We start from the raw sequence: 41090 nt of genomic DNA on the forward strand, positions 1-41090 counted from the left end.
GTCAGTTCTATCCACAACCTCAAAACGGTGTTTTGAGCAACCTGCGGTTCTCTTCCTAGTTTGCTCTTTGATTTTCATTGAGTATTACATTCACTTCCTAGAAAAAGACTGGTCTCCCAGCCTATTTTCCTGTAAATTTTGCGATGAGTTCTTGCCATTTTGCTGGTGCTAAAATAGCCCAAGGATCTTGACCTTTTCCTAGAATACCATAGCCAATCATCAAACCAATAGCAAGAGCTAAGAATCCTAGTAGTAATACTACAATTACTAGGATAAAGCGACGTAAGACATATTTGGATTGTTTATTCATCTTCATCAGCTTCCACACTTACCCGTTCAATCTTAGCTCCTAACTGAGCTAATTTTTCATGAAAACGGTAGTAACCTCTATCTAAATGGACAAGCTTTCCTACAACTGTTTCGCCTTCAGCTACCAAGCCTGTCAAAATCAAGGCTGCACTGGCACGTAAGTCTGTCGATAGAACTTCTGCACCTTGGAGAGGCTGTCCTCCGACGATACGGGCTGTATCACGGATGATTTCAGAGTGCAAGCCCATACGACGCATTTCCTCTAAATGTTGGAAACGATTCTCAAATACAGTCTCTACCATGGTTGACTCACCTTGAGCAACGGTCATTAGAGCAGTGAACTGCGCTTGCATGTCTGTCGGAAATCCTGGATGTGGAAGTGTCTTAACGTGGACAGCCTTTAATTTTTCACGTTGAGAACGAATACGAATTCCTTCGTCCTCATCGATGACTTCAACACCCATTTCCTGTAATTTAGCAATCAAGGGACGATTGTGTTCCCAGATGGCATCTTGAATCAAGACATCTCCACCTGTAATGGCAGCTGCTACCATGAAGGTCCCTGCTTCGATACGGTCTTGTACAACATTGTGGGTTGCACCGTGTAGTTGCTCAACACCAGTAATCGTCACAGTTTCTGTTCCTGCTCCCTTGACCTTGGCACCCATTTTATTTAGGAGAACAGCCAAGTCGACAATCTCAGGTTCACGCGCAGCATTTTCAATGACTGTAACGCCGTTAGCAAGAGTTGCCGCCATCATCAAGTTTTGAGTGGCACCTACACTTGGGAAGTCCATGTAAATGTGAGCTCCGTGCAAGCGTTCTGCCTTAGCTTCGATATATCCTGCCGTTTGAGTAATTTGAGCCCCCATCGCTTCGAGTCCCTTTAGGTGAAGGTCGATAGGGCGACTACCGATAGTACAACCACCTGGCATCGAAACTTTAGCATGTCCTACACGAGCCAAGATTGGCCCCAATACTACAATAGAAGCACGCATCTTGCTGACATACTTATAGGGAGCTTCTTCTGTGATATCACCGGTTGCATCAACTTCAACAACATGTGCTTCTTGATCAAAGTCTACTTTCGCATTTAATCCACGAACCACCTGATTCATGGTAAAAACATCCGATAAAATAGGAACATTTTTTAAGACTGTTTTTCCTTCACTTGCTAAAATAGTTGCTGCAAGCAGTGGCAAAACTGCATTTTTTGCACCCTCGATGGTAACACTTCCAACCAAACGATTATCGCCACCTTGAACTACAATTTTTTCCATAGAGTATTTTCCTTCACTTACAATTTTAAAATAGCGTCCTAACTGCTTCTTGCCAAAGTTGGTAGAGGTTCAGAAAAAAGGAACTAACCAGATATCCTAAACCGATACTACACAATACTACCAAGAGTCGAACCTTCTTCGCATTATCCTTTGTCACCTTCAAAATTTGATCCCATCTGACCAAATCTTTCAAGAGCTGAAAGACTAGGTAGATAAAAAACATATGACTACTAAGAGTAAAAAACAATTGAATCATTTGCCTATTATACCATCTTCTGTTTTTCTACGCTAGTTTAGGGATTTGCCTACTGTTTAGGGATTATTTTTCAAATAGTCAATCGCATCTTGAAGCGTTTTGACTGGAACGATTTTCATGTCTGTTTTAATCATTTGAGCTGCTTCTAGAGCTGTGTCATAATTACTCTTGGCATTTGGATTTGCTTTTTTAGCTTCTTCAGTTACTGGATTGTTAGGAGCAAAGAATACAGTTGCTCCCTTTTTAGCTGCGGCCACAACCTTTTTATCAATTCCACCAATATCACCAACATTCCCATCTCTGTCGATACTTCCTGTACCAGCAATGATGCGTCCATTTCGAAGAGTGGGATCTGCAATTTGCGTATAGATGGATAAACTAAACATCATCCCAGCACTAGGACCACCAATGCCTGCAGTTGAAAACTTGATTGGCACATCACTAGATACTTCTGTGCGGTCAATCAAGCCGATTCCGATACCATTCTTCCCATTTTCTAGTGTAATGATCTTTCCTTCAGCAGTTTTGACTTTCCCATCCTCCTCATAAGTAACCTTAACCTGATCACCTAGAGTTTGAGAATTAACGTAGTCAACCATCTCCTTGGAACTCTCAAAAGTCTTATCATTCACAGCTGTCACGGTGTCAGCAATATTAAGAACTCCCTTGAAAGTCGAGTTATCTGTTACAGTCAAAACATAGACACCTAAGTATTTGAGCTCTATTTCCTTACCGGCCGTCTTTAGACCTTGATATTTGGCCATGTTTTGCGAAGTTTCCATGTAAAACTGGTTGATTCGCATAAATTCCGCATCTGACGAACCACCAGTCATTTCTTTGGCGCTATGTATGTCCGTGAAAGGAGTTAGCCAGGCATAGACTAAGTCAACCAGTCTAGCGTGCTTAACTCCAACCGTCACAAATTGGTAGGAACCTTCCTCTTGGTCAGGTTGGTTATTAACTTGTAAAACCTTTCGAATATCTTCAGAAGTTCCTGGCACCTCGATATAATAAGGCAGGGGCACTGTAAAAGCGATAAAAGTGATAATGAGCCCAATAATGAGATATAAGGGCCATCTAGTTTTTTTCTTCATTGTTTAACTCCTCTAGGACAGCATTTGGTACATACCCACTGATATCTTGACCAAATTTCAATAGTTCTCTCACAGCTGAAGAGCTGATGTATACATGCTCTGGGCGACTGTGGAGGTAGATTGTCTCCATTTCTCCCGCTAGTTGATGGTTGTAAAAATCAAAACTAGCTTCATACTGAAGATCTGTTGCATTACGCAAGCCACGCACCAAGAACTCTGCACCTAATCTTCTAGCAACATCAACGACTAATTCATCGTGAGAAGCTATGACTTGGACATTCTCCAGATGTGCCACTGCTTTTTCAACAGTTTTCTTTCGGCTCTCTATCGGTAAAAATCCCGTTTTATGGGGATTATAAAAAATTCCTACATACAATTGATCAAAGAGCTTACTTGCACGCCCAATGAGATCCAAATGTCCATTGGTCATCGGATCAAAAGAACCTGTAAATAGCCCAATCTTATCTGACATAAACCGTCACCTTACTAATCCCATATATTTTTTCCTTCCAGATGCCCAAACAGGCGATTTCTTCTGGAAGTTCTACTGATTTATCGGTCTCACATACCACCATGACATCCTCTGAAAAAAGATCTCTCTCTGCCATTTTTTCAATATCTGACACGATTTGCTCTTTTGCATAAGGAGGGTCCAAGAAAATAAGATCAAAGGCACCATCCACCTGCTCCAATGCACGACTGGATTCCATTTTCAATAATTGAAACTTGGAAGTTTCCTTAGTCATTCGGATATTTTCTGCGACTATGTTCTGTGCTCGACGATCCTTCTCAACCAGAACGGCACTAGACATCCCTCTTGAGACTGCTTCGATGGATAGACCACCACTGCCAGCATAGAGATCTAGCACACGCCCACCTTCAAAGTAGGGGCCAATCATATTAAAAATAGCGCCCCTAACCTTATCTGATGTTGGCCTTGTCGTTTTACCGTCCAGCGTCTTTAACGGACGCCCACCGTAGATTCCTGATACGATTTTCATACCGTATATTATACCAAATTCTTATCAAAAAAAGAAAATCGAACCTTACGGCTCGATTGATTAAAGAATATTTTCGTAGGTGTCTCTCACTTCTTGTGGCCAAACACTGGTTTGGACTTCACCGATATGCTTCTTACGAAGCAGGAACATAGCCATACGAGATTGACCAATTCCTCCACCAATTGTCAATGGGAAGAGTCCGTTTAGGAGAGCCTTATGCCATTCTAAAGTTAGACGGTCTTCGTCTCCTGTGATGGCTACTTGGCGACGGAGGGTGTCTTCATCGACACGAATGCCCATTGAAGACAATTCAAAGGCTGCACCCAAGTTATCATTCCAAACAAGGATGTCCCCATTCAAGCCATGATAGCCATTTTCAGACTCAGTTGTCCAGTCATCATAGTCTGGTGCACGTCCATCATGAGGTTTTCCATCTGACAATTCTCCACCGATACCAATCAAGAAGACAGCACCGAATTCCTTACAAATAGCATTTTCACGTTCTTTAGGTGTCAAGTCTGGATAGCGTTCAACCAACTCTTCAGTATGGATAAAGGTAATTTGTTTAGGTAGAATTGACTCAATGTCGTAGCGAGCTTCTACTGCTAACTCTGTCAAACGAATAGCCTTATAAATCTTTTCTACCGTTTCTTTAAGATAGGCAAGATTGCGCTGTCCGTTTGGAATAACTTTTTCCCAATCCCACTGGTCTACATAGACTGAATGAGTCGCATCTAGGGAATCTTCGTCTGGACGAAGAGCCTTCATGTGAACAAAGAGTCCTTCTCCCTCACCAAAACCAAAACGGGCCAAGGTATGGCGTTTCCACTTAGCAAGGGAATGCACCACTTCATAGGTTTCATCTGGGATTTGCAAAACCTTAACAGAAACTGGATGTTCAATCCCTGAAAGGTTATCCTGCATCCCGTCCCCAACCTTACTCAAGATTGGCCCCTGCACTTCCACAACTTCTAATTTATCTTTCAAATACTGGGTAAAGGTATTTTTTACAAAGGAAATTTCTTCCTGTTGATGAATAAAACTTTTCTTCATACATCTCTCCTTTTGAAATAATAAGATGATTATACCCTTTTGCCAGTAAAAATAAAAGTAAAAATTAAAAAAAGAGCTCATTTGAGCTCTAAAAGTATTAATCGTCACTTCCAAAGATACGCAAGAAGCTAAGGAAAAGGTTGATAAAGTCAAGGTAGAGGCTAAGTGCCAAAGAAATTGCCCAACCTGTAGCGACTTGACCATTTGATTCTTCATAAACATAGCGAATCTTTTGGTTATCCCAAGCAATCAAACCTGCAAAAACAAGAACCATGACAATACTGATAATGTAGTCGAAGAGACCACTGTTTAAGAATACATTAACAATCATAGCTAAAATGAGACCTACCAAGGCTGCAATCAAAGCACGCCCGATACCACTCAAGTCCTTTTTAATCACAACTCCGACAATTGCCATGACAAAGAAAAGGGCTGCACTGGAAATAAAAGCCGTTAGAACCGTTCCTGGTAGATAGAGCGATACGATGAAACTCAGTGAAAAACCGTTCACTACTGAATAGATGAGAAACATCGGAAGAGCTGCTGGGCTATTTTTATAAGCCATATTACTAGCTGCAATGACAAGAGCAACTTCAACTACTCCTGTCACGATTAGCCATATGCGGGCATTAAACATCAACTGAACAAGAAGGTCTTGGAAGGTTGTTAACATCAAGGCTGAAACAAGTGCGGATAAGGCAATTCCAACTCCTACAAAAGCATAAACTTTTGCATAAAATTGATTCAAACCTGAACGTTCTTGAATAATTGTTTGATTCATATTTTTTTCTCCTTATGAAATCTTTTTACTGATTATAACAAAAATTAAATCATTTAACTCAAATAAAACATGAGTATACCTGCAGCAATAGCGACATTGAGACTTTCCGCCTGCCCTTTCATGCTGATATGAACCAGCTGGTCTGCCTGGTCTGTCATGAATGGACTAATGCCTTGACCTTCATTCCCCATGACCAAGGCAAAATCTTCTAGCTGAACAAGCTCACGATAATCTTTAGATTTTTGGGACAAAGTAGTTGCCAGAATTGGTAAATTGCCCTTTTTAGCCTCTTCTACAAATGTTTCAACAGGCATCCGATAAATCGGTAAATGAAAATGACTGCCCTGCATAGATCGGAGAGTCTTCAAGCTATAAATATCTGCTGACTTACTTGAAACGATGACTCCAGAAAAACCTGCTGCATCTGCCGTCCGAATCATGGTCCCCACATTTCCAGGATCTTGCACATCTTCTAAGAAAAGGTATTTCCCTGAAGTCAAATCCGGCAACTGCTCCTCTTCCTTTTGAACAATGGCAACAATGCCCTGAGGCGTTTGCGAATCTGCTAAATCAAGCAGAATTTCTTCGGTTACAAAAACAGTTTGAGGATAGTCTACCAGTTTATCTCCATACTCTGCAAGGGCAAAAATTTTCTCAATCTTTGAACCAGCTTGAACAGCTTCTTCAAACAAGTGCCAACCCTCAATCAAGTAAGAGGTTTTCCGATATTTTTTTTGATGTAATTTTTTGGCATTTTTCACCACAGAATTGGCTTTAGAGGTTATAATAGTCATAGAAATATTATAACACAATCAAGGAGGTTTGGTATGCAAAAGGTTAAAATGATCGCCCAAGGTCGCGTCCAAGGAGTGGGCTTTCGCTGGGGTGTCTATAGTCTGGCTCTAGAACTAGGTGGCATTACGGGTCGTGTCTGGAATAACGACGACGGAACAGTTGAAATTCTAGCTCAGGCTGAGTCTTCTGCCATCATGGCCAAGTTTATCCAAGAGATCCGAAAAGGCCCTACCCCATTCTCTAAAGTAACCTACCTAGATGTGCAAATGAGTAACTTTCCATCTTATTCAGACTTCAAAGTCGCAAATTAGGTCTCTAGAACTATTGTATATTTCCCAAAAAAACAGTAGAATAGAAAGGTATAATTTTTAAAGAAGGAATAAAAACAGTGAAATCAATTAAACGAATCGCTCTCTCGGCTATGGGAGTGGCTATGCTATTAGTCTTAACAGGTTGTGTCCAGATTGATAAATCAACAGGACTCCCAACTGGTCCCGTTTGGGATTTCTTGGGTGCTCCAATGGGGGAAGCTATCAAATACTTCGCCAATGATCAAGGCCTCGGTTTCGGTGTTGGGATCATCATCGTAACCATTATCGTTCGCTTGATTATCCTCCCACTTGGTATCTACCAATCATGGAAGGCAACGCTTCACTCTGAAAAGATGAATGCTCTCAAGCATGTCCTTGAACCACATCAGACTCGCCTGAAAGAAGCAACAACTCAAGAAGAAAAACTAGAAGCTCAACAAGCTCTCTTTGCTGCTCAAAAAGAGTACGGCATCAGCATGTTTGGTGGCGTGGGATGTTTCCCTATCCTCATTCAAATGCCTTTCTTCTCTGCTATCTACTTTGCTGCCCAACATACTGAAGGAGTCGCCCAAGCAAGCTACCTAGGAATTCCTCTAGGCTCACCTAGTATGATTTTGGTTGCCTTTGCTGGTATCCTTTACTATCTTCAATCACTCCTTTCTTTACATGGAGTTGAGGACGAAACTCAAAGAGAACAAATCAAGAAGATGCTCTATATGAGTCCTCTCATGATTGTCGTGTTCTCTGTCTTCTCACCAGCCAGCGTTACACTTTACTGGGTTGTCGGTGGTTTCATGATGATCCTTCAACAATTCATCATCAACTACCTGGTTCGTCCAAAACTTCGTAAAAAAGTACGCGAAGAATTTGCTAAGAATCCACCAAAAGCAAGCAAAACTTCAGGCGCTCGTAAAGATGTAACCCCTGAACCAGCAACAGCTATCACAACTTCTAACAAGAAGAAAAACAAAAAACGTAATGCTGGAAAACAACATTCTAGATAAAGCTACGTATAGTATCCAATAATTAAAAAACGAATGAATGATAAATAGTTTTCATGAACTAGGTATCATTCATTCGTTTTTATTATCTACTTTCACATCCTAATTTTATTTAAATCCTATGATAACAAATTAGTAAGTAAATCACTTTGATTTAATACAATCGAGAATCATTAAAACTTCTGCTCCCTCGTCTCTATTTCTAAGCTCAACTTGGCCTTTGTGCAGTTTTGCAACTCTACATACAAAACTAAGTCCAATACCATAATGTTGCCCTTTAACCGATCTAGCTTTATCCATACGATAAAAGAGCTTCCCAAAATTAGTTAAAACTTCCTCTGGAAATTCAGAGCCATTATTCCATATCCCTATTTTCAATTCCTTCCCCTCTTGCTCTACCCTAATTTTAATTTTAGGATTCTGTTTATCTGCGTACTCCAAAGTATTTGTTAATATATTTTGTATCGCTCTAACCAAAAGATTTAAATTAATGTGATAAACCTCATCATCTCGAATAGACTGTTCAAAATTTATTTTCATTTGATTCTGAATGATGAAATATGCCTCATGCTCCAGTATATTTACAAAATCTAAAGCATCACAATCCATCCATTCCGCCTCATCATCATAGTAAGTTTTAGAATAATGAATCAACTGATTAAAATAATCAAGTAAGCGTTGACTAGCACGAACGATATCTGCTAAACATTCTTTAGACTGCTCATCTTTAGTGGAAGTGTGCAAAAATTCTGCATTCCCTTTGATGATAGTTAGAGGTGTCTTCAAATCATGAGAAACTGCTGAAACCTGAAACATCAAGTCTTCTTTCTGTTGCTTCTCATCATCTAATAGCTGTCGAATACGATCTTGCATCACAATAATTCGATTTCCTGTCTCACGAAATTCCTTAACTGTTAATCTTTCTGTACATTCGCTTTCTAGCCACATACTATTTTCATAAATCAAATTCATTTCATAACTTAGTTTTTTCAACAATTTACCAATGTGATAACTTATTAGAATAATCAATAAAACACAAATATATATCCATGATGACACATTGAAAAAAATTGATTGAACATTATTATTTTTAAGAGGTTTCCCATCCTCCATTATTTGTATGGATACAGAAGCTAAGGGAATAAGATAAGCTAATAATAAACCAAGACCAAACTGCCAAATAATTCTCCAACAGGTTTCTCGAATTAATTGTCTAAAACTTTTGATTCTACCCATTGATATCCTCCACCGTACAAGGTTTTAATCGGATTTAATTGATAAGGTTTCAGCTTTTGACGAATTTGATAAATATACTCTGAAACCGAACGTAAAAGAGCTTCTGAACTTTGTGGATATAGATAATTATAAATTTCCTCAATTGAGTATATTTTATTTGGGTGACTTGCTAGAAGGCTAACAATATCAAATTCCCTTCTCGTCAATGGAACCTTATCATTCTTTATAAATAGTTCCTTACTATCAGTATATAGTACAAGGTTCCCGCTTTTTATCTGATGAGCAGTTCCTTTAGTCCGTTCTTCACGACGAAGGTGCATTTTCACACGCGCTAAAAGCTCCTGCATACTAAAAGGTTTCATAATATAATCATCGGCGCCTGCATTAATTCCAGCTACCAAATCTTCAGCCATATCCTTAGCAGTTATAAAACAGATAGGAACAGTTATCTGATCGCGAATCATCTTACAGATTTCTAAACCACTAACAGGCATCATAATATCTAACAAAATCAAGTCAAATTCTGTAAAATCACAAAGATCAATCTCTTCTATGTTATTTCGTATGACTACTTCATATTTTTCATATTCTAGTACCTTTTTAATTAGGCGAAGAATAGCAAAATCATCATCTACCACTAATATTTTGTAAGCCATAACTCACCCCCTTGAATATATTATAACACTAACTGAGAAAAAGACAGGATAGCCCCTATCTTTAGCGTACATTTCTTTCTCTAAGTATCAGTGCAGCAACTACAAAAACAAGTAATAACCAAACCATTTGTATCCCTAAGCCTTGCCACACTGGATAATAAAGTGATAAAGGATGGATATAGTAACAGTTCATACTAGCTAGTAAGGGTAAATTTCTAAATAAAGAACTGAATTGTAATAACATTTGTCCTAGTCCCAATAAAAGTGATAAACTTATTCCCAAAATTAAGGTAAAAGATCGGAAAATAAATACAAAAATACCACTTAAAAGAGCGAAGGTTAGAATAGAAATACAAACTGGAAATAGAATTGTTAGAACATGTTTAATATTGCTCAAAAGATTGATATTGTAAAATCCTTGAGCAAATAGTATACATACTGATATTACAGCTAGCAATAATACAATTTCCACACATAACACAATAGCTAGTTTACATATTATAAATTTCAAACGGTTTGGACAGGTAAGAAAACTGGTACGAAGGCTAGAACCTGTAAATTCTTGACCTATAAATAGGACCGCTAGACTAATGAAACCTGCCTGTCCTAGATAGAGACTTTGCAGTAGCTGTTCCAAAACAAAGTATAGGGTCAACTGATCCGGTTTACTATTTAAAAAAATAACCATCGGCGGAACGCAAAGTAATAGAGCACCTATAATCAACCAATGCCAAGGATTCATAATAAACTTGAGATACTCACTTTTTAATTGCTCTTTCAACTCATTCCCCTCCTCCAACATCTGACTGAAGTGCGCGGTAAATTGCCAAAGCCAAGAATGACAAATTCCAACAAAGTAAAAGCAAAATATTTTGTAAACTATTCTGTTCTAACATTTGTGGAGATGTAGCAATCAGTCCATAGCTCAATGAAACTGGAAGAAATTTTGCAATTGATATATGGTCGGCTAAGAATGTTCCTAAATTGTAGACTTGAGGAAGCAAAAACAATAGGGGAACAAGGGCTTTTTTAAATGTTAAAGCCAGAATATAGGCTAAAAGTCCCAACAATGTCCAAGCTATACTGTCCAAAAACATATAGAACCAAACTGTCCCATTTAGTGAAAAAAGCAATAAACCATCTTGTCCTAAAACATAATGTGTCATGTTAATCGTCAGAAATATTGATAGGAAGGAAATGACAAAAGAAAATACCAGCCAAATTAATGTCTTTGAAACTAGGAGAGTAATTCGACTCGTATTAGAGAGGAGGCTTGTGCGAATAGCAGAATCTTTATACTCTTCAGCTCCGAAGATTGAGCCTAAGATAATCATAAAAAAAATGCCAATTAGAGTAACATCAAATCCTAAAAATTCAATAGGTGGAATAGCTTCTACTAACTCTGGATTTGTCTCTGGTGTAGCATGGATACCAACTGAAACAATTTGAGATGCACCAATATTTGCTAAAAACGTTTGAAATACCAGTATCAAGAATAGTACAACATGAGTAGTTCTCTTATAAAGTAATTTCAATATTTCAGAATGAAGAGAGTAAATAAGTCCCATGTCACTTCCCTCCCTCTGTTAAACTAAAGAAGACTTCTTCTAATGAAGAAAGATTTTTCATCACTTCTTGTAAAGTCCCTTTTATAAGAACTTTGCCTTTATTTATGATGACCACATCATCTGTCACTGCTTCCACTTCCGATAATATATGAGATGATAGTAATACTGTCTTCCCTTCTTGAGCCTGTTTTTTTATAAACTCTCTAAACCAACGAATTCCTCTTGGATCCAACCCATTTGTCGGTTCATCCAATATCAGATACTGAGGATTCCCTAATAAAGCTGTTGCAATTCCCAAGCGTTGTCCTTCTCCTAATGATAATTTCCCAATTTTAGATTTTTTCTTATGGCTAATATCCACCATATCCAAGACTTGCTCAATTCGCTTACTGGATATCCCATTACTAGCAGCAACAATTTTCAAATGTTGATAAACAGTCCGATCATCAGGAGCTCCGACACTGTCAAATGAAGCTCCTACAGTCTTTAGAGGGAATTTTAATTCCTTATAAGTTTGATCTCCAATTTTGGTAAGACCAGATGTTGCTTTGTCTAATCCTAATAAGATACGTAAGGTTGAACTTTTACCAGCTCCATTTGGGCCCAGGAAAGCAGTCACTCTACCTGCTTTTGCTTCAAAAGAAATATCTTTTAAAATTTGAGTTTGGCCATATGACTTACATAGATTTTTAATGGTAATACTTTGTTCCATAGATTTCTCCTATTCAATTTGTTGTATCATTTGAAACAAGTATATATTAATCAATAATTTTCGGATTTTTTTCAGGATTTTAAATCTTTATAAAATATGTATTGTCATCTAAATCATAAAAATTTTATTTTGTTTAATTTTGTCTTATCTATATTTATTTGTGTAAACTTAAAAGCCCGATGTTCCCATCAGGCTTCTTTTTATCCATGTACACGTTTCATGTAATCTTGATAACTTTCTGTATCCATTAGTTCCTTAGCATTCTTAACACGATCTGCTGTTGGAGGTTTAACTCCTTCAAGAGAATATGGAATCCCAAGTTCACGCCACTTGAACTCACCCATGGTGTGGTAAGGCAAGATTTCAAACTTATCAACATTTTTGAGAGTTTTTACAAACTTACCAAGTTCAATCAAATCCTCATCTCTGTCTGTCAATCCAGGTACAAGAACGTGACGAATCCAAACAGGTTTACCGATTTCTGACAAGTACTGAGCACAAGCCAAGATGTTTTTATTGGTTTGGCTGGTTACAATCTTGTGTTGTGCTTCGTTGATTTCCTTGATATCAAGGAGAACCAAGTCTGTCACGGCCATTAACTTGTTGAACTTTTCTAGATAGCGTGGTTTGTTACGGAATGGAAGGGCACAAGTATCCAAGGTACAGTGGATACCTTTTTCCTTTGCCTTAGTAAAGAGGGCAATCAAGAAATCAATCTGCAAGAGGGCTTCCCCTCCGCTGACTGTAATACCTCCCTTGTCTCCCCAGAAACCACGATAACGAAGCGCTTCTTCTAGAACATCATCTACTGTTCGTACACGAGATTTATTGGTTTCCATAGCCCAAGTATCAGGGTTATGGCAATATTGGCAACGCATCTGACAGCCTTGCAAAAAGACAATAAAACGAATTCCAGGGCCATCTACCGCCCCAAAACTCTCTGTCGAATGCACCATTCCTGTCACTTGTCCATAGTCAATTATTTCCTCAGACATATCGTTACCTTCCTTGAAAACGTTTTATAGTCTTTATTATACCATGACTGAAAAGAAAAACCACAGATTTTGCCTATTTTTTAGAAAACAATCTGTTTTTCACTTTCAACTTTCATGATTTTCAAAATATTTATTAATCCTTGTCAAAATCAAACCCATAGAGAGTCGCAAAATAATCCTCTGGTCGCTCTGCTCGGCGGATTAAGCGTGCTCCACCGTCCTCTGTATAGAGAACTTCTGCCGAACGAAGCTTGGCATTGTACTGGTAGCCCATAGAGAAGCCATGCGCACCTGTATCATGAATGACTAACAAATCACCAATTTCTGTTTGAGGTAATTCACGATTAACTGCAAACTTATCGTTGTTTTCACAAAGAGAGCCAACAACATCAACCACTTCAGTCTGACCATCAGGATGCATCATATTGGTGATGTGGTGATAGGCACCATACATAGCTGGTCTCATAAGGTTAACAGCTGACGCATCTACTCCTAGATAGGTACGGTAGGTTTTCTTTTTATGAGTTACTTTTGTGACGAGAATGCCATGAGGTGCCAACATAAAGCGCCCTAGTTCTGTAAAAATCTTAACTTGACCAAGGCCTGCTGGTGTGAGGACTTCTTCATAAACCTGACGAACTCCCTCACCAATCAAATCAATATCATTAGGCTCCTGGTCTGGGCGATAGTTAACCCCGATACCTCCAGAAAGATTGATAAAGTCCAGTGAAATACCTAACTTTTCCTTGATTTCTACTGCCAATTCAAAAAGCTGACGTGCTAATTCTGGATAGTAGAGATGGGTCACTGTATTGGAAGCTAGGAAGGAATGAATCCCAAAAGTTTTAGCTTCCTTTTCTTTCAAGATTGCAAAGGCTTCAAAAAGCTGTTCCTTAGTCATCCCGAACTTAGCTTCACCAGGATTATCCATAATGTCCGTACCCAGTTCAAATACGCCACCAGGATTGTAACGGCAAGAGATGATTTCTGGGATACCTGCTGCACGTTCCAAATGCTCGATATCTTCAAAGGCATCTAAATTAATCGTCGCACCTAATTCACGGGCATAGGCATATTCTCTATCTGGAGTATTATTAGATGAGAACATCATATCGGAACCTGCAAATCCTAGTTTATGACTCATTAAGAGTTCGACATAACTAGAACAATCCACTCCACACCCTTCTTCTTGTAAGATTTTCAAAATAGCTGGGGTTGGGGTCGCTTTAACTGCGAAGTATTCTTTAAAGCCCTTATTCCAAGAAAAGGCTTTGTTTACTGCGCGTGCTTTCTCACGAATCCCTTTTTCATCGTAAAGATGGAATGGGGTTGGAAACTCCTCAACAATCTTTTCTAAGGCATCACGTTTAATAAATGGTGTTTTCATAGGACTCCTTCATATTCATTATCAAAGAAAGGCTGGGACGAAAGTTCCAACCTTTGTATTTCAAGTCAATTCTTATTTTTCTGTATCGAAGATATTTCCAACTTCAACAGCAATTTGTTGGTTCTTCACATCAATATTTGTGACTCTCAAGAGTGACTTGTAGGCGAACTGTTGTTCACGGTCTTCCTGTGCATTATCAGCAAAGACGGCTACTCCAGCCAACTCTGAATCAAACTCAGACAAGAGGCTAATCATCCCGTTAATGGTTCCTCCACCCTTCAAGAAGTCATCGACGATCAAGACACGACTTCCTGCTTTAAGGCTACGTTTTGAAAGGAACATCTTTTCGATACGGTCACTAGAACCTGAGACGTAGTTGACACTAACAGTTGAACCCTCAGTGATTTTCAAGTCGCGACGGACAATGACAAATGGTACGTTGAGGACATTTGCTACCGCATTTGCAAGCGGAACCCCTTTGGTCGCTACCGTCATAACGGCATCAATCTTCTGATCCATAAAGCTCTTAGCAATAATGCGACCGATATTTTTCAAAATAGCTGGAGTGCTCAATAGGTCAGATAAATAAATGTAGCCACCTGGAAGAATGCGGTCACTCTCTGAAAGTTTATCACGAAGCTCTTCGATAATCGTTTTAGACTCAAGGGTAGAGATCGATGGTGTAAAAATAACACCACCACCAGCACCTGTCACCGTTTGAATATGACCGATTTCAATTTCTTCGAAAGCACGTTTAATGATGACGATATCTTCAGAAATAGACGATTTGGCAGATTCATACTTTTCCGCAAAGGTGTTGAGACTGGTTAATTTGTATGGATTGTTAATCAAGTAATTGGAAATGACAACCATCCGATCACTTCTTCTTAATTTCATTATATTTTTACCATTCTTTTTTATTTAGTCTTTTTCTCATTATATCACACTAAAGCAAAAAAACGAACTTTATTGCCTAAATAAAGTTCATTTTTTTAGTTTCTAGTCTAATTTCGGCTTGTAGAAGGAACGATTGTCCATAGCAAAGACTTTATTGGTCATTTCTCCCTCATCAACAAGGGCTAGAGCTGTTGTCATCATCATCATGCTGGCATCCAAATTATCAATCATATGAATAATTTCTGCTTCCATCACTCGAGGACGAACTGGACTACCATACTCAAGGAGACCATGGTGACTGAGAATGACATGGCGAAGAAGTACAACCTCTTCTCTAGTATCATCAATGCCAAGCTCCATTACCGCTTTGGTAATTTCACTATCAATCAAAGCAATATGACCAATAAGGTTTCCTCTTACTGTGTACTCTGTCTGGTCGGGACCTGTCAACTCAATAACCTTGGCCAGGTCATGCAACATAATCCCCGCGTAGAGCAAGCTCTTATTGAGCTGAGGATAAATATCTGCTATCGCTTCTGCCAAACGAACCATAGTAGCAGTATGGTAAGCAAGACCTGTCTCAAAAGCATGATGGTTGGTCTTAGCAGCTGGATAGGAGTAGAATTCCTTGTCATACTTGGTGTAGAGATTTCGAACAATTCGCTGCCAAATTGGATTTTCAATTTTAAAAATCATCTGCGCCATATACTCACGAATCTCTTTGGCATCTACTGGAGATTTAACCTTGAAGTCCGCTGGGTCATTTGGTTCGCCAGGTTGTGGTAAGCGAAGGGTGATTTGATTAACCTGAGGCGTATTATTGTACACTTCACGACGGCCTTGCATATGGACTACTTTCCCTGCTGTAAAGGTTTCAACATTGTGGGGTTGAGCATCCCAGAGCTTCCCTTCGATTTCTCCACTATCATCTTGGAAGGTGAAGGCTAGGTAGTTTTTCCCAGCACGTGTCTGTCTCAGGTCAGCTGACTTGATCAGGTAAAAGCCTTCAAAAAGCTCATCTTTCTTCATGTGACTAATCTTCATATTCTTCCTCATCTTCTTGGAATTGGAGCAAATCAAGCGCAGGCTCACCTTCTGATAACTCAATGTGACGAAGCGTTCGCTCGATAGCTGTAGTACGACGGTTTAATAAATCATCAATATTGCCAGAGGCATGTTGGAGATGTTTTTGTGCCTTGACCAGAATCCCACCAAACTTGCCAAATTCAGTCTTGACACTAGCAAGAATCTTGCTGATATGGTCGGCACTCTTTTGGATATTGAGGGTCTTGAAGCCAACTGATAAGGAGTTAAGAAGAGCCGACAAGGTACTTGGACCTGCAACGATAATTTGCTCCTCCCGTCTCAAATCATCAAAGAAAATTGGATTGCGAACAATTTCTGAATAGAGACCTTCTGTCGGAACAAACAAGACTCCAAAATTGGTTGTTCGAGGTGGCGCCAGGTACTTGGTCTTGATATCCTTGGCAAAACGCTTGACGCTTGCTAGGAGAGACTTACGGCAGCGCTCGATTTCATCCTTATCACCTGCTTCATAGGCTTCTTCCAGACGGTAATAATCCGCCAGGGGAAACTTAGAATCAATCGGTAGATAAACATATTCCTGGTCACCTTGCCCAGGTAACTTGATGGCGTATTCCACACGTTCACTAGAGTTTTCAACCGTAGAAAATTCTCGTTCATACTGGGCAGGTGTCATGATGTCCTCTATGATTTGCCCCAGTTGTAATTCACCTAGAATTCCTCGCGTTTTAGTTCCAGAAAGGACTTTATTAAGCGCACCGACATCTCGCGCAACCGTCTGCATTTCACCCAGACCACGATTGACAGATTCCAGTTGTTTAGATACCGTCTCGAAGGAGGCCTGCAAGCGTGTCTGCAAGGTCTTTTCTAATTTTTCCTCAACCGTTTGGCGCATTTGTTCCAAGCGTTGCTCATTTGATTCCTGCAAGGCTTGGAGGCGTTGGTCGGTCTTATCTCTTGTTTGAAGGAGGTTCTCATTCATTTCCTGCCGAACTTGAGTTAAGCCTTGGTGCAATTCAATACGCACCTCCTGCAAACGGTCACTAACAGCTACTTCTAGATTTTTTTGATCTAGCTGACTAGCTTGTCTGGCTTGTTCAAATCGATAATCTAGCTGGTCTGATAGGTTATCTGCTTGGTCCTCCAAGCTCTTGGTCAGATATTTTTCCTGCTTGTCCTGCCTTTGCCAAATGAGAAAGAGGCCGGCTAGATTAGCAACTAATAAAACAACAAGTAAACTTTCCATCCTACCTCCTGTCCTTACTATGCAGCACAACCACATAGCCATCTGGGCAAGTCACTGACACTTCCCTATCTATATATTCGTTAGAAGCGTAAACTTTCTTAAAGAAAAAATTCTCCTCTGTCAGTTCATACTTGGCACCGAGTATTGTCAAACGACTATCCCTCACAGGCATAAAGGCCAAATATTCATAGTCCGAACGTGGTTCAAGTTGACTGGTTCCTTCTGGACAGTAACGAATCAAATTTTGCCCATCCTCAATCTCTATTTGACGCATATAGGGCGCCAATTTAGGATTGCTGGGTAGAAAGACATTAGCTAACATATGGTCAATGCGACCACCTAGGGCACCAAAAATAGTCACCTGAGCTTGCGGATTTTTTTCAAAAATAGTGAGAAGGGCTAATTCCAAATCGGTATCGTCTTTTTCTGGTTGGGCTTGAACAAAGTGCTGGGCATTTACCTGAATCAACTGACGTTCTTCTACAGTCACAGAATCAAAATCCCCAACTGCAAGAGCAAGAGGAAGTTTTTCCTCTAGTACCCAAAGCGAGCCTCGGTCCACACCGACATAGCAATCAAAATCTGTTCGATAGTGACCACGGTCTCCACCAGCAAAAACTGCAACTCTAGTCCAGTTCTTTTCTGAGAGCTTGCACTCGTTCATTGACATCTCCCTTAAAGACATAGGATCCCGCTACAAAAACTGTTGCACCAGCTTCTTTGGCTTGAGCAATAGTTTTATCATCAATCCCACCATCAACTTCGATTTCAAAGTTCAAGCCCTTCTCCTCACGAAGTGCCACCAACTCACGAATCTTATCCATGGTTTCAGGCAGAAATGCTTGTCCGCCAAATCCAGGGTTAACCGTCATGACCAAGACTTGATCAACTAAGTGAAGCACATGCTTGATAGACTCAACAGGTGTACCAGGATTGATGACTACCGAAGGTTTAACACCGAGAGAACGAATCTTTTGAAGAGCACCATGGATATGAGGTGTTGCCTCGACATGGATGCTGATAATATCTGCTCCTGCACGCGCAAAATCTTCTAAATGATGTTCAGGATTTGATACCATCAAGTGGCAGTCAAAAACCATCTTGCTGTGAGGACGAAGTGCCTCGACCACACCTGCACCAAAACTGATTTGTGGCACAAAATGACCATCCATGATATCGATATGGGCGTATTCTGCCCCAGTTGCCTCTAGGCGTTTAATTTCACGTTCAAAGTTGGCATAATCTGCTGCCAGAATTGACGGAGCAATCTTGTATTGAGACATAGGTTTCTCCTTATTTTGGAATTTTTTTGCTGACTTTTTTATAGGTTTCTCTACGATTTTCAATCTCACTGAGGAATTGCAAATAGTTGTCAAAACGGAAGGTAGCAATGATCCCCTCTTCTACTGCTGGTTTCACTGCGCAAGATGGCTCATGGGTATGAGTACATGTACGGAACTTGCAGTCTCGACTGACACTAGCAATTTCTGGAAAGGCTAGATTAAGGTCTTCTGCTGTTGTTACTTCGTAATCCAGCGATGAAAAACCTGGTGTGTCTGCAATCTTACCACCATTGAGATTGTAAAAACTAACAGCTCGAGTAGTATGACGACCGCGACCCAGACTGTCTGAGATTTCTCCCGTTTCAAGATTGAGATCAGGTGCGATTTTATTGAGGAGGGTTGACTTACCAACACCCGTCTGTCCCATGAAGACCGTCACTTTATCTGTCAACAAGGGCAAGAGTTCCTCTTTACTCGTCACAAAATCGTAACCAATAGCACCATAGGTCTGCTGGTAAAAATCCAGTTCTCCCCCATCTTCCAGTAAGTCCATTTTGGAAATATAGACGATAGGATGAATGCCCTTGTGCTCCAAAAGAACCAAGAACCGATCCAATAAGTTGCTATTAAAGTCAGGTTCTTTAACTGACATGATAACTACGGCTTGGTCAATATTGACAATGGGTGGGCGAACCAGACTATTTTTTCGTTCATGAATCTTGAGAATATAGCCTTCGGAATTTTCCTCCGCAGAAAAATCTACCCAGTCTCCAACATAGGGCGTATGACCTTTTTTACGGAAATTCCCACGCGCGCGTGTCTGATAGACCTGACCCTCACTTTCCACATAGTAGAAGCCCGCCAAGGCTTTAATAATTTGTCCCTGCATCTTAGAGTCCTTGTCCTTTAAGCGCATCTGCTAGACTGGCAAATTCTTCTAAGCCAAGAGCTTCACCGCGTACACTTGGGGATAGTCCGGCCTGGTCCAAAGCCTTAGTCAATTTGTCCTTGACTTCCTCAGTCTTGCCAAAGTAACCTGTCAAGTTGTTCCACAAGGTCTTACGACGATGGGTGAAACTAGCCTTGGAAACCTTAAAGAAGAAGTTCTCATCTTTTACTGCTACAGCCGGTTCTGGACGGCGTACCATTTTCAGGATAGCCGAGTCCACATTTGGCGCTGGCACAAAGACCGTACGAGGCACGATAAAGGCTACCTTAGCTGTCATGTAATACTGAACTGCAATCGACAAGCTACCGTAAGCCTTGGTATTTGGTTGAGCAGAGATACGATCCGCCACTTCTCTTTGCATCATGACCACAAACTCACTAAAAGGAATGCCACTTTCAATCAAGTGCATGAGAATAGGTGTCGTGATATAGTAAGGCAAGTTGGCTACTACCTTGATTGGTAAATCAGGATTTTTGAAATTCTGGATATGCTGCGCCAAATCAACCTTGAGAATGTCCTCGTTAACTACGGTCACATTATCAAAATCACGCAAGGTATCCGCTAGGATTGGTACCAAACGGTGGTCAATCTCAAAAGCCATGACTTCAGCTGCACGCTCAGCCAAAAATTCCGTCAAGGCACCAATCCCGGGCCCGATCTCAATGACATTGACCTGGTCATCAATCTCAGCCGTATCCACAATTTTTTGAAGGATATTGGTATCGGTCAAGAAATTTTGTCCGAAGGACTTTTTAAAAGTAAAGCCGTGACGCTCCAGTACTGCCTTGGTCACGCTATAATCTGCAATTCTCATTTATTCTCTTTTCTATTTATTAGCTAAAAATAATATATAAAACCCACATCATTCCTAGTGCCAACAAAATCCAAAACACTAAAAGAACACGAGACTTGTTCCCTTTTGAATCAGATCCAGTCATATCAAGCACTTTCTTATCTTCTTGGGGGGTCGTTTTCTTCAGTTCATCCTGATAGGCAACCGAATCTAGAATATTGTCTTCTGGCAATAATTCTGAAGCATAATAGTCAGGAAAGCCCATAGCAAGACCAATTAAGTTCTTTTCAGTCAAAGAAAAATCTAAATCTTTGGGTTGATTTCCCCGAATAGCCCGGATATTTTTTAACAGTTTATCAGAAACAACAGACACTTGGTCCATAAAAACAACATCTAAAAGATCAAATCCGAGCACATCACCATCTTTGACATTTGCAAGAATATAACGGACAAAGTCATCATATAGTTGCACGGATTGCGGGGCATTCTCTTCTAAAAAAGATCGGTTTTTGAGGGCATTCTGCTGGAATTTTTCAATAGAAAGCAAGATATCTACATTCTGCTCTTGGTAAAATCTTTCTGCTTGCTCTTCATCTTCTTCCAGTTTTTCTGCTGTTTCCCAGAGAGCAATAGGAGCTTTTAAATCTTCTTCATCCCAAAACAATTGCCAAAAATAGGGTATTGTGTAAATTCCCTCTGTTAGAATACGAGCTTCATCTTCGTTTTTTAAGTAAATATAACTTCTATTTGCCATATCATTTCCTTTCACAATCTTTGAAAAAGGTTGGTGGTTCAAGTAGGATGTAGATAAAACTATATAGTTTCCCAATGTAAAGAAACTCTCTAATCTTTAGCTCTGCCTTCTAGTTCCTCACTGAGCTTTTGCATATCTTTAAAAGCTGTTAGACTAACATAAGCACCCGCTTCATAGTATTCCGTTGGGTTTATGGCATAGTCAAAAACTTCAATCATGCCTCCTGCTTCTTCAATCATGCCATTCCATTTTTCATCAAAGACCATTCGCAGACGTTTCCAATCAGTAAATACTGGAACAGAATTTCTGCCATCTTTTCCTTCTTTGACTGGAATGTTGAAACTAGAATCTTTTTCCAAGACAAAGGAGCTTCCTTCCTGACTATCGTCCTTAAATTCCGAAGCAGCATCTAAAGGAATTAGGAATTTTGCTTTCGGCATAGCTTCCGAGAAGAACTTATAATAGAGCTTATAAATTACTTCTTCATCTTCTGTCGTCGGGCTATCCAATTGTCCCATCAACAACATCCATCTTACTAAATCAGGATTCATTACAGGAACTTGTATGTCTGGCAAATTAGAATAATCTGGTTTTTGAACCAAAGCCGAGGCACTGATGCTGACTTCCTTGGAATTAAAGATTGCTCCCAAGGCACCATTTAAGTAAAAGGCTGTCCCAAGGAAATTTTCAATCCCTTTTTTCTCTTCCGTATTTTCAATCAGTTTTACGACTGAGTTTGGTCGACTATCAATGGTTTCCTTGAATTGGCGATACCAAGATGGTGTCAAAAGCATGATCATGGGATCCGTACAGAGATACCCCTCTTCTCCCCTGTCATAGGTCGTTGAGAAAAGATAGGGTTCGCCTGTTTTTTCCGAATAAACTGCATAAACTGAATCTGCTGCTAACAACTTGTCCTTGACAATTTCTGCTAGACGCTCCAACTTGCGGGTGTTAGCTTGATATCTTTCTTCACTTTCAGTTTCCTGATTTTGACGGCATTTCCATAAAAAGAGACGTAAAATTTCTACGCTATCATCAAGGCTAGCTGCCAAATAGTCTTCATTTGTTAACTGACCCTCTTGGATGGCTACAAAAGCACGATAAAGAGCATCTGAATAGCTAGATAATTTTTGCTCTTCCTCAATACCTGAACTAAAGAGCACACTTCCTTTTTTCAGTTTATCCAAAGAAGGAATCCTATCAACCACTAGATGCGCGAGAACTTCATCAGTAAGACTATCTGCATCTTTGTTTTGACTGCTAAGTTTTTTAACTTCTACAGAGCCAAGACTTTCCATTCCTTGGTCGGGATTGCAAAACTGCAACTGATCCCCAACCTTGAGACTACCTTCTAGACTCCCAACAATCAATAATTGATTCGTTTCCTTCATCGGGAACAAATCTAGAACTCCAATACATGCATTGTTTTTAGATTCTTCTCTTTCTTTCTGTGCTTCACTTATTTCAGTTGCCTCTGCAGTTTCTGTCTTTTTTAAAAAATCAAAGATTCCCATAACTTTTCCTCATTGTCTCCACTTAGCGCAAATCCTATGGAGTCACTTTTCTAATGCTTGCTACCAAGCCTGATTAAACCGTATATGATTACTTCTATTGTATCATATTCCCCCTACATTTTGGGGGAGTTTCTCAATCCTCATAAGATTTCATGGCATCTTCAACTTCAGCTAAACTGATGCCAAATAATTCTAAACGCTTGAGAAGTTGTTTCCCATTGGAATAACCAATACGTAGACTCTCTCCTAGATATTCTCTGCGTTTTCGGCTATCTGCTCCAGCCAAAAATCCCAATCGAATCAAGTCACTACGGCTAATGTCAGAGTCACTTTCTGCTTCAAACTGCTCTGTGACTTGTTCCAGCGCGGTTTTCAAATCTTCATAACTGGCATGTTCGATTCCTAAGGAACGTCCTTTGGTCTTGGACTTAGGAACAGCCTCATTACGTTTGAGAAAAGCGTGTTGAACTGTCGGAATGGCCGTCATAATCATCCGACGAATGCGTTCCCCATTAAAGTCAGGATCTGTAAAGACAATCACCCCATGACGTTGATGTAGACGTTGGATTCGTTCAAGATCTTGCTCATTGATAGCAGAGCCACGAGTCTCATAGGTCTCCACATCAAAATAACGTTTGAGATTGGCCGTATCATCACGCCCTTCGACTACGACGACTTGGGAAATTTTCTTTTTCATAATTTACTTTCCAGTCCAAAAATTCGTTCCGCATTTGCACTTGTCGCAGCAGCTAATTCTTCTGTCGATACGCCACGCAAATCTGCAATAAAGTCCACTACATAGCGCGTGTAAGCTGTCTTGTTTTCACGACCACGCTTGGGAACGGGTGCCAAGTAAGGCGCATCTGTCTCTACTAAAATCTTATCCAAAGGCAATTCTTTGGCTGCTTCCTGGATATCTGTTGCCTTCTTGAAAGTTACCACTCCAGAAAAGGAAATGGTCATACCTAACTCCACAAACTTTTCAGCCCATTCCAGAGAACCTGAGAAGGAGTGCATGATGCCACCACGGGGACCGACTCCCTCACTTTTGATAATTTCATAGGTATCTTCGAGCGCATCACGGGTGTGAACTACAAAAGGTAAGTCCAATTCCTTTGATAGCTGAATCTGACGACGGAAAACTTGCTCCTGCACTTCTTTTGGGGCTGTCATCCAGTGATAGTCCAAACCAATCTCACCCAAGGCTACCACTTTAGGATGTTTTAGCTTATCCAACAGGTAATTCTCAACATCCTTTGTATAGGTCCCTGCCTCTGTTGGATGCCAACCAATCGTCGCATAAAGTTGGTCATATTCTTCCACCAATTCCAAGGCACGCTCAATGGTTGGTTTGTCAAAACCAACAATATTCATCCGAGTCACACCCATTTCAGCTGCTAAGGCTATTTCTTCTGCTTCTCTTCCTGAAAATTCTTCCACATTCAAGTGGGTATGTGTATCAAAAATATCCATACTATATTTCCTTCTCTTTCCTCAATATTCCTTAACTACCAGAAGAAAAGAATTTCTTTCTTCTATACTTCCCTATATTTCCTCTAGTTTCTATTCACTTTGGTTAGTACTTGGTTAGTTCTATGGTTAGCATCTACAGATGAATTTGATTAAGTTTCTCTCTCAATTCATCCTGTATATTTTTTGTTACATGACTATAGATCCTTAAAGTGATAGATTCATCTCTATGTCCAACTCGCTCCATAATAGCCTTTATGGGTATCCCTAGTTCAGCCAACAAACTAATATGAGAATGTCTAAGCATGTGAATATTATAGGATCTGTGCCCACCTAACACTACTTCACAAATATTTTTGATAAATCTATATAACAAAGGTTGTCTCATAATGTTACCTTGCTCAGTCACAAAGATGAACTCCTCATCAAAACAGTTACTACGAAAGTACTCGATAATTTCCAAGCAACGTTCACTTAGTACTATCGTCCTTACAGAACCTATTGTTTTCGTTGTCTGTAAGATTCTCTCATCATATCCATGAGCAACATAATCTATAGTATGATCAATTGTTAAAAGATTCGCTTTGAAGTTTACATCTTGATAGCGAACCCCAATAAACTCTGCGAAACGAAGACCAGTTAAAAAGATAAATTCCATTGCCAAAGCATAACGCTTATCTTTATTGTGACTTTCACAATACGATAGAACCTGTCCTAGTTCCTCTCTACTAATGAAATTAGCCTTAGCTTTTTGCAACTTCTCGTAGTCCGCTTTCTGCTTCGGAATTACCACCCCTTTAACTGGTGAGTCAGAAATATATCCGACCTTTACAGCATAATCAAAGATACCATTCAAGTAAATTTTTCGATTTTTTCTTGTTGAATTTTGAACATTCAAATTCATTAGATATGTTTGAACTAGCTGAGTGGTGTAATCTGATATTCTCAAATTTCCTACTATTCCCATGAAAAGCTCTAAACTTTTCACCTCACTTCTATAACTAGAAGATTTTATCTCACTGGAACGAATAGTTTTCCATTCTTCCAATAGTTGACTGAAATTCATTTCTTCTAGTTGTTTCTTTTCAACTTCCTCTTTTGTAGGGGCGATTAGAAGTTTTTCAATTTTTAGCGCTAAACGACGTTTTGCTTCTGCTTGAGAAACTCTAGATTTTGATTTTAGAGTCACAGAGACTTGTTTCCACTTTTCCTCTCGTTCATGATAGAATTTCTCATAATAACGGTATTTCCCATTATCCAATTCTTTAAAAAACATTTTTTCTCCTTGTACTTTTAAAGCAAAGGAAAGCTATGTAGCATAGCTTAATTATAACATAACTACATAGCTTCCTCATATTTCTTTTGTTTATACTGCAAAAATTCCTTATAGCCTTCAACATCTATATAGACTCTCTTATGAGAAGGCTTTAAAATGTATCCTTGGAATTTTTCATTTCGTCTCATCTCTGTTAGATCATTATTTAAGGTTTTTAGCGGAATATCAAATAATTCCGTAATCCCTCTCTTACTTTTATATATATTTCCCATAAAATTCTCCTATTTTGATATAATAGAGATGATAAAAGACAACTTCTTTTATTACCTACTTAGCTTGTCAGTTGCTCCGATAAAAGTATCTGACAGGCTTTTTAAGTTGTCATAAAACTCCGTAGTATATTCTTTCACACCATAAGGAGTTTCATGTTTTGTGGTCCGTGAAAATGTCGGAGGGCTGTTAATTTTATAAGTTTCTATAAGCTCACCCTTTGTTGTTGTAATTTCCAAAGGCTTTTCAATTCCTCTGCTAGTCCGATAAATTCTAATACCCTTGGGATACATGTATAGGCGCGCACCTTTTATAATTGCTTTGTTTTGTGAACCCTCATCACCTATCTGTAAATTAGATAGATAAGCAATCAAATAATTCCCAACCTTATCAGCTCTCTTTAACCTCTTGGTCTTTGTAAAACCTTTCCTCCACATCTTAGCAAGGTCATTGTTAGGAATTGTTAGTTCGGAATCGTTCTTTAATAACACATGCAAATGCCATCTTCCACTAGCTTGTGGTTCAATGACCGTAATATAATCAACATTTCCAAACTGATTACGAATGCGTCGAATGAACGCTTTGAAATCCATGTAAACTATAGCCGGATCGGTAACATGGTCTCGATAAGTCAACGTTATCCATAACTGGTTGATACCTCCCGTAAAATTATGAGCTACTAGACGGCGTAGTTTTTTCATAGTCTGTTTAGTAGACTTCAAATTATCGAGTCGTGTACTACTCGAAGTATCCATGTCATGAATTTCTCCCGTCTCCAGATTTACGTAACGTTTTCCAGATATTACCTTGATAGTCTGCTCCTGTTGTCCATTCGCAGTTGTCATTTCTATCGTATCACCATACAAGTAGCTCTTAACAAGTTTAGTTGAATCTATTTTATACATATATATTTATACTTATCGTGCTTTTGTTTGACGCTTATCAAGTTAATAGCGTCAAAATTACGATGATTAAATTCAGATTTATTCCATGATTTATTGACAATAGGGACCCTAAGATTATAAAACTGATTGTGTCGGCACGGCGAACAAAGTTCGACCGCACCACCCCAACCAGTCTAATCTATCTTAACCTATAGTCAATAAACTTTCACGGCATAAAGAATTTAACCATCTAAGACCACGGATGTTTCAACTTGAACAACGCCCCTTTAATCGTTCGTTTATCTGATTCATTACATATGATGAATACTAGATAGCGTAACCCATGCTTTACATATAGATCAGCGAGACCATGAAGAGCATATTTGTGCAAATAAAAAATCCAAGTATCCTGTATTCGTAATAGAACTTCTGGGGGTAGCTCTCCAAAAACTTGAAACCGGAAAACTACACACCTAGCTTCAAATTCTCGAATCCCATGGTTATCAATTGCACATATAGGAACTCTTTCATCTGCCACATGCACTCTCTGGATTGACTTACTCCCATCAGCTTGTTCAACTTCCTGCTCCTCATAAATCGGAGATGGCGTATATGCAAACTGATTTACTTGAATGCTCTCTTTCACTAATTCTACCAATACATTTTGCGTAGAAGCTAGAAATCTATTCCAGTTTTTTTGCTTTTCTTCTATCTGGACTTTCCTCCGGTACTCCTGAAGTTTTCTGCTAAAAAGGTGATAAACTTCCTTAATACCTTCAAAAACCTTCGCAGGTATTTCTTCAATAATTGATGGCATATTTGCCTCCTTTAAAGTGCGACAACTTCAATGACTTTTGCAGTTAAACTAAGCTGGTTACGATATTCTCCGTATACAATTGCTTTCTCAATGTCTACAATTTCTACAGATGTCAGCATTGGTTGAAACGAGTCATAATCCTTCATCGTTGCAAGTGGAACTTTTACAGTGAGTTGCTCCCCAATATTATTTTTTTCGTTTGGATAGTCGCTTTCATCAGAAAAGATAAGTACTCCCACTTTTACTCCTTTTTCAATTTCTGAACCAGTCTCACTTTTTTCTGTCCACCTTGTAGAAGAAATATAGCGTAACTCTTTGAGAGAAAGAAACGACTGAGCATTAAACTCAGTAAAATGTGATAAATTTTTAAGTGGCATAATTAAAACCTTCTTTCTAGCTAGACTTAAAAGCAAATCGTCTACTTTTAATCAAATAAACACTGTGACGATTACAGATAACAACATTTAAAATTACCTCCTCAAGTATAAGGAGAAATTTCAGCAAAATTCGGAGGATATTATGATTTTTTTTATTCTCTCTATAATACGGTCATAATGTCTTTTGACAGTCTTGTCACTAAGTCCAACTTCCTTTGCAAGATGAGAGAATGATTTATTCCCAAAAACTACTCCAAACAGAATTTCTCTGTCTTTGTCGCTCAACAAACTCTCAATAGCATCATTTATAATAGCAATTTCTTCTTTTTTAATTAAGAGAGACAATGGGTCATTATAATCTGCTATCGTATCTAATAAAGAACCTTTATCAATAGAACTACTGTCTAAACTACACAGACCGTGCGTTCTATCTTTTCTACATAAATTCTCATAAGACTGATTTAATAAATTTTCTACCTTATCCCAATCACCAGATAATTTAGCTTTTTTAATTGCTTCTTCTCTACGTTGTTCTACTTTTGTTAAATCTACCATATGTTGGTACCTCCTACTGGGATTTACCAACACTACCCAAAGGGGCTCCATAGCCTCTCGTCAGTGGAAACTTACCTTATGTGATTTTAAAAAGAACATAGTAAGATGCATAAAAAAATAGCAGTTATACAAAATCGTATAACTGCTATGCATTTTAATCACTATATATATCATAAAAAATTCATAATCATTCACCAATTTATGGACTTTCACATATCACTGACTGGTTAACTTACACATGAATATATTATATTCAATCACTGAAAAACATTCTCACTATCAAGCACTAATTCTGAATAAAAAACATCAGGTGTTTGTTTAATAATTTTTAAATGATTTGTTCTTTGTGACTGTGTAAATTTAATTTGTATTCCATGTTTACTATTATAATTAACAAAGTGTGTTTCTGAATTCTCTGCTAAACATTCTAACGTACTTAACTCAGCCATGATTATTCTGATTTTTCTTTTTTCCTCTTGACTATCAACAAATACAAATGAAACTGCTGGGATCATCCCTAGCATGTTAGCTGTATCTTTCAATTTGTTTATGTTGTTCCTATCAAAATCAAACGATTTACTTTCTGTGTCTGGAAAATTCCTTCCCTTTACAGAAATAGCTAATCTTTTCGAATCTCCTCTCCTCCTGACTGCAACAACATCAGCACCGACGTGATCAATAAGAGCAACTGACCAATTATTTAATCCTAAAATATACATTACCAAAGATTCTGAAAAATCACCGAATTGTTTTGGGAAACGAAGATCTCTTTCATCTAAACTACTCATAATTTACCTCGACTCTAACTCCCAGTCCGAGAATGGTTTAGCAATTTTTTTATAAATAGACGCTCCTGAAATACTATCTTTAATATGATGGAAAAATAAAGAAATCACTCCATTTTCACCATAATAAGTAAATTGATCCTTTTTTAAACTAATATAGATAGTTGGGTGTCTTTTCTCATCATAATCTATAGTTATGTTTTGGATATTTTCGAATGAAAATTTTTGAATTTGCGACAATTCAGCGTTCTCTTTTCCAAAATTATGAATGAACGAGATAATAAATTTAGATTCACAAACCGTAATCGAACATACTCTCCCATGAAAATCCGTAAATAATTCAAAATCCTTAAATTCAAATTCTTGAATTATATTATTTCGTAAGTACCATTTTATAATAGCTCTCTCATACTTATTACGAATCTTTAGAGGAGCTTCATTTTTATTTTCTTTAGCTATCATCCAATCAATAAATGTAATATTTTGATCATATGTTCCTTTAGGAAAAGCTGATATGAACTTATGTAAGTCATCTTTTTTTACTGGATTATATTTAATATCTGTGTTTGCTACTGAATAGCCTTGAAGAATTGCTGATACTCGACCACCATCTGAACTCCCATAGTATTCTTCCGTAATTCGTCCTCCACTTACACCATTATAATATCGAAATAAAACTTCTACACGTTCATCATTATTTGTTTGTAAAAAAACATTCAACAAGGCAAAACTCATATTATTTACTTACTTTCTACTTTTTAACTTTCTACTTTTTAACTTTCCACATTGTAACACCATTTTTATAATTATATTCTGCTTTATACCCAGCAGCTTTTATTAATGTTATAGTTCTTTTACATATTGTTTCTACATCTTTTCCAGTATTAAAATAAAGCCAAGTAGGTAATTTATCATATAAAGGCGTATCTCTGAAATATCTAGATTGATAAAAACTATAAAAACTAGCATTAAATACATTTCTAGAGAAAAATTTAGTTCTTCCATCATAGTTATAACTCATTAACTTTTCTGTTCTTTTAAACTCCTCTATAGCATACTTTTTAAAAGCCCTATATAATTGTTCTTTTTGACTGGTACTCATAACTTTAGTTTTATGGTAAACACTATACGATTTTGCAGTTGCAGCAGAATATACTAACATAAGACCACACTCCTTTTGTATTGTTTTTTATCTATTTTAACACAAAATTGTACAGTTTGCTATCTAATATCTTTTTTTTGGATAGTTAATTGTACTTAAAAAATCATATAGAGGATAGTAAAATAGTACAAAAGAGGAAATTACGGATGGAAGCTAATCAATTACAAAAATACATAGCAGAGCGTATACGAGAATGTAGAAAAGAACAGAATCTTAGCCAAGAACAATTATCCAATCAAGCCGGGCTAGGTGTTAAAGCAATACAAAACATCGAGAATATGAAATACGATTTTAAAATACACACACTTGAAAAGGTTGTTACAGCTTTAGGTATGACCGTAGAAGACTTCTTTAATTTCCCGCTTTCAAATAATTCCGTCCCTATGACTACGTTGATTGATAACATCTCAGATTTATCACACACAAAAAAATCAAAAATCATTTCTTTATTCAATGAAATTGTCAAAAACATAGATTAAAAGAGGAACTCTCAATGAATTCCTCTTTTTGTATGCTACTTTAACTTTCCTTTGGTTAGCTTTTTTACTTTATAGATACTAACTATTCTGATTAAAATCTAAAATTTCATATTTTTCAGAGATTACATTTCTATTTTTATCCAAAAAAGTTTGCTTTATCCACCGTCCTCGTATTTCACTTGACACCGAAATGGTTCTATTCATTCCTTTAATTTCCCTAAATAATTCACTTGAAAACTTTGCCTTTACTATGCCAGATAAAGTTTTTATAGAGACATTATTTCGAGCATTGGATGCACTAGATACTATTCCTTCAAAATAGAATTCTTCTGAAAATACTTCCGCATCATCTTGCTTTTGAACTAGAGAATTTAAGTCTTGAATAAATTTATCACTTTGTGCATTAACAATAATAGTGGATAGCTTTTTCTTGTCCTTTTCCAAAGTTACAGTAAGGCCGTTTTCTTTTATGACATTATAAAATTCAACGAAAGATTTTACTATTTTATTATTCTCAAAAATTACATCTGAGTAGACATCCGACGCCTCTTTGTGATTTATAGATTCTGTAAAAACAATAAAGTCATCAAAATAAAGTTCAAATTCATCCTCAAAAAGAGTAACCTCTTCCGGACGAACTATTTCAAAATTTATATTGAATGAACCGGGGGTAAATGGTGTTAGTACAAGTTTCCCATTAGTAAATATATTATGTTCCCTTAAAAATACTTTTGACCCCTCTATAAAATTTTCCATCAAATTTATCGCTTTAGCAACGACATCTAAATCTGCTGAGTGTGAGTTATAAGAATCAACTAGCTTTATTGTTAGTTGTTTATTATTTAAAATATCTGAAAATGTTGTGGCATATTCACTACATAGCGTATTAAAACTTTTTCCACTAATCAAATCCCGCTCAAATTTTGATTCGTCCTCAGGGAAAAACTCACTCGCATTAATGTTATTCTCTAATTCGAAAATTTTAACACCATATTTAACAAAAATATTATTTTCTCTTTTTAGAATGGAAAAATCATCTTCTAAATAAAACTCTTGAAGAAGTGTATTCGTAGAAATATCAGAGAATAGAGTCTTCAAATTCTTAATAGAAAGAGGTTTTACAAAAAATGTATCAAAATCAATTGCATATACAAAATAATATTTATCATCGATCTTCTTAGTAATAAATGACAATGGAATATCATAGTAATCAAAAATATAAAGATATTCTACTGATTCAAAATCAAAAATACTACTCATTTTCTAAACCTCCTTCCTGAGCATCAAGAAAATTCACATCCTGAAACTCCCACAAATTTAAATGTTCTCCTTCTAACAGTCCCACACCATGACTAGGTAAAATATTTATCAACACAGCAACTTTATCTTTAAATTTAGGAAAACGTTTTTTTAGTCTTTCAATTGCTTGCTCTGATGCAAAAAACGATAAAGCTTTGGCCTCACATAATTTTTGGGGCGGAAAATTCAAACCTAAATCTACGTGAGTTTTAAAGTCGTCTTTTTCAGGAACCGCACTATTACATATTCTATAAAACGAACCTTCCACCTCGTTTGCTTCAGATGGCGGACAAGAATCGGGATAATCTTCACCATACTTCAACATATAATTCTCCTTAAAATTAAAACCAACTATTATTATTTTACTCTATGCAAAGTAAGTTTTCAAGTATCTACAAATATTATAGTGAAATAAAAAGAGAGATTCATCTCCCTCTTCGTTATGCTACTTTAACTTTCCTTTGGTTAGTTTTATGGTTAATTTGTGCCTCAATAATGTTAAGAGTACTTAAACTATACTCCAGACACTCTAAGTATGTGTATCAAAAATCATTTATATTTCCTCGTTTTTTCTACCTTCTATTATACCAAAAAACTGCTCTCATCCTTATAGGAAAAAATATTTTAAAATCACTCACTTTTTCTTGACGACTTATTTTCATAGCAGTATAATAACTCTTGTTGAAATTTTCAGAAAAGGAAAGAAAATGTTTACGAAATTAAAATATACCTTTATTGGTCGTCCCCTTAAGTCCTTGACTGAAGGCGAGGGAGGACTACTTGGAAAAACACAGGCACTTGCAATGCTCTCAAGCGATGCCCTTTCATCTATCGCCTATGGACCTGAGCAGGTCGTCCTTGTCTTGGCTAGCCTATCTCCGCTTGCTATCTGGTGGAGTCTCCCTATCGGCATTTTTGTCCTCTTGCTACTTGCTAGTCTAACCATTTCTTACCGACAAATCATTCACGCCTACCCTCAAGGTGGGGGTGCCTATATGGTAACACGAGAAAATCTTTCTCCTGAGCTCGGTTTGATTGCCGGTGGAAGCTTGCTTGTTGACTATATGCTAACAGTAGCCGTATCCGTGGCCGCAGGGGCTGATGCTATCACAGCAGCACTTCCTGCTCTCCATCCCTACAACCTCCACATCTCCATTTTTTTGGTCTGTTTACTCATGCTTTTGAATCTGCGAGGCTTGAGGGAATCTGCTAGTTCTCTGATGATCCCTGTCTATCTCTTTATCTTTAGCACGGTCTTCCTCTTATTGTTTGGTATCTTCCAACTATTGACTGGTTCTCTCAGCTATCATGCAACTTCTGCAATTGGTCAAACTGTCCCGAGTCTCTCAATCGTCCTGATTTTAAGAGCCTTTACCAGCGGTTCAGCTTCATTAACCGGGGTTGAAGCCATCTCAAATGCTGTTCCATTTTTCAAGACCCCAAAAGAAAAGAATGCAGCTCAAACACTGACCATCATGTCTCTGATTCTTGGATTTCTCTTTGCAGGGATTACCTTCCTAAATTACTGGATGGGAATTACACCTCAACACGGAGAAACAATCCTCTCACAAATGGCTAAAGGAATTTTAGGGGATTCAGCTCTCGGTCAGATTGTTTATTATCTATTCCAATTTTCAACTGCCCTAATCCTAGCCGTAGCTGCAAATACTGGTTTTTCTGCCTTCCCGATGTTGGCATACAATATGGCTAAGAACAAGTACATGCCCCATCTCTTTATGGAAAAAGGGGATCGCCTAGGCTACTCAAACGGTATTTTAACCTTGGCCTTCGGTGCTATGATCCTCCTGCTCATTTTCAACGGAAATACAGAACGCTTGATCCCTCTTTATACTATAGGAGTTTTCGTCCCCTTTGCGCTTTCTCAAACAGGGATGATTCGCCACTGGAAAAAAGAAAAAGGCTCTCATTTCTTAAAATCTGCCTTTGCTAACATCCTCGGCGCCATCATTTGTTATGCTATCGTTCTTATCTTACTCTTCTTCAGACTTGGAGATATCTGGCCATTCTTCCCAATTATCCTAGTCTTAACCTTCCTCTTTTTGTCTATCCACAGTCATTACCAAAAAGTGGCCAAACAGCTCCGACTTTATGAAGGAATTCAAAAGAAAACCTACGATGGCAATATCGTCCTTGTCTTAGTGGGAAATGTTACCCGAGTCAGCGTCGGAGCGATTAATTACGCGCAAAGTATTGGAGATGAGGTTTTGGCGATGCACATTTCCACCAAGGAAACTGAGGAAAAAGACCAAGAAATCCTCAAAGAATTTGCCGACTACTTCCCAAATATTACTCTAAAAAACATTAATACTAGCTATCGCGATATCATCACACCTACAGTTCGCTATGTTCGTAAAATCTCTCAAGAAGCCAAGAAAAAGAACTACACAGTCACAGTTCTAGTACCCCAATTTATCCCTAATAAACCTTGGCAAAATATCCTCCACAATCAAATGAGTCTCAAATTAAAATATGCTCTCAGATGGCACGAAGATGTCGTCGTTGCCAGCTACTCTTATCATTTGAAAGAATAAAGAAAAGCTCAAAATCAGAAATTCACCTTCTGATTTTGAGCTTTTTTCTATATGCTGTCTTTCCAATACATCTGCTGAAGTTTTTATTCTAAAAAAGGTATTTTAGAAAATTCACTTTTTTAGGCAACAGAAAAGCCAGTAGACTCGAGTTCCTACTGACTTCTTTGTTGAATTCGTTTGGATTATGCAGCCAAAACTTTGCGTCCTTTACGACGACGAGCTGCCAATACGCGACGACCGTTTTTAGTTGACATACGGTTACGGAATCCGTGTTTGCGCGCACGACGTAGTTTACTTGGTTGATAAGTACGTTTCACGATGAATACCTCCTCATAGATTTTGTATTCGTTTAGCCGGCTATAAAGTGATCAGTTACTAAACATACTTTACTATTCTATCTGATTCTTTCGCATTTGTCAATAGCTCTGGCAAATGTTTCCAGCTTTTTTGCTATGAAAGCCTTATCTACGATACTGCTTCAAGAAACGGGTCATCTTTTCTTGAATTTGGGCTAACTCATCGACACGTGGCAGATAAACGATACGGAAGTGATCTGGCTCTTTCCAGTTAAATCCTCGTCCATGGACCAAAAGTACTTTTTCTTGCTTCAAGAAATCAAGGACAAATTGTTCATCATCATCGATACGATACATATTGCGGTCAATTTTAGGGAAGATATAAAGACCCGCTTTAGGTTTAACCGCTGACAAACCTGGGATATCTTGAATGGCATTATAAATGAAGTTTCTTTGCTCGTAGATACGACCACCTGGCAAGAGTAATTCGTCCACCGATTGGTGACCACCGAGTGAAGTTTGAACAACCTGTTGAGCCAAGACGTTAGAACAAAGGCGCATGTTTGAAAGCATGTTGAGACCTTCAATATATCCCTTTACATGATGTTTAGGTCCAGACAAGACCATCCAACCCACACGGAAACCAGCGATACGGTGAGATTTAGACAGACCATTCATGCTGACACAGAAAAGGTCTGGAGCCAAACTAGCAACTGGTGTGTGGACATTGCCATCCATAACCATACGGTCGTAGATTTCATCCGCAAAGATAATCAAGTCATTTTGACGAGCAATCTCAATGATATCTAGTAAGAGTTCTTTAGGATAGAGGGCTCCCGTTGGATTATTTGGATTGATTAAAACGATAGCCTTAGTATTTGAACTAATCTTAGACTTAATGTCATCTAGGTCTGGATACCATTCAGCTTCTTCATCACAGACGTAGTGAACGGCATTTCCTCCAGCCAAGCTAACAGCAGCAGTCCACAGAGGGTAGTCAGGCATTGGAACCAAGACTTCATCGCCATTGTCCAAGAGACCTTGCATGGACATAACAATCAGCTCACTAACACCATTTCCAAGATAGATATCATCAATACCTACATTTGGGAATTTTTTGAGCTGACAGTACTGCATAATCGCTTTGCGGGCTGAAAAGATACCTTTTGAATCTGAATAACCTTCACTATCACGCGCATTCATAATCAAATCATGGATAACCTCATCTGGTGCGGTAAAACCAAACTCAGCTGGGTTCCCTGTATTCAAACGGAGGATTTTTTCTCCATTTGCTCGCATACGCATGGCTTCCTCAAGAACTGGTCCACGAATATCATAAGCCACGTGCTCTAATTTGATTGATTTGTTAAATTCTTTCATTTGATTTCCTCAATTCATCAGGATAGTTAATATTATACCACTTGATAGAAAAATCGTAAATCGCCCACTACTATTCCACAAAAAAACCTTGCTTAACGCAAGGTAAACAGAGCAAGGTCGATTTCTTTCTATTTTTGGGAGAAGAAAGAGAAAAATATGCATCTCTAGTAAGATATACATCTAAATCTAAAGTCTCGCATATAAACTTCGAATCGAAAACGAAGGCATCGTTATGGATGATAGTTGCATGAACTCATGAATTTCTTCCTGTGTCCAGCAAAACGCAAAGAAAAAATAAGTCGACTCAACAAACAACATAGACGATGTCTGGGCTAATTCGAGTCTGTTTGTAAAGAATTTTACCATATCACTGACTTCTTTTCCCTGCCCTGTCACTTAGTATTATACACTAAAACTTTTGCATTTTCAAATAAGTATATATGAAAATTGCTTTTTTTAAAAGGGATTCCTAAAAGTATCCTTTATCATACATTTAATAGATTTTTCTATGTTCATAAAAAAGAGAGAACCATGTGATTCTCTCGGTTTTTACTTCTACAAATATCTAGAAGGAAATTTAATTTCGTAAGATTATTTCGCAATTTCAGCCAACATTTTTTCAATGTGTTGAATTGATTTTTCACGTCCAAGCAAGTAGATGGTATCTGGCAATTCAGGACCATGCATTTCACCTGAAACGGCGATACGGATTGGCATGAAGAGATTCTTCCCTTTGATACCTGTTTCTTTTTGGACTGCTTTGATTTGTGGGAAGATATTTTCTACCACAAACTCATCTTCTGACATAGCTTCAAGTTTGGCTTTGAAGGCTTCAAGTACAGTTGGCACCGTTTCACCAGCCATGACTTCTTTCTCAGCTTCTGTCAATTCTGGGAAGTCTGAGAAGAAGAGGTCTGTCAATGGAACGATTTCATCCACTGACTTCATTTGTGGTTTGTAGAGTTCCACCAATTTTTCAGCCTTATCTGTCAAGCGTCCTGCTGCTTCGAGGAATGGTTTGGCCATTTCAAAGATGGTCGCAAGATCCGTATTCTTGATATACTCATTGCTCATCCAGTCCATTTTCTTTTGGTCGAAAGCTGCTGGAGACTTGCTAAGGCGGTTTTCATCAAAAAGTTTGATCAGTTCTTCGCGAGAGAAGATTTCGTCTTCCCCACCAGGGTTCCAACCAAGAAGAGCGATAAAGTTAAAGACTGCTTCTGGCAGGTAGCCCTTCTTACGGTAGTCTTCGATGAACTGAAGAGTATTGGTATCACGTTTAGACAACTTCTTACCAGTCTCAGAGTTGATAATCAAGGTCATGTGACCGAACTCTGGAGCTTCCCAACCAAGAGCCTCATAAACCATAAGTTGTTTTGGTGTATTAGCAATGTGGTCATCTCCACGGATAACGTGAGAAATTTGCATATCGTGGTCATCGATCACAACGGCAAAGTTGTAAGTTGGGTAGCCATCTTTCTTTTGGATAACCCAGTCCCCACCGATATTGCCACCTTCAAATTCGATATCACCTTTGACCATATCATGCCATTTGTAGATACCAGACTCATTAACTGCCAAACGAACCGTTGGGATGATTCCTGCTGCTTCACGTTCTGCAACATAAGCTGCTTTTTCTTCCTCGCTCATACCAAGGTATTCGTTAATGTAACGAGGTGTTTCACCAGCTGCTTCTTGGCGTTCACGTTCAGCTGCCAACTCTTCTTCAGTGACGTAAGATTTGTAGGCTTTCCCTTCGGCTAGCAATTGATCGATGTATTTTTGATAGAGTTCCAAACGCTCTGATTGTCGGTAGTTTTCATGAGTTTCTGGACTTTCATCCCAATCCATGCCCAACCAACGAAGGTTTTCAAGCTGAGAACGTTCTCCATCTTCGACGTGACGCTTACGGTCTGTGTCTTCAATACGGATGATAAAAGTTCCACCATGGTGGCGTGCATACAAGTAGTTAAACAATGCTGTACGGGCATTTCCGATGTGTAGTAGTCCTGTTGGACTTGGTGCATAACGCACACGAATATCTTTTGACATATCTTCTCCTATAAAGTCTCTAGGCGTCTGCCTTTTTGCTCTCTATATTATATCACAAGTCGTGCCAGAGTCCAATTTCTCTTTTCGAGAAATAGTAAAAAGAGTGGTAAAACCACTCTTTTCAGCTCTATTATAGACGAGCGTTGAGTTCTTTGCTCAATTCTTCAAATCCTGGTTTACCAAGAAGGGCAAACATATTACGTTTGTAAGCTTCAACACCTGGTTGGTCAAATGGGTTGATAGCGTTCAAGTAACCTGAAAGGGCGATAGCCAATTCGAAGAAGTAGATTGTGTAACCAAGAGTGAAGGCATCTTGCTCAGGAAGAGTCACGTACATGTTTGGCACGTCACCGTCAGTGTGGGCAAGAAGAACACCGTCAGTTGCTTTTTTATTAACGAAGTCAACGTCTTTTCCTTGAAGGTAACCAAGTCCGTCAAGATCTTCTTCCAAAGTAGGGATGATCACGTTCTTACGTGGTTTGTCCACACGGACAACTGTTTCAAACATGATACGAGTTCCTTCTTGAATAAATTGACCCAATGAGTGCAAGTCTGTTGAGAAGTTAGCTGAAGTTGGGTAAATACCTTTTTGGTCTTTCCCTTCTGACTCACCAGCCAATTGTTTCCACCATTCTGAGAAGTATTGAAGTGATGGCTCGTAGTTTACCAAGATTTCAGTAGCATATCCTTTACGGTAAAGGATGTTACGAACTGCAGCGTATTGGTAAGCTTCGTTTTCTGAAAGTTTGTCTGATGTGTAATCTTTACGAGCAGCATTAGCACCTTCCATAAGGGCTTTGATATCTGCACCTGATGCAGCGATTGGAAGCAATCCAACTGCTGTCAATACTGAGAAGCGTCCACCGATATCATCTGGAACTACAAAAGTTTCCCAACCGTTAGCATCTGCTTCAACCTTAACTGCACCTTTTTGGCGGTCAGTTGTTGCATAGATACGTTTGTTAGCTTCTTCTTGACCGTATTTCTTAACCAAAAGTTCTTTGAAGACACGGAAAGCGATGGCTGGTTCAGTTGTTGTACCTGATTTAGAAATCACGTTTACTGAGAAGTCTTTATCTGAAACATACTCTACCAAGTCAGCAAGGTAAGTTGATGAGATTGAGTTCCCAGCGTAAAGGATTTGTGGTGCTTTGCGTTCTTCTTTGGTTTGCAAGTTTGCAAAATGGTGGTTCAAGAAGTCAATGGCTGCTTTAGCTCCAAGGTATGATCCACCGATACCGATAACAACCAAAACATCGCTGTCTGATTTGATTTGCTCAGCAGCTTTCAAGATGCGGTCAAATTCTTCGCGGTCGTAGTTTTCAGGAAGGTCCAACCAACCCAAGAAGTCGCTACCAGCACCAGTTCCTTTACGGATCAATTCGTCTGCTGCTGTAACTTGTGCTTGCATGTACTCCACTTCATGTGGTGCAACAAATTTGTCTAATACTTTTGAATAATCAAATTTAATATGTGACATAGTATTCCTCCAAAATTTCTTCCTTTCTATCATAACGCTTACTAACAATTTTTTCAAGTTTTTATACTAAAAATTTCCAATTTTTGTCACAATTCAAACGTTTGCGTAAAAACGCAACTCTATAAATATTCGTAAACGACGAATAAAAAAACGACTAAATTTCTAGTCGTTACAATTCATTCAATAAATACTCAAATAACTCTAAGTTGCCATCTTCTTCATTGACCAAGAATTCTGGATGCCACTGGAGACCAATAATACGGTGTTCGTCGATAGATTCGATTGCTTCAACAGTTTGGTCACGTGGATCTACTGCTGTTACGCGGAAATTTGGAGCTAAGTCTTTAATGCTCTGACGGTGCACTGAATTAACTTGACTTTCTTTACCAAACAATTTTGACACAACACTTCCATCAACTGTCTCAATAGAATGTGAAGTCCCAAAAGGTAGGCCTTGCCAATGACCTTCAATCTCCTGATTGAGCGTACCGCCAAAGGCAACGTTAACCAGTTGAACACCACGGCAAATGGCTAAAATTGGTTTGTTCTGACGTAGAGCCTCTTGTAGAAGGGCCAACTCAAACTTATCGCGTGCTAGATTATAGTCATCACTATCAATCGTTTTTTCCTCACCATAAAACTGAGGATGAACATTTTGTCCTCCAGTCAAGATAAGCTTGTCAATCATTTCTACGTAGTCGTGAACAACTGACTCATCACCAACTGGAATCACCAAAGGAAGTCCGCCAACCTGACGAATACTCTCAGCGAATTTACAAGAGACAGATGAATGAATATTTTTTCCTTCTGCGTCCACGGGACATAGATTTGCTGCAACTCCAACAACCGTTCTTGCCATTACTGATTTCCTTTCGTTTTCTATTGATAATCTTATCTTACCATCCTTCCTCACACCTGTCTAATATGTTTTTTTTAAGTCCGTGATAAAATTTTTTTATCAGAAAAAGTTGCCCAAAATTAGGACAACTTTTTTGCTTATACTCAATGAAAATCAAAGAGCAAACTAGGAAGCTAGCC

47 protein-coding genes are annotated in these 41090 nt (G+C 38.5%); 4 read left to right on the top strand and 43 right to left on the bottom strand.

Annotated elements, in window-relative coordinates; genetic code table 11:
- Positions 1-121: 121 nt before the first annotated feature.
- The 9 genes from ADH31_RS06155 to ADH31_RS06195 all read right to left on the bottom strand — a co-directional run bounded on the left by ADH31_RS06155 (position 122) and on the right by ADH31_RS06195 (position 6568).
- Positions 122-316: a DNA-directed RNA polymerase subunit beta gene (locus ADH31_RS06155; RefSeq protein WP_080980079.1), complete on the bottom strand. Its 195-nt coding sequence runs from the start codon at positions 314-316 to the stop codon at positions 122-124.
- On the bottom strand, positions 303-1589 hold the full coding sequence (gene murA / locus ADH31_RS06160) for a UDP-N-acetylglucosamine 1-carboxyvinyltransferase (protein WP_049509600.1): 1287 nt from the start codon (positions 1587-1589) through the stop codon (positions 303-305). The genes ADH31_RS06155 and murA overlap by 14 nt, the downstream gene beginning before the upstream one ends.
- Before the next feature lie 25 nt (positions 1590-1614).
- Positions 1615-1845 carry a DUF1146 family protein gene (locus ADH31_RS06165; protein WP_049509602.1) on the bottom strand — a complete coding sequence of 77 codons (231 nt, stop codon included), beginning with the start codon at positions 1843-1845 and terminating at the stop codon, positions 1615-1617.
- 56 nt (positions 1846-1901) lie between these two features.
- Positions 1902-2939 (bottom strand): SepM family pheromone-processing serine protease, encoded by a 1038-nt coding sequence (locus ADH31_RS06170; protein WP_000730763.1) that lies wholly within the window; start codon positions 2937-2939, stop codon positions 1902-1904.
- Positions 2923-3411, bottom strand: a complete 489-nt coding sequence (gene coaD, locus ADH31_RS06175; RefSeq protein ID WP_049509605.1) for a pantetheine-phosphate adenylyltransferase — start codon at positions 3409-3411, stop codon at positions 2923-2925. Before coaD ends, ADH31_RS06170 begins: the two co-directional genes overlap by 17 nt.
- Positions 3401-3940, bottom strand: a complete 540-nt coding sequence (rsmD, locus tag ADH31_RS06180) for a 16S rRNA (guanine(966)-N(2))-methyltransferase RsmD (protein WP_049509607.1) — start codon at positions 3938-3940, stop codon at positions 3401-3403. Before rsmD ends, coaD begins: the two co-directional genes overlap by 11 nt.
- A 60-nt stretch (positions 3941-4000) precedes the next feature.
- Entirely contained in the window at positions 4001-4993 is a 993-nt protein-coding gene (asnA, locus tag ADH31_RS06185) for an aspartate--ammonia ligase (protein WP_000747986.1), read from the bottom strand.
- A 97-nt stretch (positions 4994-5090) separates the two neighbouring features.
- The gene (locus ADH31_RS06190; protein WP_049509609.1) at positions 5091-5774 is read right to left on the bottom strand and encodes a Bax inhibitor-1/YccA family protein; all 684 of its coding nucleotides are present in this window, start codon (positions 5772-5774) and stop codon (positions 5091-5093) included.
- A 53-nt stretch (positions 5775-5827) separates the two neighbouring features.
- Positions 5828-6568, bottom strand: coding sequence for a TrmH family RNA methyltransferase (locus ADH31_RS06195; RefSeq protein ID WP_049509610.1), 741 nt, complete (start codon positions 6566-6568; stop codon positions 5828-5830).
- Between the two features lie 33 nt (positions 6569-6601).
- Between ADH31_RS06195 and ADH31_RS06200 the strand changes: the two genes are divergently transcribed.
- Together ADH31_RS06200 and yidC are read left to right on the top strand one after the other, a co-directional pair.
- Positions 6602-6880: an acylphosphatase gene (locus ADH31_RS06200; RefSeq protein WP_001174500.1), complete on the top strand. Its 279-nt coding sequence runs from the start codon at positions 6602-6604 to the stop codon at positions 6878-6880.
- A 77-nt stretch (positions 6881-6957) separates the two neighbouring features.
- Positions 6958-7884, top strand: a complete 927-nt coding sequence (gene yidC / locus ADH31_RS06205; RefSeq protein WP_049509611.1) for a membrane protein insertase YidC — start codon at positions 6958-6960, stop codon at positions 7882-7884.
- A 141-nt stretch (positions 7885-8025) separates the two neighbouring features.
- Here yidC and ADH31_RS06210 read toward each other — a convergent pair whose 3' ends face one another.
- The 27 genes from ADH31_RS06210 to ADH31_RS06340 form a co-directional block, all read right to left on the bottom strand.
- Positions 8026-9117 carry a sensor histidine kinase gene (locus ADH31_RS06210; RefSeq protein WP_049509613.1) on the bottom strand — a complete coding sequence of 364 codons (1092 nt, stop codon included), beginning with the start codon at positions 9115-9117 and terminating at the stop codon, positions 8026-8028.
- Positions 9087-9773, bottom strand: coding sequence for a response regulator transcription factor (locus ADH31_RS06215; RefSeq protein ID WP_049509615.1), 687 nt, complete (start codon positions 9771-9773; stop codon positions 9087-9089). Before ADH31_RS06215 ends, ADH31_RS06210 begins: the two co-directional genes overlap by 31 nt.
- Before the next feature lie 61 nt (positions 9774-9834).
- Positions 9835-10554 carry an ABC transporter permease gene (locus ADH31_RS06220; RefSeq protein WP_049509617.1) on the bottom strand — a complete coding sequence of 240 codons (720 nt, stop codon included), beginning with the start codon at positions 10552-10554 and terminating at the stop codon, positions 9835-9837.
- Between the two features lies 1 nt (position 10555).
- Complete coding sequence (locus ADH31_RS06225; protein ID WP_049509618.1) at positions 10556-11341, bottom strand: ABC transporter permease; 786 nt, start codon at positions 11339-11341, stop codon at positions 10556-10558.
- Position 11342: 1 nt separating this feature from the next.
- Entirely contained in the window at positions 11343-12053 is a 711-nt protein-coding gene (locus tag ADH31_RS06230) for an ABC transporter ATP-binding protein (protein ID WP_049509619.1), read from the bottom strand.
- Between the two features lie 200 nt (positions 12054-12253).
- Complete coding sequence (pflA, locus tag ADH31_RS06235; protein ID WP_001287990.1) at positions 12254-13048, bottom strand: pyruvate formate-lyase-activating protein; 795 nt, start codon at positions 13046-13048, stop codon at positions 12254-12256.
- 133 nt (positions 13049-13181) lie between these two features.
- Positions 13182-14435: a diaminopimelate decarboxylase gene (locus ADH31_RS06240; RefSeq protein WP_049509621.1), complete on the bottom strand. Its 1254-nt coding sequence runs from the start codon at positions 14433-14435 to the stop codon at positions 13182-13184.
- A gap of 72 nt (positions 14436-14507) precedes the next feature.
- Positions 14508-15332: a pur operon repressor gene (gene purR, locus ADH31_RS06245; protein ID WP_049509624.1), complete on the bottom strand. Its 825-nt coding sequence runs from the start codon at positions 15330-15332 to the stop codon at positions 14508-14510.
- Positions 15333-15434: 102 nt separating this feature from the next.
- Positions 15435-16376, bottom strand: a complete 942-nt coding sequence (locus tag ADH31_RS06250; protein ID WP_000703215.1) for a 3'-5' exoribonuclease YhaM family protein — start codon at positions 16374-16376, stop codon at positions 15435-15437.
- On the bottom strand, positions 16366-17622 hold the full coding sequence (rmuC, locus tag ADH31_RS06255) for a DNA recombination protein RmuC (protein WP_049509626.1): 1257 nt from the start codon (positions 17620-17622) through the stop codon (positions 16366-16368). Before rmuC ends, ADH31_RS06250 begins: the two co-directional genes overlap by 11 nt.
- Position 17623: 1 nt before the next feature.
- The gene (locus tag ADH31_RS06260) at positions 17624-18286 is read right to left on the bottom strand and encodes a thiamine diphosphokinase (protein WP_049509628.1); all 663 of its coding nucleotides are present in this window, start codon (positions 18284-18286) and stop codon (positions 17624-17626) included.
- Entirely contained in the window at positions 18249-18905 is a 657-nt protein-coding gene (rpe, locus tag ADH31_RS06265) for a ribulose-phosphate 3-epimerase (RefSeq protein WP_049509630.1), read from the bottom strand. Before rpe ends, ADH31_RS06260 begins: the two co-directional genes overlap by 38 nt.
- Before the next feature lie 10 nt (positions 18906-18915).
- The gene (rsgA, locus tag ADH31_RS06270; protein ID WP_049509652.1) at positions 18916-19794 is read right to left on the bottom strand and encodes a ribosome small subunit-dependent GTPase A; all 879 of its coding nucleotides are present in this window, start codon (positions 19792-19794) and stop codon (positions 18916-18918) included.
- A gap of 1 nt (position 19795) precedes the next feature.
- Positions 19796-20668, bottom strand: coding sequence for a 16S rRNA (adenine(1518)-N(6)/adenine(1519)-N(6))-dimethyltransferase RsmA (gene rsmA, locus ADH31_RS06275; protein ID WP_049509632.1), 873 nt, complete (start codon positions 20666-20668; stop codon positions 19796-19798).
- A 19-nt stretch (positions 20669-20687) separates the two neighbouring features.
- Positions 20688-21401, bottom strand: coding sequence for a hypothetical protein (locus tag ADH31_RS06280; RefSeq protein ID WP_049509634.1), 714 nt, complete (start codon positions 21399-21401; stop codon positions 20688-20690).
- A gap of 89 nt (positions 21402-21490) precedes the next feature.
- Complete coding sequence (locus ADH31_RS06285) at positions 21491-22918, bottom strand: SseB family protein (protein WP_049509636.1); 1428 nt, start codon at positions 22916-22918, stop codon at positions 21491-21493.
- A gap of 133 nt (positions 22919-23051) precedes the next feature.
- The gene (gene rnmV / locus ADH31_RS06290; protein WP_049509637.1) at positions 23052-23615 is read right to left on the bottom strand and encodes a ribonuclease M5; all 564 of its coding nucleotides are present in this window, start codon (positions 23613-23615) and stop codon (positions 23052-23054) included.
- Entirely contained in the window at positions 23612-24391 is a 780-nt protein-coding gene (locus ADH31_RS06295; protein WP_049509638.1) for a TatD family hydrolase, read from the bottom strand. Before ADH31_RS06295 ends, rnmV begins: the two co-directional genes overlap by 4 nt.
- A gap of 133 nt (positions 24392-24524) precedes the next feature.
- Positions 24525-25664 carry a tyrosine-type recombinase/integrase gene (locus ADH31_RS06300; RefSeq protein ID WP_049509639.1) on the bottom strand — a complete coding sequence of 380 codons (1140 nt, stop codon included), beginning with the start codon at positions 25662-25664 and terminating at the stop codon, positions 24525-24527.
- Between the two features lie 62 nt (positions 25665-25726).
- Positions 25727-25936, bottom strand: a complete 210-nt coding sequence (locus ADH31_RS06305) for a hypothetical protein (protein WP_000526935.1) — start codon at positions 25934-25936, stop codon at positions 25727-25729.
- A 51-nt stretch (positions 25937-25987) separates the two neighbouring features.
- Positions 25988-26839 carry a rolling circle replication-associated protein gene (locus ADH31_RS06310; protein ID WP_000276586.1) on the bottom strand — a complete coding sequence of 284 codons (852 nt, stop codon included), beginning with the start codon at positions 26837-26839 and terminating at the stop codon, positions 25988-25990.
- Between the two features lie 229 nt (positions 26840-27068).
- Positions 27069-27635 carry a hypothetical protein gene (locus tag ADH31_RS06315; protein WP_001139204.1) on the bottom strand — a complete coding sequence of 189 codons (567 nt, stop codon included), beginning with the start codon at positions 27633-27635 and terminating at the stop codon, positions 27069-27071.
- Between the two features lie 11 nt (positions 27636-27646).
- Positions 27647-28012, bottom strand: coding sequence for a hypothetical protein (locus ADH31_RS06320; protein WP_001128574.1), 366 nt, complete (start codon positions 28010-28012; stop codon positions 27647-27649).
- Positions 28013-28132: 120 nt separating this feature from the next.
- On the bottom strand, positions 28133-28567 hold the full coding sequence (locus tag ADH31_RS06325; RefSeq protein ID WP_239682037.1) for a sigma-70 family RNA polymerase sigma factor: 435 nt from the start codon (positions 28565-28567) through the stop codon (positions 28133-28135).
- Positions 28568-28824: 257 nt separating this feature from the next.
- Positions 28825-29355: a hypothetical protein gene (locus tag ADH31_RS06330; protein WP_000096318.1), complete on the bottom strand. Its 531-nt coding sequence runs from the start codon at positions 29353-29355 to the stop codon at positions 28825-28827.
- 3 nt (positions 29356-29358) lie between these two features.
- Entirely contained in the window at positions 29359-30087 is a 729-nt protein-coding gene (locus ADH31_RS06335) for a hypothetical protein (RefSeq protein WP_049509644.1), read from the bottom strand.
- 31 nt (positions 30088-30118) lie between these two features.
- Positions 30119-30514: a hypothetical protein gene (locus tag ADH31_RS06340; protein WP_049509646.1), complete on the bottom strand. Its 396-nt coding sequence runs from the start codon at positions 30512-30514 to the stop codon at positions 30119-30121.
- Between the two features lie 146 nt (positions 30515-30660).
- Between ADH31_RS06340 and ADH31_RS06345 the strand changes: the two genes are divergently transcribed.
- Entirely contained in the window at positions 30661-30993 is a 333-nt protein-coding gene (locus ADH31_RS06345) for a helix-turn-helix domain-containing protein (protein WP_000387971.1), read from the top strand.
- Positions 30994-31071: 78 nt separating this feature from the next.
- Here ADH31_RS06345 and ADH31_RS06350 read toward each other — a convergent pair whose 3' ends face one another.
- Both ADH31_RS06350 and ADH31_RS06355 read right to left on the bottom strand, forming a co-directional pair.
- Complete coding sequence (locus ADH31_RS06350; protein ID WP_000094830.1) at positions 31072-32253, bottom strand: hypothetical protein; 1182 nt, start codon at positions 32251-32253, stop codon at positions 31072-31074.
- A complete protein-coding gene (locus ADH31_RS06355) occupies positions 32246-32617 on the bottom strand; it encodes a hypothetical protein (RefSeq protein ID WP_000922356.1) in 372 nt (123 codons plus the stop codon). The genes ADH31_RS06350 and ADH31_RS06355 overlap by 8 nt, the downstream gene beginning before the upstream one ends.
- A gap of 382 nt (positions 32618-32999) precedes the next feature.
- On the opposite strand from ADH31_RS06355, the gene ADH31_RS06360 reads away from it, so the two are divergent.
- Complete coding sequence (locus ADH31_RS06360) at positions 33000-34844, top strand: APC family permease (RefSeq protein ID WP_049509648.1); 1845 nt, start codon at positions 33000-33002, stop codon at positions 34842-34844.
- A 182-nt stretch (positions 34845-35026) separates the two neighbouring features.
- On the opposite strand, the gene rpmH is transcribed toward ADH31_RS06360, so the two are convergent.
- From rpmH to ADH31_RS06385, 5 genes are all read right to left on the bottom strand, one after another.
- Positions 35027-35161, bottom strand: a complete 135-nt coding sequence (gene rpmH, locus ADH31_RS06365) for a 50S ribosomal protein L34 (protein WP_000831905.1) — start codon at positions 35159-35161, stop codon at positions 35027-35029.
- 144 nt (positions 35162-35305) lie between these two features.
- Positions 35306-36520 (bottom strand): pyridoxal phosphate-dependent aminotransferase, encoded by a 1215-nt coding sequence (locus ADH31_RS06370; RefSeq protein WP_045762715.1) that lies wholly within the window; start codon positions 36518-36520, stop codon positions 35306-35308.
- A 591-nt stretch (positions 36521-37111) separates the two neighbouring features.
- Entirely contained in the window at positions 37112-38572 is a 1461-nt protein-coding gene (gene gltX, locus ADH31_RS06375) for a glutamate--tRNA ligase (RefSeq protein ID WP_000031064.1), read from the bottom strand.
- A gap of 130 nt (positions 38573-38702) precedes the next feature.
- Positions 38703-40052, bottom strand: a complete 1350-nt coding sequence (locus tag ADH31_RS06380) for a glucose-6-phosphate isomerase (RefSeq protein WP_000018249.1) — start codon at positions 40050-40052, stop codon at positions 38703-38705.
- Between the two features lie 169 nt (positions 40053-40221).
- Positions 40222-40911 (bottom strand): gamma-glutamyl-gamma-aminobutyrate hydrolase family protein, encoded by a 690-nt coding sequence (locus tag ADH31_RS06385; RefSeq protein WP_049509651.1) that lies wholly within the window; start codon positions 40909-40911, stop codon positions 40222-40224.
- Between the last annotated feature and the right edge of the window lie 179 nt (positions 40912-41090).

It is taken from the genome of Streptococcus pseudopneumoniae (genome assembly GCF_001072375.1).
Lineage (GTDB): Bacteria > Bacillota > Bacilli > Lactobacillales > Streptococcaceae > Streptococcus > Streptococcus pseudopneumoniae_L.

Coding starts and splice junctions, on each gene's coding strand:
- ADH31_RS06155 (WP_080980079.1), bottom strand. CDS start 316: ATGAAGATGAATAAACAATCCAAATATGTCTTACGTCGCTTTATCCTA.
- murA (WP_049509600.1), bottom strand. CDS start 1,589: ATGGAAAAAATTGTAGTTCAAGGTGGCGATAATCGTTTGGTTGGAAGT.
- ADH31_RS06165 (WP_049509602.1), bottom strand. CDS start 1,845: ATGATTCAATTGTTTTTTACTCTTAGTAGTCATATGTTTTTTATCTAC.
- ADH31_RS06170 (WP_000730763.1), bottom strand. CDS start 2,939: ATGAAGAAAAAAACTAGATGGCCCTTATATCTCATTATTGGGCTCATT.
- coaD (WP_049509605.1), bottom strand. CDS start 3,411: ATGTCAGATAAGATTGGGCTATTTACAGGTTCTTTTGATCCGATGACC.
- rsmD (WP_049509607.1), bottom strand. CDS start 3,940: ATGAAAATCGTATCAGGAATCTACGGTGGGCGTCCGTTAAAGACGCTG.
- asnA (WP_000747986.1), bottom strand. CDS start 4,993: ATGAAGAAAAGTTTTATTCATCAACAGGAAGAAATTTCCTTTGTAAAA.
- ADH31_RS06190 (WP_049509609.1), bottom strand. CDS start 5,774: ATGAATCAAACAATTATTCAAGAACGTTCAGGTTTGAATCAATTTTAT.
- ADH31_RS06195 (WP_049509610.1), bottom strand. CDS start 6,568: ATGACTATTATAACCTCTAAAGCCAATTCTGTGGTGAAAAATGCCAAA.
- ADH31_RS06200 (WP_001174500.1), top strand. CDS start 6,602: ATGCAAAAGGTTAAAATGATCGCCCAAGGTCGCGTCCAAGGAGTGGGC.
- ADH31_RS06210 (WP_049509613.1), bottom strand. CDS start 9,117: ATGGGTAGAATCAAAAGTTTTAGACAATTAATTCGAGAAACCTGTTGG.
- ADH31_RS06215 (WP_049509615.1), bottom strand. CDS start 9,773: ATGGCTTACAAAATATTAGTGGTAGATGATGATTTTGCTATTCTTCGC.
- ADH31_RS06225 (WP_049509618.1), bottom strand. CDS start 11,341: ATGGGACTTATTTACTCTCTTCATTCTGAAATATTGAAATTACTTTAT.
- ADH31_RS06230 (WP_049509619.1), bottom strand. CDS start 12,053: ATGGAACAAAGTATTACCATTAAAAATCTATGTAAGTCATATGGCCAA.
- pflA (WP_001287990.1), bottom strand. CDS start 13,048: ATGTCTGAGGAAATAATTGACTATGGACAAGTGACAGGAATGGTGCAT.
- ADH31_RS06240 (WP_049509621.1), bottom strand. CDS start 14,435: ATGAAAACACCATTTATTAAACGTGATGCCTTAGAAAAGATTGTTGAG.
- purR (WP_049509624.1), bottom strand. CDS start 15,332: ATGAAATTAAGAAGAAGTGATCGGATGGTTGTCATTTCCAATTACTTG.
- ADH31_RS06250 (WP_000703215.1), bottom strand. CDS start 16,376: ATGAAGATTAGTCACATGAAGAAAGATGAGCTTTTTGAAGGCTTTTAC.
- rmuC (WP_049509626.1), bottom strand. CDS start 17,622: ATGGAAAGTTTACTTGTTGTTTTATTAGTTGCTAATCTAGCCGGCCTC.
- ADH31_RS06260 (WP_049509628.1), bottom strand. CDS start 18,286: ATGAACGAGTGCAAGCTCTCAGAAAAGAACTGGACTAGAGTTGCAGTT.
- rpe (WP_049509630.1), bottom strand. CDS start 18,905: ATGTCTCAATACAAGATTGCTCCGTCAATTCTGGCAGCAGATTATGCC.
- rsgA (WP_049509652.1), bottom strand. CDS start 19,794: ATGCAGGGACAAATTATTAAAGCCTTGGCGGGCTTCTACTATGTGGAA.
- rsmA (WP_049509632.1), bottom strand. CDS start 20,668: ATGAGAATTGCAGATTATAGCGTGACCAAGGCAGTACTGGAGCGTCAC.
- ADH31_RS06280 (WP_049509634.1), bottom strand. CDS start 21,401: ATGGCAAATAGAAGTTATATTTACTTAAAAAACGAAGATGAAGCTCGT.
- ADH31_RS06285 (WP_049509636.1), bottom strand. CDS start 22,918: ATGGGAATCTTTGATTTTTTAAAAAAGACAGAAACTGCAGAGGCAACT.
- rnmV (WP_049509637.1), bottom strand. CDS start 23,615: ATGAAAAAGAAAATTTCCCAAGTCGTCGTAGTCGAAGGGCGTGATGAT.
- ADH31_RS06295 (WP_049509638.1), bottom strand. CDS start 24,391: ATGGATATTTTTGATACACATACCCACTTGAATGTGGAAGAATTTTCA.
- ADH31_RS06300 (WP_049509639.1), bottom strand. CDS start 25,664: ATGTTTTTTAAAGAATTGGATAATGGGAAATACCGTTATTATGAGAAA.
- ADH31_RS06305 (WP_000526935.1), bottom strand. CDS start 25,936: ATGGGAAATATATATAAAAGTAAGAGAGGGATTACGGAATTATTTGAT.
- ADH31_RS06310 (WP_000276586.1), bottom strand. CDS start 26,839: ATGTATAAAATAGATTCAACTAAACTTGTTAAGAGCTACTTGTATGGT.
- ADH31_RS06315 (WP_001139204.1), bottom strand. CDS start 27,635: ATGCCATCAATTATTGAAGAAATACCTGCGAAGGTTTTTGAAGGTATT.
- ADH31_RS06320 (WP_001128574.1), bottom strand. CDS start 28,012: ATGCCACTTAAAAATTTATCACATTTTACTGAGTTTAATGCTCAGTCG.
- ADH31_RS06325 (WP_239682037.1), bottom strand. CDS start 28,567: ATGGTAGATTTAACAAAAGTAGAACAACGTAGAGAAGAAGCAATTAAA.
- ADH31_RS06330 (WP_000096318.1), bottom strand. CDS start 29,355: ATGAGTAGTTTAGATGAAAGAGATCTTCGTTTCCCAAAACAATTCGGT.
- ADH31_RS06335 (WP_049509644.1), bottom strand. CDS start 30,087: ATGAGTTTTGCCTTGTTGAATGTTTTTTTACAAACAAATAATGATGAA.
- ADH31_RS06340 (WP_049509646.1), bottom strand. CDS start 30,514: ATGTTAGTATATTCTGCTGCAACTGCAAAATCGTATAGTGTTTACCAT.
- ADH31_RS06345 (WP_000387971.1), top strand. CDS start 30,661: ATGGAAGCTAATCAATTACAAAAATACATAGCAGAGCGTATACGAGAA.
- ADH31_RS06350 (WP_000094830.1), bottom strand. CDS start 32,253: ATGAGTAGTATTTTTGATTTTGAATCAGTAGAATATCTTTATATTTTT.
- ADH31_RS06355 (WP_000922356.1), bottom strand. CDS start 32,617: ATGTTGAAGTATGGTGAAGATTATCCCGATTCTTGTCCGCCATCTGAA.
- ADH31_RS06360 (WP_049509648.1), top strand. CDS start 33,000: ATGTTTACGAAATTAAAATATACCTTTATTGGTCGTCCCCTTAAGTCC.
- ADH31_RS06370 (WP_045762715.1), bottom strand. CDS start 36,520: ATGAAAGAATTTAACAAATCAATCAAATTAGAGCACGTGGCTTATGAT.
- gltX (WP_000031064.1), bottom strand. CDS start 38,572: ATGTCAAAAGATATTCGTGTGCGTTATGCACCAAGTCCAACAGGACTA.
- ADH31_RS06380 (WP_000018249.1), bottom strand. CDS start 40,052: ATGTCACATATTAAATTTGATTATTCAAAAGTATTAGACAAATTTGTT.
- ADH31_RS06385 (WP_049509651.1), bottom strand. CDS start 40,911: ATGGCAAGAACGGTTGTTGGAGTTGCAGCAAATCTATGTCCCGTGGAC.